The 57,671-nt window shown below is 67.0% G+C and carries 41 protein-coding genes and 3 pseudogenes (1 of these 44 running past the window's edge); 17 read left to right on the top strand and 27 right to left on the bottom strand.

Translation table 11 applies throughout. The features are described from left to right. The 6 genes from ACIBNA_RS39705 to ACIBNA_RS39680 all read left to right on the top strand — a co-directional run. A protein-coding gene (locus ACIBNA_RS39705) for an ABC transporter ATP-binding protein (RefSeq protein ID WP_399170138.1) crosses the window boundary here: on the top strand, positions 1-308 show its 3' portion. 379 nt of this gene lie to the left of the window's left edge; the window shows 308 of its 687 coding nt (coding positions 380-687); the start codon falls outside the window, past its left edge; its stop codon occupies positions 306-308. Beyond that, positions 305-3,031, top strand: coding sequence for an FtsX-like permease family protein (locus tag ACIBNA_RS39700; RefSeq protein WP_399170137.1), 2,727 nt, complete (start codon positions 305-307; stop codon positions 3,029-3,031). The genes ACIBNA_RS39705 and ACIBNA_RS39700 overlap by 4 nt, the downstream gene beginning before the upstream one ends. A 38-nt stretch (positions 3,032-3,069) precedes the next feature. Further along, on the top strand, positions 3,070-3,840 hold the full coding sequence (locus tag ACIBNA_RS39695) for a response regulator transcription factor (RefSeq protein ID WP_399170136.1): 771 nt from the start codon (positions 3,070-3,072) through the stop codon (positions 3,838-3,840). A 199-nt stretch (positions 3,841-4,039) separates the two neighbouring features. Next, complete coding sequence (locus ACIBNA_RS39690; protein ID WP_399170135.1) at positions 4,040-4,222, top strand: hypothetical protein; 183 nt, start codon at positions 4,040-4,042, stop codon at positions 4,220-4,222. Continuing rightward, on the top strand, positions 4,198-4,599 hold the full coding sequence (locus tag ACIBNA_RS39685; protein WP_399170134.1) for a hypothetical protein: 402 nt from the start codon (positions 4,198-4,200) through the stop codon (positions 4,597-4,599). The genes ACIBNA_RS39690 and ACIBNA_RS39685 overlap by 25 nt, the downstream gene beginning before the upstream one ends. Before the next feature lie 102 nt (positions 4,600-4,701). After that, a complete protein-coding gene (locus ACIBNA_RS39680) occupies positions 4,702-5,043 on the top strand; it encodes a hypothetical protein (RefSeq protein WP_399170133.1) in 342 nt (113 codons plus the stop codon). 89 nt (positions 5,044-5,132) lie between these two features. Here ACIBNA_RS39680 and ACIBNA_RS39675 read toward each other — a convergent pair whose 3' ends face one another. Next, a complete protein-coding gene (locus ACIBNA_RS39675; RefSeq protein WP_399170132.1) occupies positions 5,133-5,519 on the bottom strand; it encodes a peptidase inhibitor family I36 protein in 387 nt (128 codons plus the stop codon). Between the two features lie 309 nt (positions 5,520-5,828). Here ACIBNA_RS39675 and ACIBNA_RS39670 point away from each other — a divergent pair. Continuing rightward, a pseudogene (locus ACIBNA_RS39670) lies at positions 5,829-6,948 on the top strand (IS630 family transposase). A 60-nt stretch (positions 6,949-7,008) separates the two neighbouring features. Here the strand turns inward: ACIBNA_RS39670 and ACIBNA_RS39665 are convergent. Then, positions 7,009-7,302 (bottom strand): annotated as a pseudogene (locus tag ACIBNA_RS39665) (DUF6368 family protein); the annotation flags it as partial. A 590-nt stretch (positions 7,303-7,892) separates the two neighbouring features. Here ACIBNA_RS39665 and ACIBNA_RS39660 point away from each other — a divergent pair. Then, positions 7,893-8,057 (top strand): annotated as a pseudogene (locus tag ACIBNA_RS39660) (pirin family protein); the annotation flags it as partial. Positions 8,058-8,555: 498 nt separating this feature from the next. Here the strand turns inward: ACIBNA_RS39660 and ACIBNA_RS39655 are convergent. After that, positions 8,556-9,491: a hypothetical protein gene (locus ACIBNA_RS39655; protein ID WP_399170131.1), complete on the bottom strand. Its 936-nt coding sequence runs from the start codon at positions 9,489-9,491 to the stop codon at positions 8,556-8,558. Positions 9,492-9,539: 48 nt separating this feature from the next. After that, on the bottom strand, positions 9,540-10,487 hold the full coding sequence (locus tag ACIBNA_RS39650; RefSeq protein WP_399170130.1) for a phosphotransferase family protein: 948 nt from the start codon (positions 10,485-10,487) through the stop codon (positions 9,540-9,542). 44 nt (positions 10,488-10,531) lie between these two features. Here ACIBNA_RS39650 and ACIBNA_RS39645 point away from each other — a divergent pair, with 44 nt between their 5' ends. Beyond that, positions 10,532-11,548: a GDP-mannose 4,6-dehydratase gene (locus ACIBNA_RS39645; RefSeq protein WP_399170129.1), complete on the top strand. Its 1,017-nt coding sequence runs from the start codon at positions 10,532-10,534 to the stop codon at positions 11,546-11,548. Positions 11,549-11,577: 29 nt separating this feature from the next. Here the strand turns inward: ACIBNA_RS39645 and ACIBNA_RS39640 are convergent, their stop codons facing one another. The 5 genes from ACIBNA_RS39640 to ACIBNA_RS39620 form a co-directional block, all read right to left on the bottom strand. Then, positions 11,578-12,906, bottom strand: coding sequence for a PLP-dependent aminotransferase family protein (locus ACIBNA_RS39640; protein WP_399170128.1), 1,329 nt, complete (start codon positions 12,904-12,906; stop codon positions 11,578-11,580). Then, entirely contained in the window at positions 12,879-14,210 is a 1,332-nt protein-coding gene (locus tag ACIBNA_RS39635) for an enoyl-CoA hydratase/isomerase family protein (protein ID WP_399170127.1), read from the bottom strand. Before ACIBNA_RS39635 ends, ACIBNA_RS39640 begins: the two co-directional genes overlap by 28 nt. Continuing rightward, positions 14,207-14,923, bottom strand: a complete 717-nt coding sequence (dpgB, locus tag ACIBNA_RS39630) for an enoyl-CoA-hydratase DpgB (RefSeq protein WP_399170146.1) — start codon at positions 14,921-14,923, stop codon at positions 14,207-14,209. The genes ACIBNA_RS39635 and dpgB overlap by 4 nt, the downstream gene beginning before the upstream one ends. A 52-nt stretch (positions 14,924-14,975) precedes the next feature. Then, entirely contained in the window at positions 14,976-16,037 is a 1,062-nt protein-coding gene (dpgA, locus tag ACIBNA_RS39625) for a 3,5-dihydroxyphenylacetyl-CoA synthase DpgA (RefSeq protein WP_399170125.1), read from the bottom strand. A gap of 94 nt (positions 16,038-16,131) precedes the next feature. After that, positions 16,132-16,752, bottom strand: a complete 621-nt coding sequence (locus tag ACIBNA_RS39620) for a class I SAM-dependent methyltransferase (RefSeq protein WP_399170124.1) — start codon at positions 16,750-16,752, stop codon at positions 16,132-16,134. A 134-nt stretch (positions 16,753-16,886) separates the two neighbouring features. Between ACIBNA_RS39620 and ACIBNA_RS39615 the strand changes: the two genes are divergently transcribed. Next, on the top strand, positions 16,887-17,282 hold the full coding sequence (locus ACIBNA_RS39615) for a DUF5655 domain-containing protein (protein ID WP_399170123.1): 396 nt from the start codon (positions 16,887-16,889) through the stop codon (positions 17,280-17,282). Here ACIBNA_RS39615 and ACIBNA_RS39610 read toward each other — a convergent pair. The 10 genes from ACIBNA_RS39610 to ACIBNA_RS39565 all read right to left on the bottom strand — a co-directional run bounded on the left by ACIBNA_RS39610 (position 17,272) and on the right by ACIBNA_RS39565 (position 31,939). Further along, positions 17,272-18,048 carry a thioesterase II family protein gene (locus tag ACIBNA_RS39610; RefSeq protein WP_399170122.1) on the bottom strand — a complete coding sequence of 259 codons (777 nt, stop codon included), beginning with the start codon at positions 18,046-18,048 and terminating at the stop codon, positions 17,272-17,274. The genes ACIBNA_RS39615 and ACIBNA_RS39610 overlap by 11 nt on opposite strands. 26 nt (positions 18,049-18,074) lie before the next feature. Continuing rightward, positions 18,075-19,355, bottom strand: a complete 1,281-nt coding sequence (locus tag ACIBNA_RS39605; RefSeq protein ID WP_399170121.1) for a cytochrome P450 — start codon at positions 19,353-19,355, stop codon at positions 18,075-18,077. After that, positions 19,330-20,592, bottom strand: a complete 1,263-nt coding sequence (locus ACIBNA_RS39600) for a cytochrome P450 (protein ID WP_399170120.1) — start codon at positions 20,590-20,592, stop codon at positions 19,330-19,332. Before ACIBNA_RS39600 ends, ACIBNA_RS39605 begins: the two co-directional genes overlap by 26 nt. Then, on the bottom strand, positions 20,589-22,373 hold the full coding sequence (locus ACIBNA_RS39595; protein ID WP_399170145.1) for an amino acid adenylation domain-containing protein: 1,785 nt from the start codon (positions 22,371-22,373) through the stop codon (positions 20,589-20,591). Before ACIBNA_RS39595 ends, ACIBNA_RS39600 begins: the two co-directional genes overlap by 4 nt. A gap of 63 nt (positions 22,374-22,436) precedes the next feature. Further along, positions 22,437-26,366 (bottom strand): amino acid adenylation domain-containing protein, encoded by a 3,930-nt coding sequence (locus ACIBNA_RS39590; protein WP_399170119.1) that lies wholly within the window; start codon positions 26,364-26,366, stop codon positions 22,437-22,439. After that, positions 26,363-27,121: a dienelactone hydrolase family protein gene (locus ACIBNA_RS39585; protein WP_399170118.1), complete on the bottom strand. Its 759-nt coding sequence runs from the start codon at positions 27,119-27,121 to the stop codon at positions 26,363-26,365. Before ACIBNA_RS39585 ends, ACIBNA_RS39590 begins: the two co-directional genes overlap by 4 nt. Positions 27,122-27,157: 36 nt before the next feature. Beyond that, positions 27,158-28,021 carry an orotidine-5'-phosphate decarboxylase gene (gene pyrF, locus ACIBNA_RS39580; RefSeq protein ID WP_399170117.1) on the bottom strand — a complete coding sequence of 288 codons (864 nt, stop codon included), beginning with the start codon at positions 28,019-28,021 and terminating at the stop codon, positions 27,158-27,160. A 14-nt stretch (positions 28,022-28,035) separates the two neighbouring features. Beyond that, positions 28,036-29,133 carry a hypothetical protein gene (locus ACIBNA_RS39575; protein ID WP_399170115.1) on the bottom strand — a complete coding sequence of 366 codons (1,098 nt, stop codon included), beginning with the start codon at positions 29,131-29,133 and terminating at the stop codon, positions 28,036-28,038. Beyond that, complete coding sequence (locus ACIBNA_RS39570; RefSeq protein ID WP_399170113.1) at positions 29,130-30,626, bottom strand: cation:proton antiporter; 1,497 nt, start codon at positions 30,624-30,626, stop codon at positions 29,130-29,132. The genes ACIBNA_RS39575 and ACIBNA_RS39570 overlap by 4 nt, the downstream gene beginning before the upstream one ends. A gap of 50 nt (positions 30,627-30,676) precedes the next feature. Continuing rightward, positions 30,677-31,939 carry a DegT/DnrJ/EryC1/StrS family aminotransferase gene (locus ACIBNA_RS39565; RefSeq protein WP_399170112.1) on the bottom strand — a complete coding sequence of 421 codons (1,263 nt, stop codon included), beginning with the start codon at positions 31,937-31,939 and terminating at the stop codon, positions 30,677-30,679. Positions 31,940-32,289: 350 nt separating this feature from the next. Here ACIBNA_RS39565 and ACIBNA_RS39560 point away from each other — a divergent pair, with 350 nt between their 5' ends. Next, on the top strand, positions 32,290-33,042 hold the full coding sequence (locus ACIBNA_RS39560) for an ArpA protein (protein ID WP_399170111.1): 753 nt from the start codon (positions 32,290-32,292) through the stop codon (positions 33,040-33,042). 27 nt (positions 33,043-33,069) lie between these two features. On the opposite strand, the gene ACIBNA_RS39555 is transcribed toward ACIBNA_RS39560, so the two are convergent. Next, entirely contained in the window at positions 33,070-34,863 is a 1,794-nt protein-coding gene (locus ACIBNA_RS39555) for a non-ribosomal peptide synthetase (protein ID WP_399170110.1), read from the bottom strand. 192 nt (positions 34,864-35,055) lie between these two features. Here ACIBNA_RS39555 and ACIBNA_RS39550 point away from each other — a divergent pair, with 192 nt between their 5' ends. Continuing rightward, on the top strand, positions 35,056-36,729 hold the full coding sequence (locus tag ACIBNA_RS39550) for a PhpK family radical SAM P-methyltransferase (RefSeq protein ID WP_399170109.1): 1,674 nt from the start codon (positions 35,056-35,058) through the stop codon (positions 36,727-36,729). 14 nt (positions 36,730-36,743) lie between these two features. On the opposite strand, the gene ACIBNA_RS39545 is transcribed toward ACIBNA_RS39550, so the two are convergent. The 3 genes from ACIBNA_RS39545 to ACIBNA_RS39535 form a co-directional block, all read right to left on the bottom strand. After that, the gene (locus tag ACIBNA_RS39545; protein ID WP_399170107.1) at positions 36,744-40,202 is read right to left on the bottom strand and encodes a condensation domain-containing protein; all 3,459 of its coding nucleotides are present in this window, start codon (positions 40,200-40,202) and stop codon (positions 36,744-36,746) included. After that, the gene (locus ACIBNA_RS39540) at positions 40,195-43,164 is read right to left on the bottom strand and encodes an amino acid adenylation domain-containing protein (protein WP_399170106.1); all 2,970 of its coding nucleotides are present in this window, start codon (positions 43,162-43,164) and stop codon (positions 40,195-40,197) included. The genes ACIBNA_RS39545 and ACIBNA_RS39540 overlap by 8 nt, the downstream gene beginning before the upstream one ends. Before the next feature lie 64 nt (positions 43,165-43,228). Then, positions 43,229-43,444 (bottom strand): MbtH family protein, encoded by a 216-nt coding sequence (locus ACIBNA_RS39535; RefSeq protein ID WP_399170105.1) that lies wholly within the window; start codon positions 43,442-43,444, stop codon positions 43,229-43,231. Positions 43,445-43,698: 254 nt separating this feature from the next. Between ACIBNA_RS39535 and ACIBNA_RS39530 the strand changes: the two genes are divergently transcribed. The 3 genes from ACIBNA_RS39530 to ACIBNA_RS39520 are packed head-to-tail and all read left to right on the top strand — an operon-like array spanning position 43,699 to position 46,447. Then, complete coding sequence (locus ACIBNA_RS39530) at positions 43,699-44,922, top strand: cytochrome P450 (RefSeq protein WP_399170143.1); 1,224 nt, start codon at positions 43,699-43,701, stop codon at positions 44,920-44,922. Then, positions 44,919-46,214 carry an MFS transporter gene (locus tag ACIBNA_RS39525; protein ID WP_399170104.1) on the top strand — a complete coding sequence of 432 codons (1,296 nt, stop codon included), beginning with the start codon at positions 44,919-44,921 and terminating at the stop codon, positions 46,212-46,214. Before ACIBNA_RS39530 ends, ACIBNA_RS39525 begins: the two co-directional genes overlap by 4 nt. Next, positions 46,214-46,447, top strand: coding sequence for a ferredoxin (locus ACIBNA_RS39520; RefSeq protein WP_399170103.1), 234 nt, complete (start codon positions 46,214-46,216; stop codon positions 46,445-46,447). Before ACIBNA_RS39525 ends, ACIBNA_RS39520 begins: the two co-directional genes overlap by 1 nt. A 1,039-nt stretch (positions 46,448-47,486) precedes the next feature. Here the strand turns inward: ACIBNA_RS39520 and ACIBNA_RS39515 are convergent. Beyond that, positions 47,487-48,437 (bottom strand): ParB N-terminal domain-containing protein, encoded by a 951-nt coding sequence (locus tag ACIBNA_RS39515; protein ID WP_399170101.1) that lies wholly within the window; start codon positions 48,435-48,437, stop codon positions 47,487-47,489. Between the two features lie 1,277 nt (positions 48,438-49,714). On the opposite strand from ACIBNA_RS39515, the gene ACIBNA_RS39510 reads away from it, so the two are divergent. Together ACIBNA_RS39510 and ACIBNA_RS39505 are read left to right on the top strand one after the other, a co-directional pair. Then, the gene (locus ACIBNA_RS39510) at positions 49,715-52,549 is read left to right on the top strand and encodes a glycoside hydrolase family 38 C-terminal domain-containing protein (RefSeq protein ID WP_399170099.1); all 2,835 of its coding nucleotides are present in this window, start codon (positions 49,715-49,717) and stop codon (positions 52,547-52,549) included. Positions 52,550-52,624: 75 nt separating this feature from the next. Next, positions 52,625-53,641 carry a nucleoside hydrolase gene (locus ACIBNA_RS39505; protein ID WP_399170098.1) on the top strand — a complete coding sequence of 339 codons (1,017 nt, stop codon included), beginning with the start codon at positions 52,625-52,627 and terminating at the stop codon, positions 53,639-53,641. 14 nt (positions 53,642-53,655) lie between these two features. Here the strand turns inward: ACIBNA_RS39505 and ACIBNA_RS39500 are convergent, their stop codons facing one another. The 3 genes from ACIBNA_RS39500 to ACIBNA_RS39490 form a co-directional block, all read right to left on the bottom strand. Continuing rightward, positions 53,656-55,215 carry an AMP-binding protein gene (locus ACIBNA_RS39500; RefSeq protein WP_399170097.1) on the bottom strand — a complete coding sequence of 520 codons (1,560 nt, stop codon included), beginning with the start codon at positions 55,213-55,215 and terminating at the stop codon, positions 53,656-53,658. A gap of 58 nt (positions 55,216-55,273) precedes the next feature. Next, positions 55,274-55,528, bottom strand: coding sequence for a phosphopantetheine-binding protein (locus tag ACIBNA_RS39495; RefSeq protein ID WP_399170096.1), 255 nt, complete (start codon positions 55,526-55,528; stop codon positions 55,274-55,276). Between the two features lie 559 nt (positions 55,529-56,087). After that, entirely contained in the window at positions 56,088-57,380 is a 1,293-nt protein-coding gene (locus tag ACIBNA_RS39490; protein ID WP_399170095.1) for a type III PLP-dependent enzyme, read from the bottom strand. Positions 57,381-57,671: the final 291 nt, after the last annotated feature.

The raw sequence follows: 57,671 nt of genomic DNA, 5'->3' as shown, positions 1-57,671 counted from the left end.
TGGCCGTGGTCGGCGCGGCGGACCTGGCCGACCGGCTGCCGGAGGAACTCTCCGGCGGGCAGAGCCAGCGCGTGGCCGTCGCCCGGGTCGTGGCGCTCGCCCCCCGGCTGATCTTGGCCGACGAACCCACCGGGCAGCTCGACCGGGCCACGGGACAGCGTGTCCTGGACGTCCTGGTGACGGCGGCCGACGAGACCGGTGCGGCCCTCGTCGTCACCACCCACGATCCGTCCGTCGCCGAACGCCTGCCTGTCCGCCGGGCCATGCACGACGGACGCCTGCTCGACCCGGCCGAGGAGAAGTCATGACCGCCCACCAGTCCCGCCCCGTCACCGCACGGTTCGCCACGGCCACCGCGTGGTCCGGCACGCTCGCCTTCTGGACCCGTGGACTCGTCCGCCGCCGTACGGGCCGGCTGCTCGCCACCGTTGCCGGCATCGCGCTGGCCGTCTCCCTGGTGGCCGCACTCGGCTCCTTCCTCACCGCCTCGAAGTCGACGATGACGCAGCGGGCCGTGCGCTCGGTGGCCGTGGATTGGCAGGTGGAGGTACAGCACGGCGCCGACACCGCGTCGGTCCTGCACACGGCGCGGACCACCCCCGGAGTCCGGGCCGCCGTCCCGGTCGGCTTCGCCCGCAGCAACGGGTTCAAGGCCAGCTCCGGCGGCAGCACGCAGACCACCGGCCCGGGCGTGGTGCTCGGACTGCCCACCGGCTACCAGGAGCTGTTCCCGCACACGATCCGTCACCTGACCGGCTCCTCCTCCGGAGTGCTGCTGGCCCAGCAGACCGCCGCCAACCTCCATGTGGCGCCCGGCGACACGGTCACCATCGCGCTGCCGGGAGCTCCGGCGGGCCGCAGCATCCGGGTGGCGGGGGTGATCGACCTGCCGCAGGCCGACTCCCTGTTCCAGAAGGTCGGCGCCCCGCCGCAGTCGCAGCCCACGGCCCCGCCGGACAACGTGATCCTGCTGCCCGCCGGACTCTTCACCACGCTGACCGCACCGGTCGCCGCGGCCGACCCGGCAGCCGTCACCGCACAGATCCACGTGGCCCGCGACGCCCGGCTGCCCGCCGACCCCGCCGCCGCGTTCACCGCCGTCACCGGCGCGGCGCACCACCTGGAGGCGGCCACCTCGGGCGGCGCGCTCGTCGGCGACAACCTCGGCGCCTCACTCGACGCGGCCCGCCAGGACGCCCTGTACGCACAGATCCTCTTCCTGTTCCTGGGAGTCCCCGGCGCGGTGCTCGCCGCCGCCCTGACCGCCGCCGTGGCCGGAGCGGGTGCCGAGCGGCGGCGGCGCGAACAGGCCGTGCTGCGCACCCGCGGACTGCGGGGCCGGCAGATCGCGGCCCTGGCCGCAGTCGAAACGGGCCTCACCGGGCTCACCGGCGGCCTGCTCGGCATCGGCATCGCCGCACTCGTGGGCCAACTGGCCTTCGGGACAGCCTCGTTCGGAGCGAGCGCGACCTCGGCCACCGTGTGGTCCGCCGCCGCCCTCGCGCTCGGCCTCACCGTCGCCGCCCTGGCGGTCCTCGCGCCCGCCCTGCGAGACCTGCGGGCCATCACCGTCGCCCGGGCACGCCAACACGTGGGCCGCCGCACCGGCTCGCCATGGTGGATGCGCTGCGGCCTGGACTTCCTGCTCCTGGCCGCGTCGCTGCTCGTCTTCCGCGCCTCCAGCGGCAACCAGTACGCGCTCGTCCTCGCCCCCGAAGGCGTGCCCAGCATCTCCGTGTCCTACTGGGCCTTCCTCGGCCCCGCCCTGCTGTGGGCCGGCAGCGCCCTGCTGCTGTGGCGCCTGGCCACCTTGGCCCTCGCGCACGGCCGATCCGGCCTGGCCCGCCTGTCCCGGCCGCTCACCGGCCCCCTGTCCGGCATGACCGCGGCCACCATGACCCGCCGCCGACGCCCCCTGGCCCGATCCGTCGTACTGCTCGCACTCGCCCTGTCCTTCGCGTTGTCCACGGCCACCTTCAACGCCACCTACAAACAGCAGGCCGAAGTCGACGCCCGCCTCACCAACGGCGCCGACGTGACGGTCACCGAACCGCCCGGCACACGGACCGGCCCCCACGCCGCCAACTCCCTTACCGTGCCCGGGGTACGGAACGTCGAGCCGCTCCAGCACCGGTTCGCCTACGTCGGTTCCGACCTGCAGGACCTGTACGGCGTCCGGCCCGCGACCATCGCCGCCGCCACCTCCCTCCAGGACGCCTACTTCGCCGGCGGCACCGCGAAACAGCTCATGGCCACTCTCGCCCACCGGCCCGACGCCCTGCTGGTCAGCGCCGAGACCGTCAACGACTTCCAGCTCTCCCCGGGCGACACCGTACGGCTGCGAGTGCAGGACAGCCACACCAAGGCGCTGCGCACCGTGCCCTTCCACTACGCGGGCATCGTCAAGGAATTCCCCACCGCCCCCAAGGACAGCTTCTTCGTCGCCAACGCCTCCTACCTCGCCAAAACCACCGGCAGCGACGCCGTCGGCGCCTTCCTGGTGGACACCGGCGGCACCCACCAGAAGGACGTGGCCGCCCGCCTTCGCCACCGCCTCGGCACCTCTGCGACGGTCACCGACCTCACTCAGTCCCGCTCCACGGTCGGCTCCAGCCTCACCTCCGTGGACCTGTCCGGCCTCACCCGCATCGAACTCGGCTACGCCATCGTGCTGGCCGCCGGAGCCGGCGGCATCGTCCTCGCGCTCGGGCTCGCCGAGCGGCGCCGCACCTTCGCCATCGCCACCGTCCTGGGCGCCACCCGCAGGCAACTGCGCGGTCTGGTGTTCAGCGAAGCGGCCGTGCTCACAGCGGCCGGCCTGGCCGGCGGCGCCCTCAGCGGCTGGGCACTGTCCGACATGCTGGTCAAGGTACTCACCGGCGTCTTCGACCCGCCACCCGCGACGATCACCGTGCCCTGGGCGTATGTGACGGCCACCGTGCTGGTGGCGCTGACAGCGGTGGCGGCCGCCGCCCTCAACGGCGTACGCCGCTCTCACCGTCCCGCCGTGGAGGAGCTGCGCGAGCTGTGACGCCGCTTGGCGCCGTCGGAGGGCCTACGCTTCCGCCCATGCGTACTCCCGCTCCGCCGCCACACCGCGCGGACCGCCCCCACGCTCCCGAGCGTGACCGCGACCGCGACCGAGTCCGCGTGCTCGTCATTGAGGACGACGACACCATCGGGCGCCACCTGGAGACCGGACTGACCAGCGGCGGCTACGCACCGACCTGGTCCAGAACGGGGACCAGTGCGCTGGCTGAGGCCGAGCGGACGACGTACGACGTCGTCCTGCTCGACCTCGGCCTGCCCGACGTCGACGGCCTCGACCTCGCCCGACGGCTGCGCGCCCGCTTCCCCGAGCTGCTGATCGTCATCCTCACCGCGCGCGCCGACGAGATCGACGTGATCGCCGGTCTCGACGCGGGAGCCGACGACTACCTCGTCAAACCCTTCAGCCTCACCGTCCTGCTGGCCCGCCTGCGCGCCCATCTGCGCCGCCGCCCGCCCGCCTCGCCCCAGGAAGAGCCCCTACGCCTCGGCGACCTGACCGTCGACACCGCCGCCCGCCGCTGCCTCCTGCGCGACCGTGAACTGACCCTGCGTCCCAAGGAGTTCGACCTCCTCGCGGTGCTCGCCCGGCACGCGGACAGCGCGGTGGGCCGTGAGACCCTGATAGCCCAGGTATGGGACGAGAACTGGTTCGGGCCCACCAAGACCCTCGACGTCACCATGGCCTCCCTGCGCCGCCGCCTCGCGGAGGCCGAAACCGCCGCGACAGCGCCCGTACACGTCCCTCAGATCATCACCCTGCGCGGACACGGATACCGACTGGAGACGTGAGCGGCACCACCTCCTGGGCACCGCTACGACAGTCAGGATGTGTTCAGGTTACAGGTGTCACGGTCAGGTGCATGACATTCGAGACGTCCGAGACATCCGAACTCCCGCCGGTCCACGGCCCCGCCGCTGCACACCCGGCCACCGCCGTCGCTCGCGACCTGGTTGGAACAGGGTTCCCGAAATCACCGTGTACTTCTGGGTGATCAAGGTGCTGTGCACCACGGTGGGTGAGACTGCGGCCGACCTACTCAACGAGAAGGCCGGCCTGGGCCTGACTGGTGTGTCGCTGCTGATGAAGGTGTTGTTGGCGGGGGTGCTGGTCGTGCAGTTCCGCACCAGCGTCTTTACCGCGCGGGCGTGTGCTGGCTCGCCGTCGCCCTGATCAGCGTCGTCGGCACCCTCATCAGCGACAACCTCACCGACAACATGGGCGTACTGCTGGAGACCAGCACCACGGTGTTCGCGATCGTCCTGGCGGTCGTGTCCGTCGCCCGGTACCGCAGCGAGCACACCCTGTCCATCCACAGCGTCGACACGACACGCCGGGAGTCCTTCTACTGGCTCGCGGTCCTGTTCGCCTTCGCCCTCGCCACCTCGGCCGGCGACCTGGTCGAGCGTGGGAAGGCGCCGGGATGCAGGAGCGGCAGTGGATCGTTGCCCGCCGTAGCGAACTGGGCGCCCTCGCTGAGCAGTTGGCCAAGCGGCTTCAGGAGGCCCGGGTCGAGCGGCACGAACTGTGGGTCGCGGAGCGGGTGTTGAACCTCTTGGCCGAGCAGGCCCAGGCCGACGCCGAGGCTGTCGGTCCGGCATCGGCGAAGGTGGCCGGGCGGGGCGGTCCTGCTCATCCCGCACCGCAGTGACGTGGCCGACGAGTGCGCGCTGCCCGGCGATTACCGCAAGTTCCTGGCGATCGTGCGGGGGGGCTACGCCTTCATGGGCGCCGCCCACTCCCAGGGCTGGCGCACCGCGGGCCGTGCCGACGGCCCGGAGCAGGTCAGGGTGGTCGGCGAGCGGCTGGGCCTCGACACCTCGGTGCGCGGCAAGCTGGAGCCGCTGCACGCGAAGATGACCAAGCTCCCCGACCGCGGCTGGCTGCACGTCCGTAACTGCGCGTGCGGGGCCGTAACCGGCGGGCCCCAGCGGGAGTTGAGTTGTGTGAAGAAAAACAACGACACCGTCGAGGGCCCTGACAGCCTTGTCTGACACCACCCGCCTGCCGCTGTCGAGTGCCACAACGGCACCCCCGCCGCCCGGCACACCTGTCGAGGGAGCTCTGCGGCCCGAGGGGCGTGCTATCGGCAGTTGATCCATTTATTGGAGAGGATCTTGACCTCGCGTCCGATCCCGGGGTTCTTGTCTCCGCGGGTCGTCCTCCCGAGGGGGTTCTTGTAGTTCTTGTCTCCGTAGAGCATCACGTCACAGCTCGTGCCGTTGTTGAAGTTGGACCGGTGGTGGACGAAGACCGTGAACTGCGACAGATCCGCGTTGTTGCCCTCGACCTTCTGCATCTGACCCTTGTAATCCTCGCCGGCCCAAACGCAGAACCAGCCCGAAGGACAGTCCGATGCCGCTTTGGTCGAGACATCCTCGGCATGTGCCGAGCCTGTGAGAGCGGTGCCCGCGAGGGCGAGAGCCGCGAAACCAGTACCGATGCGCCTGGCGGTTGTCTTATTCGTCATATGCTCTGGCACTCCCCGTGATGGTGGCCTCTGGGTGAGATGTCTCCGCCTGCTCCAGTCTGGCGGTGCAGATCGGCGGGTAGAACCTCAACTTTTCCGAGTAAGCCTCTCAGAGCCGGACCGAACAAGCGGGGAACGACTGTCGAAGCGTCCTACCGCTGACCCACGGTGTCCGAGAAGAGGTTGGTCGCCGCGGCTGAGGCGTCGGCAGAACAGTTCCGGCCAGTGCTGTGACCGCATAGGTTCGCCGGGTCGGCTGTTGTGGCGGTTGGATGTGCGGTGACGTCCGATCCGACCGCTGGAGGCGCGGTGGCCGAGCCTGTCCGTGTGCGCAGACTGACCGACCAGGAGGGTCAGAAGCTGCAGCAGATCGTGCGCCGGGGCAGCACCAGCTCGGTGCGCTACCGGCGCGCGATGATGCTGCTGGCCTCGGCCGCCGGGAACCGGGTGCCGGTGATCGCCCAGCTGGTGCAGGCCGACGAGGACACCGTCCGGGATGTGATCCACCGGTTCAACGAGATCGGCCTGGCCTGCCTGGACCCTCAGTGGGCGGGAGGCCGTCCCCGCCTGCTCAGTCGTGATGACGAGGACTTCGTCGTCCAGACGGCCACCACCCGCCCCACCAAGCTCGGCCAGCCCTTCACCCGCTGGTCGCTGCGCAAGCTGGTCGCCTACCTGCGGAAAGTCCACGGCCGGATGATCCGCATCGGCCGTGAGGCGTTACGCGGCCTGCTCGCCCGCCGCGGCGTCACCTTCCAGCGCACCAAGACCTGGAAGGAGTCCCCGGACCCTGAACGGGAGGCGAAGCTGGACCGGATCGAGCACGTCCTGGACCGCTTCCCGGACCGGGTTTTTCGCCTGCGAAGAGTTCGGTCCGCTTGGGATCCGGCCCACCGCGGGCTCGGGCTGGGCCGAACAACGGCGTCCCGACCGGCTGCCGGCCACCTACCACCGCACCCACGGAGTCCGGTACTTCCACGGCTGCTACTCGGTCGGCGACGACCGGCTGTGGGGCGTGAACCGGCGCAAGAAGGGAGCCGTGAACACACTGGCCGCGCTGAGATCGATCCGCGCCGCCCGGCCCGACGGCGCACCGATCTACGTGATCCTGGACAACCTGTCCGCCCACAAGGGCGCCGACATCCGTCGCTGGGCGATGAAACACAAGGTCGAGCTGTGCTTCACCCCGACCTACGCCTCGTGGGCGAACCCGATCGAAGCGCACTTCGGACCGCTGTGGCAGTTCACCATCGCCAACTCCCACCACCCCAACCACACCGTGCAGACCCGGACCCTGCACGCCTACCTCCGCTGGCGCAATGCCAACGCCCGCCACCATGACGTCCTGGCCGCCGAACGCAAGGAACGCGCCCGCATCCGAAGCGAGAAAGGCATCCGCTGGGGCGGCCGACCCGCTCTCGCCGCATGATCAGGCAACATGGCGAACGTTCCAGGTCACAGCACCACCTCCGCAGCGAATCTGTCTGGGCTACTTGACCAGCCGGAAGACGGGGTGCCCAACCCAGGCCCGCAGGAACTCCGCGGTTCCCAGCGCCATCCAGTCGTCGCCCGCGATCCCCAACACCCCCGGAAGGCCAGCGACGACCGGCGCCTGTCCATCCAGCAGCTCGACATTGGCCACGCCCCCGATGACGTCCATGACAGCGGAGGTCAGCAGGGCCGTGGCCACGTGGTCGATCTCGCGATTGCAGCCGGCGCTGACATTGACGGCATGGGTCGGCCTGAAGCCGAGGATGGCCTCCACCTCGGGCTCGTCCGCGTGCTCAGCCTCGGCCTTTCTCGGACTTGCCGCCGCCCTGTGCTGCTACAAGCGACTCGTCCGCCTCACCACGTAGGACACGGTCTAAAAGCCCATGTCATCACCCGTTCTCACCTCTCCCGTGCTGACTTGGTGCTGACTACGCTGCGTTGAACTCGGTCATCTGGGGCCGATCGGGCAGCAGCCGTTGCTTGGTCCTGCATGAAGCTGAGGCATGGGAGCGTTGGGGATCAGGTCTGAGGTGAACGGAATGGTGGGCCTGTGCATGGTGCGGCGCCCGCGAGCGAACATCGTCTGCGCGGTTGCGTGGTGCGACACCCCGGCCGCGCATGCCGGAGCCGACGATACCTCTGGTGCCGTGAGCGTCAGATGCTTGCCGTGGGTGTGCTTGTGGATGGGGGACGGATTCGGTGAACTGGCCGAGAGCCTGGGAAGCCGATTGCTCCCCAAGCAGTGCCGCACCCTGGTGCACCGAGGACTACCGGCTCGACAGCGCTGTCTTCGACCCGCCAGCCCTCACCCGCCCACGCGCCGTACTGGACTCAGAGATGGCCCTGTTCGATGACCCGCTCGGCGATGTAGGCCTGTTCCACTTGTTCTGGAACTGGATCGGACGGTCGCAGGAGGAGATCGTACAGGCCCGCCGGGACTGGATGGAAGGGGCGAGGTTCGGGGTGGTGCAGGGGTACGACGGGGATCCGCTGTCTGCCCCCGAACTGCCGTCGACGCCTTTGAAACCGCGGGGGAGGGTGCGTTGACCCCCGGAGATGGCCGATTACAGGCGATGGGTGGGTGACGTCCATGGCGGCGGTTGTGCGCCAGGGCGTGATCTTGCCGTCGTTGACCATTTCTTCAGGGAGGCCTTTGTCCCGCCACGGGCCCAGCTGCGGCCACGTGCAGTGACATGTCCGGTTCAGTAAGCCTTGTAGGGGGACGCGTCGTACGACGGGTACCTCGCTGGCCTCCACATGCGTGCCTCGCTGATCTGGATAAAGGAGCTCCCCCGGACTACTCGCTGATTACGGATCGACACGCGCTGCAGAGCCACGAAGAGCCGTGCGGGCGCCAGGGCATCAGCTTGGCGCTTGTCCGCGAAGAACTCAGTTCGAGTGCGGTCGACCGTCTCGGGCCCAACGGTGAAGGGGAGAGCTCTGAGCTCTTCCAGGACTGTGCTGCAGTCCTTCCAGGTGGTGTCGCTGCCAATTTTATTGATCGGCAAGTCCGGACACCCTCGGCTCCCGGTCCGGAGCCCAACATCACGTCGGCCGACGATGGGGCTTCAGGTAGCTCACGCCGGCGATCCGCAGCCGTGACGTGGCGGGTTCGACGGCGCGGCATGTCACCCGGAGGCGGGAACTGTCCACTGGCAGCACGAGTCCGTGCGTCGAGCGCTTCGGCGGCCACTGAGCGGCGTCAGTGATCCCCCAACGCGTCAACGCCCCGAGCAAGAACGGATCGGCGGGATACCAGCCGCTGTCCGTGTGGAGTTCGACCCAACCATGCCACACAGGAAACGGTACTGAGACGAACAGTCCGCCTCTCGGCCTGCTGTTGATGCCCAGCTCCCGACTGCGCTGTACGAGGTAGGCGGTGGCGAGCTTGCAATCCGCTAGTCCCGTGGTGCGGAGAAACTCCAAGTCACTCGTCAGCTCCTGCGGAAGGAGATGGAAACGCAACTTCGTGGCAGCGTTGATCAGTTCATTGAACTGGGCGGGAAAATAGAAGGGGTCCCGGGCGGGAGCCAGCGTCCATGCATAAGAGCCGGGCTCGACCCGGCACAGTTCGTCCGGAGCCAGGTCGGCCGTCAGGGCCGGGTCGAGGGCGAAGTCGCACGGCCCGTGATGCCCGGGTGCGGGGCAGGCAGCGGTGAGGTTGACGCGATATCCGGACCTCGTGCCCAGGTGGTCGTGCCGAACCAGGGACTCGGACCACCCGCGCATGATCCTCCAACGCGGCCCGATCGAGAGTCCGAGGCCGATGTTCTCCGCGTCCAGCGGGTCGAATCGACGGTCGTTGCCTGAGCCGTCGTGAGGAAGCCCCCCGTCGAGCAACTGGTCCAGCAGGGGCGGTCCTATACGGTACAGGCGCAGGAGATCCGGGGCACTCACGGTGAATTCACGGTACTGGTCAGGGACCATCCTGATGTGTTCAAGGACGTCGTGCACCCGCGTGGAGCCGTCGGTTGCATGCACGTGAGTTGTTGTCCTTCCGGAAGTGACGCGCAGGTACACCGCTGCGGTTCATTGGAGGATGTTTGCGACGGACTCGGCTGCCCACCGGTCGAACAAGGACACGTCGGTCGTCGGAAAGAGGGTGTGCTGTGCCTCAACTGCCCAGTGGAGTCGCAGGAACCAGAAGATTTCGACGACCGCGTCACTTACATGGCGACGGGGATCGAGTCCGGCGGCCACCAGGAGTGACACGAGGTCAACCTCGGGCGGGGCCACCACAGGGCGCTGCCAGTCGATGACACGGTAGCCATCGGTGGTGACGAAGATCTGGTCCGACTTGAGATCGCCGTGGATCACCCTAGGGCCATCCGTTACGGCCGAAAGGACCGGCGCGGAGGCCGCCCACGCCCGCACTGGCAGGATCCCTGCACGGCCAGTGTGGCTGAACCGGTCGCCCAGGACGAGCGTGTCCCATTGGTCGAGCACATCCTCGACCACCGTGAACCATGCGTCGACCGATCCGATGCTGAGATGGACCGGCAGGTCGCCGCGGATATGACCGATCCGCGACACGACCTCTCGGCCGTGCTCGACGAACTCCTCGCGATCCGGGGAGACGGCGGCACCAAGCGACGGTGCGTCGATCCAGTCGATCACCATCGGACGGGTCTCGGCCATGTCGTCGAGAAGCCGGTGCCGCGGCAGCAGGGGCGAGGAAGCAGCGGTGTAGAACTCCGGTTCGACGGTGGGGGGCAACTGCGCCTTGTAGGCCAGTCTGGTGCCGTCTTTCAGCCGTACTGACTGTACGCATGACAATGGCCAGGCGTGGATCGTTTCGCGTTCTTCTACGTTGACTCCCAGTAACTGTGACAACTCGCCATCCGAGTGCAGTGTCAGCTGGGGGAAGACGGGATGCTTCAGCATATCGGCATCCTCGCCGATCGGAAAACGACGCACAACTGCCGCGTCCTGTGCCGCACAAGGGAGTGCAGGAGTGGAGGAGTAGGAGGTATACATGTCCGTACGGTGGGATGCCTTCCTGATCGGATCGGGGTGGAAACTTGGGAAAACGTGCGCTCGTTACGGGAGTCACTGGCCAGGACGGAATGTATTTGTCACGGGAGCTGCTTGCAGCCGGATACGAGGTCTTCGGCCTTGTGCGAGGGCAGCAGAACCCCAAGATCGGGAAGCTGAAGAGGCTACTCCCGGACCTGCGGGTTGCCCACGGGGACTTGCTGGACCAGGCGAGTCTCATTTGCGCGGTGGAGAATTTCCAGCCGGACGAGATATACAACCTGGGTGCGGTTTCCTATGTTCCGGTTTCCTGGCAGCAACCCGCACTGACCACGGATGTCACGGGAATAGGTCCGCTGCGGATCCTGGAAGCCATCAGGATCGTCAGCGGTATCGGGAGCGGGTCTCGGGCGCAGGCTGCCGGCGTGAAGTTCTACCAGGCCTCCACGTCCGAGATGTTCGGAATGGTCGCCGAAAGCCCGCAGAGTGAGAGGACGCCGTTGCATCCGCGTAGCCCGTACGGAGTCGCCAAGGCGTACGGACACCATATTACGCAAAACTACCGGGAATCCTACGGTATCTTCGCGGTTTCGGGAATACTGTTCAACCATGAATCGCCATTTCGCGGCTCGGAGTTCGTGACACGCAAGGTGTCGATCGGCGCGGCACGTATCGCGCTGGGTCTGGAGCAGGAGCTACCGCTCGGCAATCTGGATGCTCGTCGTGACTGGGGCTTCGCCGGCGACTATGTGAAGGCGATGAAGATGATGCTCGATACCAAGGAGGCCGAGGACTACGTCATCGGCACTGGCGTGACGCACTCCGTGCGTGACCTGGCCCGAGTCGCCTTCGAATGTGTCGGCCTGGACTGGGAGAAGTATGTGGTGGTCGACCGGGACCTCTTGCGGCCGGCCGATGTGGAACTGCTCTGCGCGGATGCGTCAAAGGCACGGGAGCGACTCGGCTGGGTTCCGGAGACTTCCTTCGAGGAGGTGATCACGTCGATGGTGGAGGCCGACCTCGCTCGGCTGTCCGGCGACAAGAAGGAGCCACTTCTTGCCTGAACGCTGCGGGTATTGCTGCGGGGGTGCGGTCACTCGCCAGAGAGGGAGCGGAGGAAACGAGTAAGTCTGGCGACCCCCTCTCGTATCTGGGGTTCTGTCAGATAGCTGCAGGACAGGCGTATCTGATGATCTCCATCGCCGGTGAGGTGGAAGTAGCGCATCGGTGTCCATAGCACCCCGAACTCCTGCGCGGACAGTTCCAGCAGAGCTTCGTCCGCCGGCACCGGCGTCGTCAGCCGGACGAAGAACCCGCCCTCGGGCACGCTCCACGACCATGCCGAACCCGGGCCTGCGAGGTGGTGCTCCAGTTCGTCCAGAAGCAGGCCCAGGCTTCGGCGGTACCAGGCCCCCTTCGCGCGGGCCATCTGGTGCAGTGAGCCGTTGTGCTCGAGGAGCATGCCGCCGATCACCGCCTGGCTCAGCGGTGAGGTGTTGACGGTCACGAAGCTCTTTGCCGTGGCGATGGCATCCGCGAGCCGCTGTGTGGTCCCGGACCTGGTGCGAATCGTCTGATCAGCTACGACGTACCCGACTCGGGCGCCGGGAAGGCAAACTTTTGCAAAGGTGCCGACCTGAACGACGCGCCCGCGGCGGTCCAGCGACTTCAGGCTGGGCAGCGCATCGGCTGCCGTGAAGCGGTAGGCGGTGTCCTCGATGACGAGGAAATCCCGGCGCTCGGCCTCCGTGAGAAGGCGCCGGCGTGTGGGCAGGTCCAGCCGGACGCCGGACGGATTGGCGAAGTCAGGTGCCACATAGACAGCCCGCACCCGTTCGCCGGACCGCGCACCCCTGTCGCATTCATCGCGCAACTGCTCGATATCGATGCCGTCCGGACCCTCACCGATGGACACCACAGGTACATCGAGCAGACTCGCCGCACCGGCGAGGCCGACATAGGCCGGAGCGACGACAGCGATCCGGTCGGTATGCGACGAACAGAGGACGCGCAGGGTGAGAAACAGCGCTTCCTGGCACCCCACTGTCATGACGATCGCTTCGGGAGCCACGTTGATGGCCTCGTCCGCGCTCAGCGCCTGCGCCAGAAGGCTGTTGATCTGGCCGCGGCTCGGCCCGTACTGGTAGAGGACGTGCCGCACGCGCTCCGGGTCGAGCCCCAGGTCCACGCGCAGGTGTTCGGCATAACGCTCCACGTACCGCCCGACATCGAGCTGTTCGAAGAAGCCTTCGTAGGGGGCACCCGGAGCGAACGAGATGGCGTTGGGGTGTCTGTCGACGATCTCATTGAGGAAGTTCATCGACTGGACGAACGGCTCAGTGAGACATGAGTGAAGGCTGTCCTCGGACAACTCCACCGGGCCACGCCCCAGGCTCAGTTCCGGCGTCGGCGGCGCATCCATGTCCGCTCCAAGGTGTCCAGTACGTCAGGGCTGTACATACGGTGTGACTGTTCCCAGGAGAAGGCCGCCATATAGGCGCGGAAGGCGTCGGCGGGTTCCTCGGCGAGGTGCAGCATGCGCCGGTTGCTCGTCACGGCGCTTGACCCCAGGTCGGCAGCCGCTCGTTCGATCGCCCGGTCCACCGCCTCGGTGGGCACGACCTCGTCACAGAGAAGGCGAGCCTCCTCTGCATCGGTGTGGATCGTCTCACCGAACAGGACGATCCGGCGTGCCATCCGGCCGCCGGTCAGCCGCCCGAGCCGCAGACTGGCGGCGCCTGGCACGATCCCCTCCTGAGCCGCGGGCAATCTGAAGTAGGCTCCCTCCTCGGCGATGACACGGTCAAGTGTCAGCAGCAGCTGCATGCCGCCTCCGATGGCGAACGAATCGACGGCGGCGACCCACGGCTTCGCCAAGCCCGACTCCGGGCCCGGACGTTCGTCGAGGCGCAGGCCGTGCATCATCTTGCTGATGAGCCCCAATTCCCTGCCGAGCAGGAAATCGACGAACGAGATTCGGCCGTGGTAGAGGTCGGTCAGATTGATACCGGAACTGAACACGCGTCTGCCCTCATACCGAGGGTGCTTCATGCGCCCGCCACGCAGGACGCACACCCGGATCCGCTCCTCCAGCAGGACGAGGTCGACTGCGGTCTCGAGGTCACCCACCAGGGCGTCGTCTTCCGCGTTGAGGCAGCGCGTATTGCACAGCGTCACATGACCGACTGTGTCGTCGCGGGTCACCCGTACGGTGCCGAGATCTGCCGTGCCTGCGGCCCGGAACTCCGGCAGCACTGCCAAGGAGCGGGGAGTTGGTGTGAGCGCCGAGCCGAGAAGGTGGCGCCCTGCCCGCGAAGCACGAAGCAGCCCCCAGAAAAGCACTCCCTGGTCGATCTCCCGCCCCTCCCTGTGCCGGGGTGTGCGGCGCCGCTCCTGTTCCATGTGCCGGGAGTCGGGCACCAGACCGGGCAGCTCCTCCGCCGCGGCGGCGGCCAACTGAGCGGGCCGCAGCGTCCGTCGATGGCCGTCGGTGAGTCTGTCGTAGAGCTCGTCGGCGTACGTCGCGACGAAACGGGCGCGCAGCTCCCGGCAGGTGCGATGGATCTCCTGCGCAGTCTGCTGCTGGTCGGCGCTGCGCAGAGGCTTGTCGGGCAGCCTTGCCAGGATCTTCTCGCCACACAGGACATGGCGGGTGAACACGGGCGCGTCTGCTGTGAACCCTCTGAACGTGAGCGCCGGCAAGGGCTGGTGGTCGAGGGAGGTCACGTCTGCTCCCCGACGAGCAGGGCCGTTTCCGGATTCGCCGATCTGCGCAAGGACCGGTCGCAGGCGGCGAGATGGACACCCAGCGCATCGTCGAAGTCCGTCGAGACCGCGTCCAGCAGCAGGCGGCGGAGCACCGACAGGTCCTGTCCCCGCATTCGAGTGAGGGCACGGGTGGCACCCTCCACGGTGTTCGGAAGCGCTGCCTCTCCGACGGTCTCATCGACAACGCCCCAGGAGACGGCGTCCTCCGCTGTGAGAACCGTTCCCATCAGAGCCAGACGTCTGGCCCGCGTGGGACCGAGTTGGTGGACCAGCCTGTGCAGGGACATGCCCGGCCAGACCGAGCCCGATCCGCGGTGCAACCGGAACCGGGCCAGCGACAGCGCAATCCGGTAGTCAGTGGCCAGCAGGACCTCCATGGCCGGTCCCGCACAGTCACCGTGCACGGTCGCAAGCACGGGCGCGGGAAGCCGCTCGAGGCGGCGCACGGCCCGTTCCCACCGGCTGACCAGACGTACCGATACGGCGCCGGAGTGGCGATCGTCCTCGGTCGCCCCCGGTCCGGTCGCGAGCTGTATGAGGACGACAGATTCGGCCGACGCGTCCTCGACCCGGTCACAGACGTCGTTCACGGACTGAACGAGACCTGGGGACAGCGGATCCGTGGCTGCGATCGACAGCCGGACTGTCCGTGCATGACGGTGATGCTCCATCGTGAGGTCGAGTGATGTCACTTGCTCCTCCGTAGCGGAAAACACTGGGCTGTCACCAGGTGATCAGCGCTGCCTCGATGGTGGAACCCGGCCCCATGGTCATCATGACGCCGTGATCGCCGGCAGTGGCCACGCCCTCGGCGAGCAGCCGCTTGTAGGAAGCGAGGAACGAGCCGCTCGACAGGTTGCCGCAGTCGCGCAGGACCCCCCAGGTATGGCGAAGGTCGTGGTCGGAGAGCCCGAGGTTGAGCTTGACCGCGTCGATCACCTTCTTGCCGCCGGAGTGGACGATCCAGTGCGTCACCTCGCTGCGGCGAACACCGCCGCCGGCGAGCAGCCGCTCGACGACGCCCTCCGCATGCGCCCCGATCACGTAGGGCACATCGGGATCGATGAAGAAGCTGAACTTCCCGTGAGTGTCGTCCCAGTCGTAGCGCATCGCGCGCAAAGCCTCGGGAATCAGTCGACTCTCGAAGCGGCGCACGGTAGGCCGGTCGTCCCGGGGTGGCCCGCTCACCACCGCCAAGGCGGCGGCTCCATCGCCAAAGAGGCTGTTGACGACGGCGGTGCGCATGGATCCGTCGAACACGTAGGCCGCCGAGCAGACTTCGACGCACAGCAGGACGGCCAGCTCTCCCGGACGGAGCGATGCCCAGGAGGCCACCGCGTTGAGCCCGTTCAGGCCTGCGTTGCAGCCCATGCCGACGATGTCCAGGCGCCCGCAGTCCAGGGCAAGACCCAGACGCTCCGCTATGAGGGCACTGAATCCGGGAGTGAGCCAGCCTGTCGACGTGACGCAGCATAGATAACGCACGTCCCGCACATCGTAGCCGCCCTTGTCCAGGCATTCCGCCAGTGCGGTGCAGGCGAGGGTCAGGCCCTCGACCCGGTGTTTCTGCAGCAGCTCGCGCTGTGTTTCGGAGGCGAGAGTGCCGTCCGCGTCAACCGGAGGCAGCACCAGATGACGTCCCTCGATCGATCCGTTGAGAAAGATTGAACGTATTCTCTCTTCCCGTACAGGAATCAGATCCAAAAGCTCGGTCTGTGAATAGTAATTCGGCGGATTCGCGGTGCCGACACTCACGAACTGCGGCTGCTCCAAAAATGCCCCCACGGGAATTCTCCCTCCGGCGAGGGGCCGGAATTACGGCTGATTGATGTTCTTGACGCTACTGTGACCACCGCGAGGCAGCAAGCGCCGTGCGAGGTCATCGAGTTGCAAGAGGGCGTCGTGCGACCAGCTTCGTCACCGAGTGACCATGGGGCTTCGGCGCTCCCGGGTGGGAGGACACGATGGTCTCGTCACGGACGGTCTCGATGATCCACCCCTCGTACAGCGAGAGGCACCACGCGTGAGTGGGGATGAAGCGCGGAGGTACCTGGTGTCCCTCCAGTTCCTGGCGACGGTCGTTGAACACACACATCGCGTGGCGCCCGCCGGGCCGTGTCGTCGCCCGCAGTCTTCGCATCACCTGGTCGGCGTCGGTGGCGTCGGCGAGCCAGTGGAACACGCTGTCGATCACCACCAGGTCGTAGTGGTCCGGGAGTAGTTCCGCCTGACGCAGGTCGGCCCGCTCCCAGACGATCCCGGGCACGTCCCCCCAGAGTTCTCCCGCATGCTGAAGCGCGAGAGCGGAGACGTCCAGGGCCCGGACCGTTGCGCCCTGGCGTGCGAGGTGGGCGGCGTTCCGCCCCTCGCCGCAGCCGGCGTCCAGCACCTGCCATCCTTCGACGGCGGTCTCAGAGGCCAACTCGGTGAGCAGGGGCTCGGGGTCGGTCCCCCATACGCAGGCAGCGGCGGCGTAGGCGTGGTCGGATCCACCGTCCATACAGGACTCCTTTTTCCTGGCGCTGTGTGATGCCGGAGAACCGGCGCGGATCGTGCTCGTCGACGGCTGTCGTCCCGCAGGCAACTCGCGTGCGACGCGGGCCACTTGTCCGTCGGACTGGCTAACATCACGGCATGGACAACGAAGTTTGGACCGTCGAACGGCATTTACTCGGCAAGCCCGACGAGATCATCGCGCTCTATCATCGGTTCATCGGGCTGGCCGAGGCGTGCGGGCCCTTCACGTACTCCGTGGCGAAGACAGCGATCACCCTGAAGGGAAGCCGCCGCGGTTTCGCCGGGGCGGGCCTGGCTCCCGGCTACCTGGGCGGGTACCTCGATCTGCAGCGCCGGATCGAAGACCCACGCATCCGGCGGTCTGCGCCGTACACGAAGCGGCTGTTCGTTCATCACTTCAGGATCACTTCGATGGACGAGTTGGACGACGAGTTCGCCGGCTGGCTGCGAGAGGCATACGAGGTCGGGCAGGGCGCCCACTTGTCCCGCCCCGTCCCGCCGGTCAACGAGTAGCCTCTTCTCCAGGCACAGGACCGTTCGACAGGTCCAGGGCGATCAGGTCACGAAGCACGGGCGGGCAGCGCAGATAGTCGCGGTGTGTGCCGGTCAGGGTGCGATGCCGGACGGCAGCGCACTCCTCCCAGCCGGAATGCACCTGATGGCTGGGCACCACGTCGTCGTCGCTCCAGCTGATGACCGTCACGGGACACGGCAGGGGCCGGGTCGCTCCGTACCGGTAGCCGCGCTGGATTCTGAGATCCTCGTGCAGCACGTCGGCGACGAGCTCGGCCAGGTCGTCCGGCAGCGGTCGGCCGAACTGTGCCGCTATCGCCCTGACCTCGCCCACCGCGTCCAGCGAGTCCAGATCGACGCGATTGAGTCGACCGTACAGACCGCGGTGGGGCGCGCCCCACGACGACGCGATGAGCCGCGCCGGGGGCTTGAGGACTGCCGCCGACATCGCCCAGACGGCTTCCAGCGCGTACGGCACCGCACCGCAGTGCGCGGCGAAAGCACAGTCCCTTCCGAGGACATGGGGACGCATGGCCGATACGAGATCTGCCGCGAACTCCGCGTGCGTGGCATGGGCCGTCTCCCTGAACCGGCTCTCCCGTCCGGGCGGTTGCAGTGGCACGACCACGAAGTTGCCGAGCTTCGCGGGCCAATCGCGGTACGACGACGCGCCCATCCCGGTGTAGGGGAAGCAGAAGAGAAGCGGATCGTCGCCCTCCGGAAGTGGCCGGATGAACCACCTGTCCCCCTGACCTGACGTGGTCACTCTCATGTGTCCGTGGCTGTCCGAGGTCATCTCATCGCTCCCGTGCTGTCGTCACTGGTGATGCTCCCGGCGGCCGCGCTCGCGTGAACCAGAATCGGCAGGCGGGTGATGCCGTTGATGAAGTTGGACGACAGATGGCGGACGTCACCGGCCACTTCGAACCGCTCCACGACCAGCAGCAGCTCCTCCAGCAGGATTCGGAGGACCAGTCGGGCGGCGGGCCCGCCGTTGCAGAAGTGGATTCCGTTGCCGAGCGCGAGGTGCTGGTTGGGTGAGCGCCGCGGGTCAAATTCATAGGGATGGGGAAAGCGGTGTTCGTCCCGGTTGGCGGAGGCCACCCAGGCGCACACGAGTTCTCCGGCCGCGATATCGGTGCCGGAGATCTCTACCGGCCGGTTTGTGCGGCGTACCAGATGGTTGGTGGGTGTCGCCCAGCGAAGCCCTTCCTCCACTGCGGCGTCCACGTGCTCCGGTGCGGCACGCAGCGACTGCCACAGCTCCGGCCGTTCGGCGAACGCCAGCAGCAGATGACTGGCCACATGGGGCGTCGTGGTATTTGCCCCCATGATGAAGCTGTAGCAGTTCAGCACGACTTCTTCTGTGCTGAACCGCCGACCCCCCAGGTGCACGTCCAGCAGGCGGGAGATGATGTCCGACTCGGGTCGTGACCGACGCGTGCGGACCAGCTCATGGAAGAGCGCGAAGAGTTCATGATGAGCTGTCTGCAACGTCTCCTTGACCGAGCCGTCGGAGAACACCGGATCGTCGGGCGCCACCCCGGCCATGGTCCACCGAGGGATGTCGGGCCAGTGTTCCTCAGGAATTCCCAGGACGTCACCGACGGCCAGGAGCGGAAGCGGCAGCATCATCGACGCGAGATCGAATACGCCACCGGAGCGCAGCGGTCTCAGCAGCTCGCGTACCCGTTCCCTGATGATCACCTGCCGACGCAGCATCGCGCCGGTGGAGAGAAGCTGCATGGTGGGCACACGGACCGCCGTGTGCCGTGGCGGGTCCATGAGATTGATGGTGCGGCCTCCGGCCAAGTCCCCGCCCAGCACGGCGAGGATCGTGCCGTGTTCGGAACTGAACGTGCGATGGTCCTTGATCACCCGTAGGACGTCGTCGTACCGGGTGACGGACCAGAAGGTGGCGCCGCCGGGTCCTTTCTGAGCCCACACCGGTGCTTGCTCGCGCAGTGTCTGCCAGGCGGGATGCTGGGTGCCGTGGGCGTACCGGGCCGGATCGAACAGATCGATGGCGCTCAGCGTCACCGTTTTGTCATGTGCCGTCAGTGTGTTTCGCATGATCCAGCTCTCGGATGAGGACGGGCAGGTGGGTCAGGCCATTGATCCAGTTGGAACGCAGGTGCGCGGGCTCGCCTGCGAGTTCCATCACGGTGCCCTTGCGCAGCAGGCAGTCGAACAGCATGGTCAGAGCGGCTCGGGACAAGTGGGTACCGATGCAGAAGTGCGGTCCTGCGCCGAAGCCCAGGTGCGGATTGGGCCGTCGGTCCAGCCGAAAGCGATAAGGGGTGTCGAACACGGTCTCGTCCCGGTTCGCGGAGGCGACCCAGGCGCACACCCAGTCGCCGGCGGCGATCTTCACCCCGGCCAGGGTGGTGTCCTTCGTGGCCCTGCGGATCAGGTGATGGGTCGGTGACGTCCACCGCGTGCCCTCCTCCACCAGCACGGGCAGGAGATCCTGGTCAGAGGCGACCGAGGCCCATAGCTCGGGCTGCTCCATCATCGCAAGCAAGGTGTGCCCGGCGACGTGCGGAGTGGTCGAGTGCGCACCCAGAACGTAGCTGTAGCAGTTGAGCAGCACGCGCTGGTCGCTCATCCGCTTCCCGCCCGGCTTCATCGTGGACAGCACGGTCAGTAGATCGTCGCCGGGGTGTCGGCGCCGGAACCGCAAGGCCTCGGCGAAGGCGACGAACAGCTCGTGATGTGCGTTGCGCATGATCTCGTCGATGGTCTCGCCGGAGCGGCCCTGTTCCTCCTCGGGCGCGATGCTCACCGCCGCCGACCGCGCGATGTCCTCCCACAGCTCCTCGGGCACGCCCATCAGGTCGCCGAACATGGCCATGGGCAGGCGGTGGGACAACGCGGTGAAGTCTCCTCCGCCATCAGCGAAGAAGGGGCGTACCAGTGCATCGACGCGGTCGCTCACCTGCTGGATCCGGCGCTGGACGCCCGACCGGCCCAGCAGGCGCATGGCAGGCAGCCGCACCTCTGTGTGCTCCGGTGGGTCCATCAGCGTGATGGTCTGGCCGCCGGCGCTGTCGCCCACGCCGACCGACGCGAGAATCGTGCCGTCGGTCGAGCTGAACGTCCCGGTGTCGCGCAGTACCTGGCCGCAATCCGTGTGGCGCGTGACGGACCAGAACTCGCTCCCGTTGGCGGCGCGCTGACGCCAGACCGGACGCCGCTGCCTCAGCGTCCGCCAGACGCCGTGCTGACAGTCGGTCCGATATCGGTCGGGGTCGAACAGGTCGATGGTGTCGAGGTCTGGGGTGAGTTCCGGGAGAGCGGTGATCCTCACGGCCGCAACGCCTCCTCCGGCGCGGGAGAGGTGAGCCGAGCGTCCTTCTTGTTCTCCAGGAGTTCCGCGAGCCTCGCCACCGTGGGATGGGCGAAGAACTCGCGCGCTGTCACATGCTGGATGTCGCGCAGGCGATCAAGGACCAGGACGCTTTGCAGGGACGTACCGCCGAGGGCGAAGAAGTCGTCCTCGCGCCCTACGCGGTCCAGTCCGAGGGACTCGGCCAGAATCGTGCAGACCGCTTCCTCGGCCGTTGTCCGGGGCGGCTCGTAAGGTGGCAGCTCCATCAGATCGCGGGAGCACCAGGGGCTCGGCAGCTTGCGCCGGTCGACCTTGCCGTTGGGATCCAGCGGTAACCGTTCCACGAGTACGAAGTACGAGGGCCAGGCGTGGGCGGGGAGTTCGTCGACCACCATGGCCCGCAGGTCGGCGACGCCGATGGAGGAGTCCGCGGACGGCACGATGTAGGCCACGAGACGTTTCTCGGCGTCGGTTGTGTCCACGGCGGTGACGACGGCACTGTCGACGCCCTCGCAGGTGTCCAGGAAGGTCTCGACTTCCCCCGGCTCGACCCGGAACCCACGGATCTTCACCTGCCGGTCGATGCGCCCATGGAACTCGAAGACGCCGTCCGGGCGTCGGAGCCCGAGGTCACCCGTGCGGTACATGCGCGCACCGGGCACAGGGGAGAACGGATTCGGCATGAAGCGCTCCGCGGAAGCGCGCGGTTGACGAAGATACCCTCGTGTCAGCCCGGCACCAGCCACGAAGATCTCCCCGACGGTCCCGTCGGGGACGGGACGCAACTCGGAGTCCAGGATCATCATGGACCGGCCGGCCAGAGCCGTGCCGAGTGGAACCCGCACGCAGTCGTCGTCGGGCCGCGTGCGATGCAGCGACGCGAACACGGTCGTTTCGGTGGGCCCGTAGGCGGCGAGCACCTCGCGAGACGGGCCCGCGGCGGCATCGCCGATGTGCTTGGGAGACAGGACATCGCCTCCCGTGATGATCCGGTCTACCTTTCCGAGGGAATGCCGCCCCTGCCGCATCAAGGCGTGGAAAAGACCAGTGGTCAGGAACAGCCAACCCGGGGCGCAGGCATCGAGGTCGCGTTCGATCGCCGCTATGGACATCTCGTCACAAGCGATGAGCGCGACGCGGGCGCCGTTGCCCAGCGCACACCAGATCTCGAAGACGGAGGCATCGAAGGCGGTGGGCGCGAGCTGCGCAACGACGTCCGACTGCCCGATGCGTAGCCGTGGGTCGGCATCGATCAGGTTCATCACGTTCGCATGCGTCACGGCCACGCCCTTGGGCGCCCCCGTGGACCCTGAGGTGTAGACGGTGTAGGCCAGGTTCTGCGGCGAGACCGCGGTATCGGACCACGAGGGCGGAAGCTGCGGGCCGGCGGTGAACGAGGACGTCCCGTCAGGCAATTCGACGACCCTCAGCCCGCCGGCCTCCCACCGTCCGGCGGAGGCTGGTGGCGCGACCATCAAGCTCACCTGGGCATCGGCCTGGATCAGGGCTTGGCGGCGTTCGGGATAGCTCGGATCGACGGGCACGTAGTAGCCGCCGGCCTTCAGTATCCCGAGCGCACCCACGATGAAGTCCGGTGAGCGGGAAACCGCCAGGCCGACCGCGGTTTCGGGTCCCGCGCCCAGGCGCCTCAGCTCGGCCGCCACCGAGCACGCCAGAGCGTCGAGCCGTCCGTAGGTGAGGGCGGAGCGGCCCGCGATGACGGCTGTCGCCGTGGGCTGCCGCTCGGCCCACCACCGCACCCGTTCGTGGATGCTCGCGTGAGATTCTGGATCCGGGGTATGCAGGGATGTCACCTCATCACCTCAACTCTGGACGCTGCTTGCTGGGGCAGCGGGGCTTGCCGGGGTCGCTGACCGCAACAGTTCTTCTCCGAGTTCGGCCAGTCGTGCCGCACTCGTGCGCAGCACCGTGTAGTGGTTGCCTGAAAGCGTGACGACCTGGAGAGCGCCACACAGCGCCTGCCAGTCCGCCGCCTGAGGATGTGAGTCCTCGGCCTGAACGAAGCAGCCCGGCCCGGCGTACCGCCGGGGTGTGTGTTCCCCCACCAGGCGCGTGGTTTCCACGAAGGCCTGATACCGAGTCAGCAGCTGGTTCGCGTCCAGGAGATGGCCGGCCCCTCTCGCGCGCGCGAAGGCGAGGGCTTCGCTGAGGACTTCTCCGGGTGTGCGGCGGTCGAGGTCGTGCGGCAGCGGCCCGGTATCGATACCTGTGCTCAGCGACAAGTCGTGGAGGAAGGTGGCGAGCAAATCGGGCACCGACGCCTGCTCGCGCGAAGCGTACGCGGTCGAGTCGATCATCAGAACGGGAGGCAGACCGCCCACCCGCTCATGCCAGATGCGGGCCATTTCGTGTGCCAGCACGCCACCAGCCGACCATCCCGCGAACGCGACCGGGGCAGCGGACAGACTGCGCCGCAACTGCTCCACATGGTCGGCCGCCAAAGAAGTCAGGGAACGGTCGCTGATGCCGTCCACGTCCACCAGCCTGCGCTGGTACCGATTCTGTAGCGCAGAGATCCACGGCCCGTAGCTGAAGCCGGCGCCTTCGATGCCGACCAGTACGAGGGTGGGTGCCGCACTGCCGATGTCTCCGGAGGGCCAGCCGCCGCCGTGGCTCAGGGCAGTGGCCAGTTCGCCCACGGTCCGGTGTGCGGTGATGTCGCCGATGGGAACGTCGAAGCCGTGTTCTTCCAGCCGGGTGAGGAGCTGCACGAGGAACAGCGAGGTGCCGCCGAGGTCGCGGAACTCGTCGTTCCGGCCGATGGTCTCCAGTCCGAGCAGGTCGGTCACGATGTCCGCGATGAGCCGTTCTCCCGGCGTGAGTGTGTCGGCCTCGACTCGGTGTGCGGGGCGCGGGGCGGGCGGTGGCAGGGCGCCCTGGTCGACCTTCCCGCTCGGAGTCAGGGGGAGCCGCGGCAGGACCACAACCGACGACGGCACCATATGTTCCGGCAGCCGCTCCCGCAGCGTACGCAGCAGCGCGGGCAGAGACGGTTCCCGTCCGGGCTCCGGCGACACATATCCGACCAGGCCGAGCCGGTCGTCGGAGACGGGCAGCGCCACCACGACGGCCTCGGCGATGTCCGGCAGGCTCAGGAGTACCGCTTCGACCTCGCCCGGTTCGATGCGGAATCCCCGGATCTTCACCTGGCGGTCGAGGCGACCGAGGATCTCGAACCTTCCGTCCGGCAACTCGCGTGCGAGATCGCCGGTCCGGTAGATGCGTTGGCCGGCTCGGCCAGGAATCGGGTGGGGGCAGAAGCGTTCCGCCGTCAGGGCCGGCCGGTCCGCGTAGCCGCGGGCGAGCCGGTCTCCGGCTACGCACAGCTCCCCCGGCACACCGAGAGGGAGCGGACGCAGCCGATCGTCCATGACGTAGACCTCGGTCGCCGACACGGGTGCGCCGACCGGAATCCGCACGCACGCGTCCGGGAGTCGGCTGACCGGCTCGTAGGTGGCCAGCATGGTGGTCTCGGTCGGGCCGTAGGTGTGCACTGCCGTGCCCGGGAAACCTTGTTCCAGCAGCCTTCGCACCGCATGCGGGTTTCCTGCCTCACCGCCGAAGTAGAGGGCCTTGAGCGGCGCGCTGGCGAGCGGGGCGAGATACGCCTCATGATTGACGAGGGCGCTGGCCAGCGACAGGATTGTGATCCTTTCAGCTGCGAGTTCGGCACCGAGTCTCCGCGGTGACATGACCACTTCGCAGTCGAGGATGTGCACGGACGCCCCGTTGAGCAGCGGTGCCCAGACCTCGAACGTGGTGTTGTCCGAACACAGACCGGCCGTCTGGGCCACTCGGTCGCCCGGCCCGACCTCCACATGGTTGGCGTCGACCACCAGGCCGAGCACGCCGCGGTGGTTGATCTCCACCCCTTTGGGACTGCCGGTCGACCCGGAGGTGAACATCACGTAGGCCAGAGAATCTCGGTGACCGATGTCGGTCAACGGGACCTCATGACGGGGAGCCGAGAGCTCTTCGACGCCCAGTGTCTTGACGCCGTCGGACCAGGGACCGTCCGCTGCCGAGGGGGCCGTGATGGCGATACGCGCACCGCACAGCTGAAGCATCTCCGCGAGACGGTGGTCAGGGTACCCGGGATCCAGCGGTACGTAGGCGCCGCCGGCCTTGAGGATGGCGAGGTACGCGACGACCAAGTCCGCCGACCGCGGCAGACACACGCCCACCCTGTCGCCGTGGCGCACTCCGTGGCTGCGCAGGGACTGCGCGACCACGTCGGTGCAGCGGTCGAGCTGGCCGTATGTGAGCCGCTGAGAGCCATGCACCACGGCGGGGGAGTCGGGTGCACGGCGGGCCTGGGCGGCGAACCGTGCGTGCACCGTCCCCAGCGGGGAAGTCTCCGGTGCAATGGTGTGGTTCCGGTAGACCATGCCCAGCTCGTCGACAGGCCGGTCGGGGTCGTGTGCGGCTTCGGCAAGGAGGGTGCTGTACTGCTCGGCCATCGCCGCGACGGTCGATTCCTCGAGCAGCTCGGAGTCGTAGATCCAGAAGAGCCCGACCGGGTCGGAGCTGGCGTCGACGGTGAGCGTCAAATCCCCCAGCGGGAACCAGTGCTGGGCCGGAATGGCAGAGACCTCCAGGCCGGTGAGCGTGAATCTGCGCTTGTGCGGATAGCGGATGTTGAGGCTCACCTGCTGGTAGGGGACGGTGCCGAGACAACGCTCGGGCTGCAGGGCCTCCATGAGCAACTCGTACGGCGCGTCCTGGTTGGTCATGGCACCGAACACAGCCTGCTTGGTGCGGTCGAGTAATTGCCGGAACGTGGGTACACCGCCGACGTCCACGGGAACCGGGAACGAACCGACGAACATGCCGACGAGGTTCTCCACTTCCGGACGGAAGCGGTCGCCGGCCACCGGGAGCCCGATGGTTGTCCGGGCCTGCCGGGTGTAGCGGGAGAGCAGGACGCCAAGGGCGGCAAGGCTGGTGGCGAGGAGTGTGGTACCCGCGGAGCGGCCGAGAACCATCAGGCCATCAGCGGTCTCGGGCGGAAGATCGACGTGCAGTACGCTCCCAGCGCGTCGGCGCACGGGGGAGCGCCGCCGGTCGACGGGAAGATCGAGCAAGGGCGGAATGTCCGCCAGCGCGCGGCGCCAGTAGGCGACTTGTTTCTGTACCTCGGGCAGTTTCGTTCGCCCGCGCTGCCACTCGGCGTAGTCGGCGGGGCGGATCGGGAGAGGCGTCAGTTCTGCCGAGGTGCCGTCGATCTCCGCTCGGTACAGCTCACCCAGATCGGTCAGCAGGATCGGCCAGGACAGCAGGTCGATGACGATGTGGTGGGCCACCAGAAGCAGGACCCACGCGTCGGTCGCGGTGCGCAGCAGGACACAGCGGAACAACGGGTCAGCCGACAGATCGAACCGGCTCTGTGCGGCACCGTCGACGTACGCCAGCGCGGCCGCACGCGGATCCGCAGCGTTGCGCAAGTCGGTCTGTTCCAGGGGCAGCTCAGCCCCGGCACGTACGGTCTGACGGGGCACACCGTTGACTACGGTCACCGTCGTCAGCAGAGCCTCGTGCCGGCCACCGAGCTGGACGACGGCGCGCGCCAGCGCCCGGGTGTCGAGGGAGCCCAGCAGCCTGAAGGCTCGGACCCCGGTGTACCGGGCGAACTCGGGGAATGCCTGCTCGGTCAGCCATATTCCCTCCTGGGCGTACGACAGCGGGCCGTCACCCGTGCTGTCGGCACGCCGGGGAATGCTGTGCCCGGTCATCGTGTGGCACCAGCCCGAACCGTGCCCGGTTGGGGCAAGGGCTTGTCATCCGCGGTGGTCAGAAATGCCATGGCGGTGCTCCATGCTCGGGCGGCCGCGGTGGGGTGGTGGACATCGGGGGCGAAGGGATTGGCGAACGCGTGCCCGGCGCCGGTGTACGTACACGCCTCCAGATAACCGCCAACCTCGTCGAACGCGGATACGGCGGCGCTGAGTTGGGCCGCGCTGGGGTTGCTGTCCGCAGTTCCCCTGTGCAGTTGGACCAGAGGAACTCGTGCATGCGTCCGATGCAGGGGACTGATCGGCGTGTGCCACCCTTTGTCGAGGTTGCCTCCGTAGAAGCCACAGGCGCGGTGCACACCGATGTCGGCCACGGCGGCGAGCAGGGCCAGCCGTCCTCCCATGCAGAAACCGAGGGCAGCTGCGGAGAGACCGGCTGAAGCGAGTGAGGCGATGGTTCCGGCCATGAGCGCGATCAGGTCGTCATCGTGGAGGAGCGCCTTGCGTTCCTCGGGCGCCAGGCCGGAGGGCTGCCCCGCGAACAGTTCGGGGATGGCGACGACAAACCCCTGTTCCAGCAGACGGGTGGTCGTGTGAGCCGTGAATGCGTCGAACCCGGTGCGGTGGTGCAGGAACATCACGGCATGGTCCGCCGGCGCCTCGGGTGCAAACGTCCACACCGGAGTACGTCCGATCAGGCATCGGTCAGAAGGGTCTGGAAAGCCTGCGGAGAACGGAGCAGGCAACTCGTGCATGGAATCCTCCAACACTTGGACAGGACAATGCGGGCTTCAGACGGGCAGCGACTGCAGCGCGTGCTGCCAATGCCGGATCCGCTCGGCCAGGCCCCTCGGTCCGGCGCCCAGGACCCCTGAGGTGATCGGTAGAACGACTCGGGAACCCTCGCGTCCGATCGTTGCCCGGAACTCGTCCGTCGTGCGGCCCGGTCGGCCCAGTCCGGGCAGTGAGACGAGGGTGTGCGGCATCCGGCGCAGCAGGGCCGCCATGGCGTGACTCGGCGCACCGACGACCGCGGCGGCCGGCCCGAGACCACCGTTCTGCGCGGACTTGAGGTTGTGTGCAGCTATCCCGTCGGCGATCAGTTCGCTGACGGTGCGCCCCTGCCCGTCACGAGCGAGCTGGTTCCTCGCCTCATGGTTGCTCGTCCGTACGAGAACGAAGACCGCGCAGCGACGACGGCGCGCCAGGTCGAACAGCGGCAAGGTGGCGTCGAGGCCCAGGAAGGGAGCCACCGTGACCGCGTCCGCGCCCAGCACGCTCTCCTCGCCCAGGTACAGGCTTGCGTACGACTCCATCGTGTCCTCGGTGTCGCAGCGCTTGGCGTCCGCGATGGTGAGCGTTCCTCGCTGTGCGCAGCCGGCGAAGAAGGTTGCCATGAGCGCCAGACCGTCGGGACCGAACCGCTCGAAGTGCGGGGTCTGCACCTTCACTGCGGCGACCTGCCCGACGACGTCGAGCAGTCGCTCGCAGAACTCCGCGGCGCCGCGCAGGTCATTGGGCAGCCCCCACTCCGACAGCCACCTCTCTGAGGGCGCGACGCCGACCGCCAGAGGCGTGCGCCGGGCCACTCGGGCCGGCCAGTCGGAGAAGCCCTGCCGGGGCTCGGTCCCTGATGTAGCTCGCTGGTCGAACATGGCACTCTCCCGCTTCATCGCTTCGGGACGACCGGTGCGACGGACCGGCGGGCCCGGCTGTCACCCGCCACGAACGGTGCCAGGACGGCTTGCACGTGTTCGTCGGCGGCATGGCCCAGTTTGGCGAGCAGTTCTCCGTAGGTGGGGGCGGCGACGGTCAGCCGCGAGGTACCGAAGACCGCCCGGTCGGCATCGGCAACGCCGGGCCCCGTGTAGGGCACCTCGGCGGCGTGGCGCACGGGCGGCACCTGGCCGCGGACCGCGGGCGCTCGGTGCAGGCTGAACGGCAGCACCTGCGCGGCCAGTGCGGCGATCCGCAGCGTGCCCGAGACCCTGGGGTTGATTTCCAGCACGTGCACGGTGCCCTCGCCAGTCACCAGCAGCTCGACCTCGGTCCATCCGGTGGACTGCGCGGCCACGGCTGTTCGCAGCCCCCAATCGCGCAGTTTCCTGTCGAGTTGTTGGCCGCCGAAGGGGTCGGGGCACAGCCGCAGCCGCCGCCATGGGGGCACGAGACGGCGGCTGGTCGGCCCCTTCCAGACCGGCGGCAGAACCGCCTCTTTGGAATCGTCCCGGTAGACCAGTACCGAGTACTCGGTCCCGTCGGCGTACAGCTCACAGAATTCGTCGGCGGAGGGGTTGGCACTGCGCAGCAGCGCCAGGCGGGTGCCCCTGCTCTGGGTGCCACCGCGTGCCTTGACCACAACGACCGCATCGGCGCTCGCGGCCCTGGCCTCGTGGTGTCTCCACCAGGGCAGGGCGCTGAGGCCGTGTCGCTCGAAGAGCTCACGCATGAGGCACTTGTCGACGCCGAGCCGGGCGGCGACGGGTGACTGAGCGAGTACGGCGTGACCTCGACGGCTCAGCTCGGCGGCCAGCGCGCTGTCGCGCAGGAGTGTTTCGTGGCTGGAGTGGAACACGACCAGTGCCGACCCCACGGCGTCCAGACGTCGAAGCAAGTGGTCCAGCGGCAAGGGGGAGTCCGCGTCCGCGTACAGGATCTGGTCGAGGCCGTCCGGGTCGTGGACGAAATGCCGGAACCAGGTACGCAGGGAATCGGGCGCCACGATGTGCAGTGCACGGGCGTGGGTGTGGTCGGCCATCGCCATCATTCGCCCTCCTGGGGAGTGCGCGGTTGCCGCGGCCGCAGGGGTGTCGCCTCCTGCGAAGAGGCCGGTACGGCCTCGGCGTTCCATGGGGAGGGGTGATCCGAGGACCATGCGGTTGTGGAGTCGCGCTGCCCGGTCAGCACACGCTCTATGCGATCGAGCAGGGCCAGAAGAGGGGTGGTCATCACCGTGGCGACGAGTGCGACCAGGACCAGGATGGTGAACAGGAGCGGCGAAAGGATGCCGAGTTCCAATCCGATGCTGAGAATGACGAGTTCGGTGAGGCCCTTGCAGTTCGTGAGGAGGCCGAGCCGTACGGCGGACATCCGGTCGATGCCCGTGCCGAGGGCACCGACCGTGGTGCCCGCCCACTTGCCAGCGATGGCGACCGCGAGCAGGAGGAGGAACCACCACCAGTGGGAGGCGTTCCGGCCCAGGAGGCCCATCTCTGTCTGCAGGCCCACCAGGGCGAAGAACGGTGGCAGGAGCAGCGCCAGCGTCACAGATTGGATCTTGCCGCTCGCTTCCCGCAGGCGGGGCGCGTTTCGCGGGCACACCGTGCCGAACAGAAATGCGCCGAAGACGAGATGGATCCCGATCCAGTCCGCGGCCACCGCCGAGGCGAGCACGCCGAGGCTCATCAGCGCAAGTGCACCGTCCGCCACCGGCCCTGACCGCTGGGGGCGAAGCATTCTGCGCAGCGCCGGGCGGACGACGTACAGCATGATCAGCACCAGCACCAAGGTCAGCAGTGCCGTGCGTATGACCGCGAACCAGGAGTCCCCCCTGATCTGGGCGATGACACAGGCGAGCAGCAGCCAAGCCACCAGGTCCGCGATCGCCGCGCAGACCATCGCGAGAGTGCCGACGGGTGTCTGGAAGATGCCGCGTTCCATCAGGATCCGTGCGAGTACAGGGAACGCGGTGACACTCATCGCCGCGCCGATGAACAAGGCGAACGTCTCCCGGTCACCGGTCGATGAACCCAGCTCCCCGTAGATCGCCGTGCCCACCGCGACTCCGAGCGCCAAGGGGATCGCGACGGACACCTGTCCTATGACACTTGCGGTGGAGCCTCGTCCGCGCAGAAGATGCCCGTCGAATTCCAGGCCGACGAGGAACATGAAGAACGCCAGACCGAGTTGGGCGACCATGTCGACGTGGGGGAGCACGCCCGGTGCGAACAGCCACGCCGAAAAGTCCGGTGCCAGCAGACCCAGGACGGAGGGCCCGAGCAGGATGCCTGAGAGCATTTCGCCGACCACCCGGGGCTGCGCCAGGGCACTGACAACTGTTCCGGCCAGGCGAGCAGCAGCAATGATCACGGCGAGCGCGAGCAGGACACGCCAGACCTCCACGGTCGGGCCCTCCACCGCTGCCGGTGCGGAGCCGTGGGTTCGTTCGTGCGCCGACGGAATGAGCAGGAACAGTGTCACGACGATGGGCAGACTGACGAGCAGCAGATGGGTTGTACCGAGTCGGGCTGCGCTGGGCAAGGACGCTCTCCTTACGCGGTGGTCGGCCAGTGAGCGCCCTTGGCTGGGACTCACCCGTTCCCGAAGACCTCGGCGAAGGCTTCGGCATAATGCTCGGGCAGGGAACTGCGCTCCTCGTAAAGGAAGTTCACCGGCAGCCGGATCCAGTGATCGAACAGGTAGTCCGCCTGCGGGAAACGACGGTCGTTGATCCGGGCCGAGGTGAGCGCGGCCCGGGCCATACGCGGTGACCACTCAGGGGCGCTTCCGCGGAACAGTTCGTAGTGATGCAGGGGGCGAGTGGCCGGCGTCCTGACTTTCAACCCGCGCTGTTGCAGCTGCCGGACCAGGGTGTCGCGATCGATCGGAGAGTCAGCGCTGATCTCCACCGGTCCGTCGTACCAGGCTCCCGTGGTGCAACCGGGCTCGAGGGGCACTGCCCGGATTCCGGGCAACTGGGTCAGCGCACCGATGAGTTGACCCACGTTTTCCTGTCGCCTGGCCACCAGGGTGTCGAGGTTGTTCAGATGCTCCAGGGCAAGCACTGCGGCCGTCGGGCTGATGCGCAGGTTTCCGCCGAGGCCCGTCTGCAGGAAGGGCGCGTACGCTCCGCTATCGATGGTGAGATCGGTCCGGTGCCGGAAATTCGCGAACAGGCAGGCGCGGGCGTACAGATCGGGGTCGTCGGTGAGCAACATACCGCCGAGTCCACCGGAGACGGCCTTGTGCCCGCCGATACTGAAGACGGAGATGTCGGCCAGCGAACCGACCGGCCGGTCACGATACAGGGCGCCATGGGCGTGAGAACAGTCCTCGATCAGCGCTATACGCCTGGCCTGCGCCTCGGAGAGGATGTCGTCCATCGGGCATGGATTTCCCCACAGGTGGGTCACCACCCATGCAGCGGTGCGCTCGGTGGTGACCGATACGAGTTCCTTGGCGGAGACATTTCCCGTGCGTGCGGCAGCGTCGGCGAGTACCGGAACGCCACCGAGCATCAGCAAGGGGGTGGCCGAGCTGAAAAAGGTGAAGACCGGGCAGACCACTTCGTCGGGCTCGGCCACACCTACGGCGAAGAATGCCGCAAGTAACGCCGATGTCCCAGAGTTGAGTGCCAGTGCGTATGCACGTCCATGGTATTCCCGAAAGGTCTCCTCAAGGGCTGCGAGCTCATCTCCGTAGCCATAGTCGAATGACCGTCCCCGACGCAGCATACGGGTCACGCATTGGATTGTCTCCTCCTCGTAGACAGGCCATTCCGGGGGATGCGGCACAAGGACGTCGGTCGAGGCATCAGGACTCGACCGTGCGATACGCGCACCAGGTAATGTCATGCACACCCTTTCTGCATACAGCCGACGTCCTCTCGCCATAAGGGGTTCGGGCGCACCGCTGAGCGGACCCGCAGACAACGTGGTGCGACACCATGAAGTCGCGGCCAAGCGGACTATAGGAGTCGGCAGTTCGCTGAGTCAATGTTTCGACTTTTCGCCCGGAGCGAGTTGCGATAACTCATGGAGTCCCGTAACGAGTGTGGAGTGGCTTCGCTTCACAGCAGTCGTGTACCTGAATCGTCCATGGATTACTGGGAGCGTTGCCACTGGCTGGCTGGTGGACTATGTTCGGCGTCCGTCCCGGAAGCTCTGTGAGAGTACGTGTCACCCGACTCGTGGGGAGATCTGCCATGAATGAATTCATGTCGTCGACGGGAACCATCGACGAACGGATTCAGGAGCATCTCGACAAGGAATTCAGCGACGACCGGGAGGTTCTCAGCCTCTCCCAGCACTTCCGTCGCGAGGGGTACGTGAAGGTGCCCAACATCGTGCCCGCCGATATCAAGGACGCCGTCAGCGCCGATGTCCGCCGTCTCCTGGATCAGGTCAAGCGCGTCGACATGACACTGAATGAGACGTCGAACAGCCCGCGCCGGATGAGCACACTCGGTTTCCGGTCCATCGCCGACAACAGCACGCTGGTGCCCGAGATCTACGAGTCGTCGGCGTTACTCGCCTTCCTCTCGCGGCTGGCCAGGGACAAGGTCGTGCCCTGCCCGTACGAGCCGGAGCGCTACGTCATGACCAAGCAGGAGAAGGTCGGCGACACACACGGCTGGCACTGGGGCGACTTCGCCTTCGCGCTCATCTGGATCATCGAAGCGCCCGAGAACGAGGCGGGCGGCATGCTGCAGTGCGTACCGCACACCGACTGGAACAAGTCGGATCCACGAGTCCACGACTATCTCGTCAGGTACCCGGTCAAGACCTATGAGCACCGCACCGGCGACATCTACTTCCTGCGCACCGACACGACGCTGCACCGTACGGTGCCGCTGAACCGTGACGCCACGCGCATCATTCTCAATACGGCCTGGGCGAGTGCCCTGGATCTGGAACGCTCGGGAACACATGAGACGATGGAAGCCCTGTTCGATTGAACCGGAGGAATACGGCTCCCGCTCCGCTCAGTGTGGGGAGCGGCGGGACGCCACCTCGTCGATGAGCTCGCCCAGAGTCGGCCGTCGCATGAAGTCCCGCAGGCGGACGGCGACGCCGAGATGGGATCGCACCATCGACACGAGTCGGCCGGCCGTGACTGAAGTACCGCCGCATTCAAGAAAGTTGTCCGCCGGTTCGGCGTGCTCGACGTCCAGGACCAACTGCCAGATCCGCTGTACCTGCTCGGCCGTCGCGCTCTGCGCGGTCTCGCCGTGCGCCGCGCGAGGAGGCGGGACGCGGTCCGATCGGGGGCGCCGGTCGGGCAGCGGCAGTGCTGCTCGGTCCAGCTTGCCGTTCGCGTTCCGCGGCAATCGCCGCACCATGACGATGGCCTCGGGCACCAGGTGGTCGGGCAGCCTGCCGAGGAGAGACAAGCGCAACGCGGCAGGCGACACGTGCGCCCCCGGGCCAGTTGCCGCTGGGACCACATAGGCCGCCAACCAGGTGCCTTCGTCGTCGGTTCCACTGATGACAGCTGCCGCTTCGACGCCGGCGTGGTCGAGGAGAGTCGCCTCGATGTCGCCCGGATCGACTCGGTGGCCGCGCACCTTGATCAGGGAGTCGGTCCGCCCGTGATGGCGGAGCACGCCGTCGTTGTCCACCGCGGCCAGATCGCTCGTGCGGTACATCCGTTCGCCCGGCACCGTTCCACACGGATTGGGCAGCAGCCGCTCGGCTGTCAACGCGGGCCGGCCCAGATAGCCCCGGGTGAGCTCCGGGCTGGCCACGAACAGTTCGCCTGTACGGCCTGCCGACAGAGGGTTGAGCTGTTCGTCCAGGATCAGCAGCCGCACATCGGGCCACGCCCTGCCGACAGGCGGTGGCACGGTTCGCTCGCTTCCGGTGACCGAACGTGAGGTGATCCGCCCTGACCAGGGTACGAGGCAGCTTGTGACGCCGTTGGCCTCCGCCGAACCGTAGGAGACCGCCACTTCGAACGGCAGGGTAGCCGGTGGCCAGCGCAGCACACGGTCGCCGCCCACGGTGACCAGGGAGAGCGGCGCGTCGGCCGGCCAGGGCAAGGTGCTGAGCTCCTGCGCGGTCGGGGCGCTGAGGAACGCCTTGGTGATGCCTCGCTCCAGGAGCCAGTCGCGCAACTCCGCGGGGGAGGCGACCACCTCCGGTTCACCCGCGTGCACGCTGGCCCCGGAGGCCAGATAGGGCCAGAGTTCGCCGACTCCGGCCGAGGAACCCGGAGGAGCCAGCCAGCTCGCGCGGTCCGTGGGGACGATGCGGTGCCCTGCCCTGTGGGTGGCGACGCAGTGGCTGACGGACCGATGGGTCACTCCCACTGGCTTGGGCGCACCGGTCGAACCGGAGGTGTGCACGACATACGCCAGATTGTCGGGGTGCACGGCCACCGGCTCGGTCGGCCCGCTCCCTTCCCGGCGGCCGCCGGGTGGCTGCCGCACGTAGAGGATGCGATCCTCCGGTGTCCCCTGTGGGGGAGGGGTGCCTGGACGCATCATCAGCAATTGGGGCGGGAGCGCGGCGAGTACGGCTGCCGTGCGTTGTGCGGGCCACCTCGGATCGAGCAGATGGGCCGTGGCCCCGGTCTTGAGCACCGCCAGAAAGGCGACAGCCAGGTTGAGGGAACGCTCCATCCACAGTCCCACGGGAGTCTCTCTGCGTACTCCTCGCGCCCGGAGTTCGCCGGCCAGGGTGTCGGACCAACCGTCGAGCCGGCGGTAGGTCAAATCGCCGTACGCGTCGGTCACCGCCAGGGCTTCGGGGGCGCGAGCCGCCTGCGCCGTGATCAACCGGGCAACGGGGATTGCCGAAGGCCCGGCGCTGGACGCTTCATTCGTGGCAACAGTTGTGGTCAAGGTTCACCTGCTCATGGCGTCGGGATTCTTCGGGGCGTTTTTCTGTGCGTGATTCAGTGTCTTCCAGAGCATCCACTCTTATCGATACGTTCTTCTGAGGTCGAAGCCGCGTTTGAGAGGTTGACGATGAACTCAGTGCTGGACTGCATTGTTATCGGATACAACGACCCCCCTCTCTCATTTCATGAGCACCGTCTGATGGCCCAGGAAGAGGCCTCTCCGGAGCGACGGGTCTTCATGCGCGAACATCTGCTGCTGGATGGCGAGCGACTGGCGCCGATGGACGTCATCAATCATGGCATGAAGGCTTCCACGAAGCCGGGGGAGCATCCCTACTATCACGTGGGCGAGGTGCCCAACCTCGCGGCTGTTTACCTCACGAGCTTCCTGCGGAACAAGGGATTCCAAGCCGAGTACGTAAGCCTCTTCAGGCCGGAACGGCTCAGGCTGGAGGAACTGCTGGAGCAGCGGAATCCGCGCGTGGTGGCCATCACGACGACGTTCTACTTGATGCCGTGGCCGGTCCATGAGATATGCCGGTTCATACGCGAGCGCAGCCCGGGGACGCATATCGTCGTGGGCGGCCCGCTGGTCGACAACCTGGCGGTCGATCTGTCGGACGAGGCTCTCGCCGGAGTCTTCGAGTGGGTGGGCGCCGATTCCTACGTCCGGGAGTCACAGGGAGAGGCCACCTTGGGACTCGTGGTCCGCTCGCTGCGCGACGGGACAGACCTGACCCGCGTCCCCAACCTCTACTTGCGCGACGACGGCTCGTTCCGCTTCACCGGGGTGAAACCCGAGGCGAACAGCCTGGACGAGTGCGCCATAGACTGGGGCATTTGCGGTGGTGACCGCCTCGGTGCCACCGTCCAGACGCGCACAGCCCGAAGTTGCGCGTTCAAGTGCAGCTTCTGCGACTTTCCCGTTCGGGCCGGAGCGCTCAGCCTTGCGTCAGTCGAGGTGGTCGAGCAGGAACTCCGGCAACTGGCCGGCCGGGGAGTGAAGAACCTCGTGTTCGTCGACGATACGTTCAACGTCCCCGTCGGCCGCTTCAAAGAGCTGTGCCGCATGATGATAAGGAACAACTTCTCATTCGAGTGGTACTCGTTCTTCCGGTGTTCAGCGGCCCGGGACACCGAGATATACGACCTGATGCAGCGCAGCGGCTGCCGTGCGGTATTCCTCGGGATCGAGACGGGTGATGACTCCGTGCTGCGCAACATGGTCAAGTCGAGCAATATCGACCAGTACCGGTTCGGCATCGAGCAACTCCACGCACGCGGCATCGCCACCTTCGCATCCTTCATTTGCGGATTCCCTGGCGAGACCGAGAACACCGTGAAGAACACGATTCGCTTCATCAACGAGACGGAGCCGACTTTCTACCGGGCCGAACTCTGGTTCTACAACCACCGTTCTCCCATCCATCGCGAGGCGCAACGGCTCGGCATCACCGGCGAGGGCTACGACTGGGCGCACGCCACCATGGACTCGCACCAGGCGGCCGACGCGGCCGACACGCTCTTCCGGCAGGTCACCGGATCCGTATGGATGCCCGGTTACAACTACGACTTCTGGGCCGTGCCCTACCTGCTCGGAAAGGGGCTGACCATGCGTCAGTTGATCGACTTCCACACGAACGTCAGCGCACTGCTTCCCTATAACGCCGCGGACCCCGCCAATGCCACCGAAGCGGCGTTCAGGACAACTCGGCTCAGCCAACTGACGGACTGGTTCAAGTCAGTGCGCCTCGCACCGCCGATGTACCGCATGGGCCCCGACCACGCAGCACTGTCGTGAATGTCCTCGCGGTGTCACTCCGGCAGATCACGGAGCCGGACCCCCGGCGCCTCGGTGCCTGCGTCGAGAACTGCGACGAGCTGCGCGATGCGGGAGCCGATCGTCGCTGCGTCCCAGAGATCCACCGCGTACTCGAGATCCAGGGTGAGCCCGTGGGGATGTCCTGTCACGAAGAGCGTCAACTCGTAACGGCTCACGCCGGCTGTGACGGACACCGGCCTCACCGCACAACCGGGGAGGGACAGTGCCAACTGGTTCGGGCTGACCCACTGCACGGTCGTCTGGAACAACGGCATGCGGGTGAAACTGCGCGGCGCGCGGACGGCCTGGACAATCTCACTGAACGGCAGCTGCTGGTGCTCGTATGCGCCGAGCATCACCTCGCGCACCCGTGATACCAGTTCCCCGAAGGTGAGATCGGGTTCATACGTCATGCGCAGCGGTACGAAGTTGGCGAAGCACCCCATCACATCCTGCAACCCGCTGAACGGACGGTTGTCCACCAGCGTTCCGACCACGAGGTCCCGCTGGCCGCTCCACCGCTGGAGTACGACCGCCAGCCCCGCGGTCACCGTCATGAAGGGTGTGGCACGGCGGTCCCGGGCCAGACGGGCGAGTCGCTGACCAATCGCTTGGGGAACCACCGCCGTACAGGAGCGGACGGCAGGACTCGTTCGTCCCGCTCTGGCCTCGGTCGGCAGGGACAGCTCGCTCAGGCCGGCGAGGTTCTCCACCCAGTACGCCTTGGCCTCGGGGCCTTGGCCGGCCAGCCAGTCACGCTCCCGCGACACGTAATCGGCGTAGTGCACACCCGGTTTCGGCAGGTTCGGCGCCCGGCCTTGGATTGCCGCGGCGTACCCCTCGTTCACAGCACGGTGGAAGACGCCCATCGACACCCCGTCGGTGACGAGGTGGTGCATGGTATAGGCCAGGATGTGGTCTTCTTCGGCCAGCCGAACGAGCAATGTTCTCAGCAGAGGCGACCTGCCGATGTCGAACCGTTCCCTGGAAGCTTCGCGGACAATGCGCAGTGCTTCGGCGAGGCGGTCCTCCACGGGGAGCTGGTCGAGCAGGACAAGAGGCAGGTCCACGCGCGCGCCATCCGCGAAGCACTGCTCGGGTGTCCCGTCCTTCACTTGGAACCACGTCCGCAGACTCGGCTGGCTCTCGACAGTCAGCTGGAAAGCGTCTCGCAGCGCCGCCACATCGAGCGGTCCGCGGATCCGGTGCGCGAAAGCGCTGTTGAAATCGTCTGCTGCGCCGAGCGTCAGCTGCTCATTGATCCAGATCTGGAGTTGGGCCATGGAGACCGGAGACCGCTCGACCGGCGTGCCGACGCCCGGTGCGGCGGCGGAACCGGGCACGGGGCCGGTGGCCAGATGCGGATGCCGGCGGACGAGTTCAGTGGCCAGTTCATGGATCGTCGGACAGGTGAAAACATCACGAACGCCCACCGCGACACCGAGCTGTCGGCCGACCTCCTGCGCGAGTTGCGATGCCAGCATGGAATGCCCGCCCAGGGCGAAGAAGTCGTCGTCCGGGGCGATCCGTTCAGCGGGCAGGTGAAGCGACCACGCGTCGTGAAGCACGCTCTCCAGTGCGGTGCGAGCGGTTGTCTGAACGGTTCCAGCGGTGCCCGGTGAGAGTGCTGCGCCGGAGGGGGAATGGGGCGAGGCGGGAGACGCGTCTGCCGACATGACGACGGCAGGTATCCAGGAACGCGGCAGCCGGGCTGCGAGGTACTCCCGCAGTCGGCGTGCACCATCGACCTGGGCCGCCCTCTCCGGCAGTACGTATGCCACCGGACCCTTCTCAACGCCTTCCTTCAGGACGATCGTGGCATCGCGGACCGCCGGGTGGCCGCGCAGGACGGTCTCCAGGTATTCGAGCTGGACATCGAGATGACCCAGCTTGGCACGCCGCGCCAGAAGGCCCAGCGTCTCGACGTCTCCGTCCGTTGTCCGCCGCGCCGAAGCACCGGTCCCTGAAGGCACGGCGACTCCGTCGGTTCCTCGTGTGAGCTCGTGGAGTTCTCCGACACACCCCACGGGAAGTACGTTGCCATCCAGGTCGAACACCGACCGCGGGGCTGCCTTTGCCGCACCTTCCTCGGAGGGATCCAGCATGGGCAGCGAGAGGATGGGCGCGTCGAGGTTGTGCGCGGCCGCTTCGATGATCCGCGTGTAATGCCGTACGACCTGCTCCACAATCGGGGGCTCGAACAGTGCGGTGTCGTACTCCACGCACATCGTCCAGGCGTCCTCGTCGAAGACATGCTCGACCAACAGATCGAAGCGCGCGCGGCTACGGGGGATTTCGACCAGGGACGCGTGGAGGTCCGCGAACGTCGTCCGGGAGTAGTCGCGATCCCAGATCGTACAGATCAGCTGCACCAACTGAGGGTGGCTCGGATCCCGCGCGGGCTTGAGGGCTTCCACGACTTTCTCGAACGGAATCTCCGCATGGTCGAGGGCGTCGAACACCGCGTCACACGCATGGTCGACGAGCTCGCGGACGACGGTGCGGCCGGTCGGGTTCAGCCGCAGCGGCACGATGTTGGCGAAGGCCCCCACGGTGTCGGCGAATCGGGCCGGCCGTGGGTCGGTGCCGGTGCCGATGACGAGGTCGGTGCGGCCGGTGTAGCGGTAGACCAACGCGGCGAAAGCGGCGGTGAGCGCGGCGAGGCGACTGTTGCCGGCTGCGGACGACAGCCGGGTGAGTGCTTCCTGGGTACCGCGGCCGACCTCGAAAGCGTCCCGACGGCCCTGGTGGAGTTTGACCGCCGGCCGTGGTCGATCCGTCACAAGCTCGAGGGCGGTGGGCGCGCCGGCGAGCGTGTCCACCACCTCGCCGAGTTCAGCGTCCCAGGCCCCTTGACCCGCCGCGTCATGCTGGGTGCGTGCGAAGTCCAGATAGCCCGCCGGCGCTGGCCGGTCCGACACGGTGGCGGTTTCGCGCAACTCCGCGTAAAGACCGATGAGTTCGTGGATCAGCAGCCGCAGGGACGAGCCGTCGCAGGCGATGTGGTGCACACCGAGAAGCAGCAGATGATCGTCCACGCCCAGCCGGAACACCGAACAGCGCAGCAACGGGCCGTGCTCCAGGTCGTACGGAGCTTCGACGTGCCGCTGCGTGAGCGACAGCAACTCGTCCATCCGCACCTCACCGGGCGGTTGCGAAAGATCCACGACGGTCTCGCTCAGCTTTATGGCCCGCGGTGCCCAGATCACCTGTACGGGTTCACCGCCCTCCAGCGGAAACGTGGTCCGAAGGGCCTCATGCCGCTGGACCAGAATCCCAACCACGTGTTCGAGGAGGTTCAGTCGCAGCGGTCCACGCAATCGGAGCGCGCACGATTCGTTGTAGAGCCCGGATGCCCGTGCGCTCTGATCCGCCAGCCAGATCTGGCGCTGCTGGAAGGAGAGCGGGCCGGCCGCGACCCGCTGGGCCGCGGCGGCCGTTCGGTCACGCATCGGCGAACTCGGCATCAATCGCCGCCGCGATGCCTCTGGTCGTCGGGTCCTCGAAGAACTCCTGCGGCGTCAGCAGGACGCCGAACTCCGTGTGTACCCGCGACAGCACACGCAACACCTGGAGACTGTTGCCGCCGAGCGCGAAGAGGTCGTCGTCCACACTGACGGACTCCGCACCGAGAATCTCCCGAACGATCTCGCCCACCGCCAGCTGGAACCGCGTCAGTTCACGGGGCGGCGCGGACAACTGCACCGGGGGGCGCTCCGCCATCGCGGACAGGGCCAGGACGTCGACCTTCCCACTGGTGGTGGTGGGGATGGCATCGACGAGGAAGATCTCGCCCGGCACCATGTACGGCGGCACCCAAGCTGCCGCGGCCGCCTTGACGTCGTCGGCCGTGGCTCCGTTGGCCGCCACCACGTAACCCACCAGGCCGGTGTCTCCACTGTCGTTCCTGGACGCGACCGCGGTGGCCTTCACGACGTCGGGATGCCGCGACAGCGCCTGCTCGACCTCGCCGAGCTCGACCCGCATGCCGCGGATCTTCACTTGACGGTCGACACGCCCCGCGTACAGGAGGTCGCCGTTCGGGAGCCGGCGTACGAGGTCCCCCGTGCGATAGAGGCGCCCGCCTGGTGTATTCCCCTCGGGATCCGGGAGGAACATGCTCGCTGTCAGGCCCGGCCGGGCCAGATAGCCGCGCGCCACTCCCGGGCCCCCCACGTACAGCTCGCCCACGACTCCGATCGGAACGGGACGCATTCGCTCGTCGAGCACATGCGCATGATGATTGGCGAGCGGCCTGCCGATCGGTGGCGCGGAGCGCGACGTCCCGGTGCACACCTTGGCGACGACCTCCACGGTTGCCTCCGCAGGGCCGTAGCCGTTGACGAAGAGCCGTCCGGGCGCCCAGCGGTTGGTGAGTTCTGCCGTGAACGGCTCGCCGCCGATCGACATCACTCGAAGGTCGGGCAGGTCTTCGGGCCGCAGGGCCTCCAGGAGGCTGGGTGTGGTCATCAGCGCGGTGACGCGATGGTCGCGCAGCATCGTGTGCAGCGCGAGTGGGGTCAACTTGGTCGCGTCGCCGGCGACGTGCACGCTGGCGCCGGTGAGCAGTGCCCCAAAGATCTCGAAGACGGATACGTCGAACCAGAGTGCGGCGCACTGAGCGATCCGGTCCTGCTCCGACAGCGCGAAGAACTCCTGGATCATGTCCACGAAGTGGGTCACGGACCCGTGATCGACCAACACACCCTTGGGCCTGCCGGTACTGCCCGATGTGTAGATGACGTAGGCGAGGTGGCCCGGCACGAGAGGCACCGCCGGAGCGGGGGAGCCGGGTGTCTCGGCGGGCAGCTCGTCGAGCAGGAGGACTCGGGGCGCCGGGTCGGGAAGCCGAGGAGCGAGCCCGGTGCTGGTCAGCACGACGTCGACAGTCGCGTCGTCGAACAGCGCGCTCATCCTGTCGACGGGCGTGGCGGGATCGACCGGTACGTACGCGCCTCCTGCCTTGACCGTGGCCAGAAGCGCGACGACCGCCTCGACACCGCGGTCCAGCAGGACCGCACACCGCCTTTCAGGACGTACGCCCCGTTCCACGAGGAGCGCCGCGAGGGCGTCGGTACGTCGGTCGAGTTCCGCGTAGGTCAGCGCACCGCCCTGGTCGTCGGAAACCGCCGGGCGGCCGGGGTGGCGCTCCACCTGTGCCCTGAACCGCTCGGGAATCGTCGACGGCGTGAAGGGGCGGACGGGGCCACGACTGGTGCGGGCGATGAGCTCCGACTCCGGTGGAGTGACAAGACTCAGATCCCCGATCCGTGTCCGGGGAGCGGTGAGCGACTGCCGCAGCAGTTGCTCGAACCGGTCGAGCAGACGTGCGGCGCCGGGGCGGTCCAGAAGTCCGGCCCGATGGACCAGCGCCAGGCAGCCGGTGCTCTCGTGAGAAGGAGCCGAATCGTCGGCGAGCTCTACGGTGAGGGCGAGATCGGTGCCGAAGTCGTGATGAGGCGGTATCAGCGACTGCAGGTACACGCCTGGAGCCAGTTCGTGGGCGTGCGGGGCCCTGGCGACCGTGACGATGGCGCGGAGCGGTGCCCCCACGGAATCACCGGCATCGTCACCCGGTGACGGCAACGGACGATCGACGGGCAGCGCGTGGGCCGACTCTGCTTCGACAGCGCTGCGGCACCGCTCGGCGAGGGCCGTGACCGTCATACGGGGGTCCACAGTGAGACGGACCGGCACAACGCCGCCGCGCTCCCCGTCCCGCCCGGTAGTTGGAGTCTCCTGCAGTACGCCGAACGCCAGGTCACGCTGGCCGCTGTGTCGATGCAGCCAGGAAGCGAACGCCGCCTGCACGAGGTGCGATGCCGCGACACCCGCCAGAGCCGCGCGCCTGGCCAGCAGAGGGGCAAGATCCGGGGCGAGGCTGCGTGCCACCACCCCATTGCCGACGCATTCCGGGGGTCCGCCGGGCCGGTCGACCGGAAGATCCAGTCGTTCGGCGCCGCGCAGCCCATCGAGCCAACGGGTCGTCCGGTCGTCGAGGCTCGAAGCAACAGCGGGCGGAAGCACAGGACGTTCCGCCGCCGTGTATGAGCCCTGTTTGCGGTAGCGCTGTGAGAGCTCGCCCACCAAAGCGTCGGGCGACGACGTGCTGTGCGCGTCGGCCCCGGCCGTCGCGATGAGCACGATGTGGTGCTCGGGAGCCAGCCGGTGGACGGCAGTGCGTGCTCGGCCGAGCGCGTCGGCGGCGAACTCGGCCGTGATGCGCTGACAGGCGTCGCTGATCGCGTTCTCCTGCTCGGCGGGGTTCAGCCGTGACAGGTCTTGGACGCGCGGTGGTTCAAAAGGCCCGACTACGCGAGACCGGACCGTTTCGTGTACCACGGTGCACAGGGCCTCCAGGTCCAAAGGACCGGTCAGGCTGATTGCCCACGAGAAGACGGGCGTCAGCAGCATTCCAGGTCCACCGGTCGTCTGAGTGCTTCGCATCATCGTCCCGTCCGCCAGGTCAAGTCGTCGATCAGTGGTCAGGGTTTTCTTCCATCCAGCGCCGGAGACTGAGCGGTCGCATGTCGGTCCATACGGCATCGATATAGGCCAGACACTCTTCGCGGGTGCCGGTCTTTCCCGCTGCTCGCCAACCTGCGGGCAGCGGGCGGTCGTTCCACCAGATCGAGTACTGCTCTTCGTGGTTGCACACCACGAGATAGCTCTCGGTGGAGGTTGTATCGAACATGAACCTACTCCCGAAAAGGTGGGTGAGGAGATTGCTGAGGACATCGTTGCCGCGTCACATCATTCGGTCAACGCGAACTATGTGGAACGTGGTTGATGCTTCCGGCCTGCTGTGCAGACAATCCTGGGCGCACCCTCGTACCACCGTGGAGAATTCAGGTGGATGCGGTGCGGAACACCGGACCTGAAAGGGATGACAGAGACAGAGATAAGCAGCAGGATCCCTCATCGCCATGACTGATTGGAGTGTCTGCGATGGAAGTCAAAGATATCGATCTTATGGATACCACCCTCTTCACCAGCCCTCGGGCGCTCGAGGGCTTCGCGCTACTGCGGCGTGAGGCGCCCGTGCATTGGTATGCGGCACCGGACGGCGGCATCGGATTCTGGGTGGTCTCCCGCTACGACGATGTCGTGTGGATGCTGCGGCATCCGGAGATCTTCAGTTCCGAGTACGGGAACATCCTGCCCACGCGTGCACGTCGCGACCCGACTGCGGGCCTGATGACGTTCACCACGGACCCGCCCGTCCACACGAAGCTCCGCTCGCCGTTCAGTGCCTGCCTGACACCGAGGATGGTCGAGAACGTCCGTCCCATGGTGAGCACCATCGTCAGGGGCATCATCGACGAAGTGGCCACCGGGGACCCCTTCGACTTCATGGCGGAGGTGGCGGAACGCCTTCCCCTCGCTGTCTCGTGCGGTCTGATGGGCGTGCCGGAGCAGGACTGGGGCCACGTGCTCGATCTGGCCCACGCCTCGCACGGTATGAAGGAACTGAATCTGGTGGCTCCGACGGCGAGCAGGAAGGGTTCCTCGACGGCCAACCTCACACTCCTCGCCTATCTCACCGAACTGGTCGCCCGGCGCCGTAAGCAACCGGAGGACGACCTCGTGAGCAAGGTGGCGCAGAGCGAGGTCGGCGACCGGCGGTTGACCGACGAGGAGATCGCGGTCAACTGTTTCGCCCTGACTCTCGGCGGTTTCCAGGCCGACCGCAACGCCATGGGTGGCGGTGTGCTCGCGTTGATGGACCATCCCGGCGAGTTCGAGCATCTCGTGCGCGAACCGCAGATCATGCCGACGGCGGTGGACGAGATCCTTCGATGGACCACGCCCACGCTGAACCTCGCTCGGGTCGCGCTGATCGATACGGAGATCGCCGGAGTTCCGATCACCCAGGGCGATCGAGTCAGCGCTTGGCTGTATTCGGCCAACCGCGACGAGACGGTCTTCGAAGAGCCGCATCGGCTCATCCTGACTCGGCACCCCAACCGGCACCTCAGTTTCGGCAACGGTGCCCACTACTGCGCGGGGACCCATGTCGCGCGACTCGAGATGAGCGTGTTGCTGGACACGATCCTCGACCGGGGGCTGCGCTTCGAGAAGGCGGGGGAACCGACGCACATGGCGTCCCATTTCCAGCAGGGTCTGAAGAACCTGCCCGTGCGGCTGGTGAAGCGACAGACACCCCGATGACGACGGATCAGACACAGAACAGCCCTCCGCCGCCGGCACCTGAGACGCTCCGTACCCAGCACGACTTTCTGCGGCTATGGCTGGGACAGTCCATCTCCACCTTGGGCAGCAGCGTTTCGAGTGTGGCGTTGCCCTTGGTAGCGGTGGTCACTCTCAATGCCACCGCGATGCAGGTCGGCCTGCTGAACTTCGCGCAGAGCCTGCCGGTGCTGCCGCTGTCGCTGTTCATCGGAGTACTCGTCGACCGGGTGAGCCGACGTCGCTTGCTCGTCCTCTCCGACATCGGGCGCGGTGTTGTGGTCGGACTCATCCCCCTGCTCGCGCTCGTCGACGCCCTCAGCATGGAGGCCATGTACGCCTGCGTGTTCACGCTGGGAGTCCTCACGATGGTGTTCGACGTCGCGTACATGTCCTATCTGCCGCACCTGGTACCGGGGTCACTGCTTGTCACCGCCAACAGCCGAATGGAACTCACCCGCAATGTGATCGGCCTGGCCGGCAAGGGTGTCGCCGGCGTGGCCGTGACGGTGATGAGGATCCCGTTCGTGGTCGCGGCGGACGCCATCTCCTACCTGTGCTCCGCGGTGAGCGTGGCGCTCATCCGCCGCCCCGAAGCACCGCGCGCGCCCTCGCCGAAGCCGGGCCCGCGGCAGATCCGCCTGGAGATGCGCGAGGGCCTGTCCGCGCTGTTCGCCAATCGCTACCTGCGCGCCCAGACGGTGAACGCAGCGGTCTCCAACTTCCTCACGCAGATCGTCCTGACGCTCTTCGTCCTGTACGCCACGCGGGATCTGCACCTGAGCGGTGGCTGGATCGGAGTGATCTTCGGCGCGGGGAGCGTCGGCGGCGTGGTCGGCAGCCTGCTCGTACCGCGTCTGGTCGACCGGTTCGGATTCGGAGCCGCGTTCTTCGGCTTCATGGTGGCCCTGCGGGCGGCCTTGCTGTGCGTGGCATTCGTCCGCGGTCCGGAACTGTTCGTGGTGGCCGGTCTCACCGTGCTCTGGTTCATCGCGTTGCTCGGCCTCGTCGGGGCCAACATCTGCTTCGGCACCCTGCGACAGGTGGCTGTGCCCGACACATTGCGTGGGCGGACGAACGCGGCGCTGAACATGTTGATCATCGGAGTCACCCCGTTGGCCGCGCTCCTTGCCGGCTTCCTGGGAAGCCGCATCGGCGTTCACGCCACCCTCCTGACCGCGACGTTGTTGATGCCGGTACCGCTCATCCTGGTGGCCTTCTCACCGGTCCGCCGTATGCGCGACGTTTCGGAAGCCGCGCCCAGGAGCTCCTGATGTGCTCAGCCGGTCCCGGCCGGGCAGAGAGGTGGATCATGCGAGTCCAGGTATTTCGCGATCGCTGTTGCGGCTCGGGGAACTGCGCCGCGACCGCACCAGAGGTCTTCGGACAAGACTCGAACGAAGGGCGTGTGGTCCTGCGCAGTGAGGAGGTGTCCCGCCTGCAGGCCGAGTCCGTGCGGCGGGCTGTGGACGAGTGCCCGACAGCCGCCATTGAACTCGCGCAGTAGCTCAATGCCGCACGCGCGGACGACCGTGAGCCGTCCGCACCCCTCGTTGACCTGACGGGAGGGCCCAGGTGATGGATTCCGTGGAGGAGAGATGCGGGCTGATCGCCCTGAAGGGCCGGCTGGTTGCCTCGCGACTGTCGCCTGCCATGGGCTGATCGCCCTCCAGCATCGGGGCCAGGAGTCCGCCGGCATCGTCGTCGGCGGCTCCGGGGCCCTGGCTCGCCGCTGTGGACCGGGCCTCGTGCCTCAGGTGCTCGACGGCCTTCGGCTGGTGCTTCCTCCAGGCAACGTGGCGCTGGGACATGTCCGGTACTCCACGGCCGGCGATGCGACCGCGGACACCATTCAGCCCCTGGCCGGACGGACCGGAGGCGGCGCGGAGTTCGCCCTGGCCCACAACGGCCACCTGCTGCGTATCGCCGATGGTGCCCGCAGGAGCAGCGGGCCCCGAGAGGGCCCCGGCGACACCGCCATGCTGGTTGCCGCGCTGGCCGGCCATCCGGGCGGGGCCGGGAGAGGCACTGCGCTCGGTGCTGCCTCGCGTGGAAGGGGCGTACGTTCCTGAGTCCCCGCACCGCCGACCGCCGCACCGCGGTGCGGCTGAAGTTCGGGGTTCTCCCCGCACTGGTCTCCGGGAAGCGGGGTGGCACTCGTCGACGACTCGTTGGTCCGCGCCAACTCCGCCCACGAGGTGGTGGACCTGATCCGCGGTGCGGGAGCCGCCGAAGTCCACCTGCGGATCGCATCCCACCCGTACGCTGGCCCTGCTTCTTCGGCGCGGACATGCCGCCGACCACGCGCCTGGTGGCCCATCGGCGACCTGTGCGGGAAGTCGCCGATCTGGTGGGTGCGGACAGCCTTGGCTACCTGTCGATCGATGCGATGCTCGAAGCATGCGGCGGAGGCGGCCACTGCGTCGGCTGCTTCACCGGGACCTACCCTCTGCGTGTCCCTCCGCCCGAGGGCACTCCCGCGTCGCTGACGCGCTGATCGGGTGTGCAACTGAGGAGAATCCTCAGTTGCACACCCGATCAGCGCGTCAGCCGGAAGCCCGTTCACCAACCGCCACATCGGGTGCGGTGGGGCGCGGTGCCTCAACGGCTTCCGCGAGGCTGACCCACTCCTGTGCACAGATGCGAGCCAATACCGAGATGGCCGGCAACCAGTGCTCCGGGATGGCCTCAATGGTCCCCGGCCCCAGTGCAAGAGCCGGCCTCTGATGCAACAGCCGCAGCAAGCGACGTCCCTCGGCCCGGTATCTGAGAGAGGGATCCTGCCGGAGGTTCTCCAGGATCGCGTTCGCATTGACCTCGGAGAGGAGCGGAGCCGAGCGTCGGCCGGCTGGTGACGGCACCCTGCGCACCATCGTTGTGCGGGGATGTATGTCGGCGTCCGCCGGACCGGCGCCGGCAGACTCCCTCTCGACCATGGCATCGCGCACCCTTCGCACGGTGCCGGGCGAAACGCACGCTTCCTGGGCGATCTTGCGCAACGAAGAGTCGGGCCTGGCGGCGAGGAGTTCCTGGGCGATACGGCGTCCGGCGGCGTTGTCCACGGGGCGCGAGCGCCCATCCCTGCCGATCCTCCGTGCGGCCGGTTCGGCATCGCCCTTCTCCCGGTCGCGCAGCGAGCCGACCGTCTTGCCCGAGATCCCGCAGGCACGTCCGATGGCGCGATCGGACCATTCCGGACGCATCCGCATGATCCGCAGGGCCGCGGCCTTGCGGTCGGACAGAGACAACGGAAGACCGTGAGTGACATTCGCGGCGACGCCCTGCAGATAGGCGTGCTCGTCATCCACGTCCAGAAACTGCACCTGAATTTCGCAGTTTCCCCGCATCTCGGCCGCCCGAAGCCTGTGCATGCCGTCGATGACCCGCATGGTGCCCTTTTGTACGAGGATCGGTGGCCATTCCACGTCACAATCGGCCAGGCCTCGCACGTGATCTTTGTCCACTCCCGTGGCCCGGATGTCTTCATTGATGATCAAGCTCTTGATGTGAACCGAAGTGGGGGGTAATGGGTTTGTATCCCTGGAGGGCCGTGGGGGGCCGTTCATTAACGCTGCACCTCCGTGCTGGGTAGAGCGGTCACGTCCCGACGAAAATCCTGACCCGGGCATGTCCTGCACCCGATGCCGGGCCCATGGCAATCGCACATCGGGCGGTGTCTCAATGGCAACAGCTCGCAAGTGCCCGAAACTTTCGGAAACCACCACATCCTTTCAAGAGGGGGATCCTGGGCTACTGATCGACTGGAGTGCGCCGCTGTTGACCCTCGGCCATGGAACAGAGCGTGATCGCATGCGTTGCCTGGGTCCACAATGACTCAGCCGGGGATCCGTGAATGAGAAGGCCCGTCTGCTCCTTGGGGCCTCAAACGGCACAGGGAGGAGAATCATCGATGGGCTGCGGTGGGGTTAGCAGGCCTGCCCGAGAAGGAATGCCGAGAGCGCTGCACCGCTCCGCCGGTCGTTGCATGACGGACCGTGGAGCAGGTGAGCCGTGCGGCTTCTGCCATCACCCGCTGATGGGCTGAATCCAAGACGAGCCTGTCCGATTGCAATCATTCCGGATGTACGAGACCGTACGTCTCGGCCCGCCTGCTGAGACATCCGAGTGGTGCGATCTGACGCCGAACCAAGTCCACCCGGGGCTGCGCCGGCTCGGGCCGCAGTCGGCATCCCTCCGCGAACGACCCCTTTCCTCGCATGTCCCGGAAACCCGTGACGTCCGTTCAGCGATCGCAGCAGCAGGTATGGGGCCTTGCCGATGCTACTGAACAGGTCGTGCGGCACAGCGCCCGACTGGCGATCGGGATCGGTCGGCTCGTCACGACGCCACGACACCTGCGCCGGACCGGCACACGTCCGGTCCCCGTTCCTGCCGCACTGAATGCCTTCTTGCCAAACAGAAACGTGACATGCGAAGGGGCCACATGCCGACGGACGGCTACCCGGGAAGCGCACCGCTCAACGAGCGGCTCCACCAATTGCGCGACATGCTCAACCGGACCAAATACGGCTTCCCGCCGCAGCGCTGGAGAGTCACGCTCGGACCCGGACAGGGCAGAACGGTGGTGCAGACAACGGCCGGTCACTTCATCGGTCCAGACCTGCCTCCGGGCGAGACGGTCCGGATGGAGTCACGGCTCCTCGTCCCGGAGAAGGTCGGCCGGATCTCCTTGGCCGGTGAGCCGATGCAGTGTCACGTCTTCAGCCGCTTTCCGTTCCGGCTGACATGCGATGGGCGAGAGACGGTAAGGTGCGTGGACGCGCCGATCATCCGCGGGAAGGTCTTCGCCACCGTCGTGCCGGAGTTGACGCCCGGCTCGGAGCACGACCTGACGCTCACCATCGATGTGCCGGACGACCTGGTGGCCTACGGCTTCCGGCTTTCCTTCTCCACCCCTGGGCTGCGGGAGCGATGGCACGAGGGCGATGGGGAATGGGCCCGTCTCCTGCTCGCATCGGAGTGCCGTCCCCAGTCCCGCGATGCGCTCCTCAGCATGCTCGACCAGCGTATTGAGGACGCCTTCCGGGCCACAGCGGACACACTGCCGGACCTCATCACGGCTCTGCTGCCGCCGGACGAGCGCACGGAGGGGGCAGCGAGGCTGCCGACCGTGCACCTCATCGGACACGCCCACCTGGACGTCGAATGGTTGTGGAACTGGGAGCAGGCCAAGCGTGCCGCCAAAGCGGTGTGCGCCCGCGCCGCGGAACTCCTGGCTGCCAACCCCGAGCTGCGGTTCAGCTTGAGCCAGTCAGCCGTCTACGACATGCTCCGCCAGGAGGAACCGGCACTTCTGGCGTTGATCCGGGACCTGGTCGACGCAGGTAGGTGGGAACCGGTCACCACGACGTGGGTCGAGCTCGACATGAATGTGCCGAACACGGAGTCCATCGTCCGTCAGCTCACTGCGGGACAGCGGTTCAGTGAGCGGGTGCTCGGAACCCGGCCCCGCGTATGTGTGTCCGCCGACACCTTCGGACATCCGGTCGGCCTGCCCGCGTTGCTGACCGGAGCCGGATGCACGGCGTACTTCCACACCCGGTGTCATCCGCTGCCGGAGCACGGAGGACCCGCGTACCGCTGGACCGGGCCGGACGGATCCGAAGTCATCGGCGTGGTGACGGACGCCTACGATGGCGAACTGCTCGCCAGCCGGATCGCCGAAGCGGCAGTGCAGGCTCGGCGTTCCGGGCTGGAAACGGGTCTGCTCTTCTTCGACATCGACGGACACTCCGGAGAGGAAGTGCAGGAAGCGCTGAGGCGGCTAGCCGGATGGACGGTTGACCAAGGGCTTCCACCGGTCCGCTACTCCACCTTGCAAGAATTCGTCGGCACCCTCGCTCACCAGGAATTGCCCTCGTTCTCAGGACGGCCGCCCACCATCTTCGAGGCGACCTACACCACTCAGGTCGTCGCCAAGCAGGTCATCCACCAGGCGGAAACGGCACTGCAGGAAGTGGAGGCGCTGACGTGCATGGCAGGTGTTGACCGACGCGACGCCCTGGCCGAAGCGTGGCGGTGCCTGCAGTTCTGGCAGAACCACGACACCGCCGCGGGGACCGCGGTGCGTAGCGTCTATGAACGGCTGGCCGCGGATTTTGAGGCCTGGCAACGAGCCGTAGGGGAGATCAGGGACGGTGTTACCCGGCAGCTGACCGGGAGCACGGACGCAGACGTGACGGTGGTCAACCCGGCCCCTTGGGCCCGGCACGAGTGGGTGGTCATCGACGATGCGCAGACGGGCGGGGGCAGGGGGGCTGACGTGGTGGCCTCCCCGGCGGGTCGGCGCCACCCCGTACAGCGGAGCGAGGACGGGATCGGCTTCCTGGCACAGCTCGCCCCATGGAGCGTCACGGAATACCGTCTTGAAGACGGTGGGATGACCGAGGTCGAAGCCCAGCCGATGCCCCTGGAGTGGAGCGAGCAAGGATCGACAGAGGTATTCGTAGGAGAGGAGAACCGCAAGGAGTATTTCGCCGTACGCAATCAGTACTTCTCGCTGCTGATGCGCGGAGACAGCGGATCGCTGGTGTCCTTGGTCATGCGGGACGGCAACCGGGAGCTGGTGTCCTACGGGACGAAGCGCAGGACCACATTCTCGAACACGGCGCGCCCCGAACTCGGACTCAACGTGCTCCAGATCATTCGGGAGCGGCCCCACGCCATGTCTGCCTGGCACCTTCACGAGGTCTTCTCGGAGGAGAGCCTGATCCACACCGGCCGGACGTCCTGGCTGGAACAAGGGCCGTTGCGAGTCGTCCTGCGCACTGAACACACCGTGGGCGCCACGACGATCGTGCAGGACATGACGGTCTACCGTGATCTTCCGCGCATTGACGTCAGGCTGGCCGTCGACTGGCAGGAGCCCTCCGGCAATGACCACGGTGTCGCTTCCCTGAAGGTCGCCTGTGCCCCCGACCTGCCGAGAGCGACGGTACACGCGGCCGCCGCTGCCGGTGTCGTCGACCATCCCGCGAACGGCCAGGAGTTCCCGATGCAGCGCTGGGTGGATGTTTCCGACGGATCCCACGGCATCGCGATCATCGCCGGTGACCGACACGGTTACGACGCGCTCGGGCCCCGCGTCCGGGTGTCGCTGGTACGCGGTTCCTACGACCCGGTCCGCGACGCCGACGTGGGCAGACACGTCTTTGGCTACTCGCTCCTCCCGCACGCCGGCACCTGGCGTGAGGCCGAACTCCCCCTGCTGGCCGAGCAACTGGCACGTCGCCCCGTGGTCCGGAGGCCGAGCGTGGCAGCGGAACATGACACCGTGCCGGGAACACACCGCCGGCTTCCCACACTCGACACGACCGGCCCAGGGCTGCTCACCGCGGTCAAGTGGGCCGACTCGGGCGACGGCCTGATCTGCCGCATTGTGGACTGGTCGGGTTCCGGGGGCCCGACCAGCCTCGCCGGGGTTCCCGAGGGCGCTGAGTGCTGGCGCGTCATGCTGACCGAGGAGCCGGTGGAGCGACTGCAGGTCGACGGAGGAAGGCTGCAACTGGAGCTCGGCCCGTGGGCCGTGGAGACGGTTCTGCTGCGCTCACCGACGTTCGCGCCGGACTCCCGGCCCGGGAGAGCCTGACGGCGAGACCCTTGAAATCAACTGCTGGATCTTCTCATCCGGATGATGCGGATCTTGGCTCGAAAAGGGGTTCTGATGAGACGGACGCCGATCTTGCTGGACAGCGACCCTGGTCTCGACGATGCAGTTGCACTGCATTATCTGCTCACGCGCCAGGAATGTGAACTCAAGGCCTACACTGCTGTCGGTGGAAATCTTCCGGTGGAATGCACCTTTCGCAATGCACGCGCGCTGGCGTCGGCCTTCGGGATTGATGACGACGTACCGGTATTCCAAGGTGCCGGACGGCCGATCAGTCGCGTGAAAGTTCGGTCCTCCTTCCATGGTCCGACTGGGCTGGGTCAGATGGTTCTTTCGGACTCGAAGGCGCCGACGCCGTCAGAAGACGCGGTGTCGGCAATGCTCCGACTCAGTCGCCAGTTCGAAGGTGAATTGACCGTTGCGGCTACAGGGCCGCTGACAAACATAGCTGCGGCGCTTGTTCTCGATCCAGCTTTCGCCGGCCGAATTCGTCACCTCGTATTCATGGGTGGAGCCGCAATGGTTCCAGGAAACATGACGAGTGTGGCGGAATTCAATATATGGGCAGACCCGGATGCTGCCGATATCGTTTTGTCCAGCGGGATAACTTATACGATGGTGGGGCTGGACGCGACGCATCAGGCCATTTTCACCTCGGCGGATCTCGCCCACTTGGAGAAGGGTCCGGGCGCGATGACCGGGCTTTCGGCGCAGTTGATGCGTGATTACTTGAGAGCGTACTCCCGGTTCACTGGGTCTGATCACTGTTTTCTGCATGATCCCCTCACGGTGGGCGTCGCTGTCGATGAGCGTTTTGTATCGACCGAGCCGGGTGTGGTGGCTGTATCCTGTGACCTGGGGCTGACCCGCGGTCAGACCGTCTTCCTGTCAGAGGTGGCAGCGCAGGGGGACGACCTCCCGGAGGTGCTGCGAGCGCGCCTCGACTGCTCCGGCTCGGTGGCGATGAGCCAGGGACAGCTGGACTTCACAACCGACTTCGTCCAGCGGCTCCGCGCACCCCTTCCGTCGCCCTTGCGCGCACTCGCGGAGGACTGTGCCGACTTCGGGTAGGTCAGCGGCACGTGCTAGCGGTAGTCGTCCTCATCACGGACAAGTACGGTCAGGCGATTCCGGTCGATCTTTCCATTTGCGGTGAGCGGGAAATCTCGGAAGACACGGCACACCGGCGGGACCTTGGCGGGACCAACCAGTGACCGGAGTCCGCGTTGCACCGTCTCTTGCCGTGCCTCGCCCAAGACGCACAGCACCGCTTCGCCCGTCGATCCGGGCGGCAGGACCACTGCCGAGATCACGCCTGGAAGGGTCTGCGCTGCCGCTTCGATTTCGACGGTTGAGGTACGGACGCCACGCTGTTTGAAGATGTGATCCCGCCGACCCTCGAAGTACAAGTGGCCGGAGGCGTCCATGTGCCCGAAATCGCCGGTGTACAGCATAGGCTGACCGGTTTCCGGATCATTCCCGAAAACCTGCGCCGTCAGCTGGGGAGCCTCCCAATAGCCTGACATGAGGTGAGGGCCGCTCACGGTGATCTCCCCACTCTGACCGGGTGGCAGCGGACTGCCGTCCGGGCCGGAAATGCGCACCGTCGTGCCGTCCAGTGGCTTGCCCACACTGCCTGGATGTTCCACATCCGCATCGCGTTCGGCAATCGTGACGCGCTTGCACTCTGTTGTCCCGTACATCATGTGCAGCCCGGCGCCTGGGAAAGACGCTCGCAGTTCATCGGCCAACTGCTGGGAGAGATGTTCACCTGTGTTGGTGAACAGGCGGACAGGGGGCCGGGGCCCGGGCCGACGAGCGAGGCGGACCAGCATGGTGGCAAGCGAGGGCACCACCGGTACCACCGTGGCGCCGGCTGTGTGCAATGCGCTGAGCAAGCGCGCGTCGGCAGCCGGGGACGCCTCGGCCAGCACCAGTTCAGCGCATGCCTGAGCGGCGAGAAATACCTGGTAGAGCCCGTAGTCGAAGGACAGCGGCAGTCGGCAGTACACGACGTCGTCAGGCCGGTAGCGCAACCGGCGGGCGATGGCGTCGGTTGCGAAGAGGATCGGCCGGTGTGGGCAGATGACGGCTTTCGGAACGGCGGTACTGCCAGACGTCAGCAGAAGAAGTGCTGTGTCCGTGGGCCGTGGAAACCCTTGCACGGGCGGGGTGACTTCGACGGCGGAGCCCTCGGGGCCGGGAGGCGTGGTTGCTGCGGGGCGTGCGCTCGTCGCCGCCATTCGTTCGGCGAAGGCGACGGCGGCGACGATTTCTTGTGCGTCGCACAAGGTGAGGCTCGGACGGATATCGGCCAGGACGGCGTTGAGTTGGTATTCCGGCATGTAGGGGCTTACCGGAGCGAATGCCGCCCCCAGCCTCGAGCAGCCGTAGAGCAGAGCCACGACATGCCGCTGCGGAAACGCTCCTACTACGACCCGGTGTCCTGGCCTCACCCCTTGCGCTCTCAGCCAGTTTGCAGCCGCCTGCGATGCCGCGGCGAGTTCCGCGTAGGTCCAGACGCCGGCCGTGTCACGCAGTGCCGCGGCCTCTCCATGGCTTTCCGCCGCCTGGTCCAGCAGATGATGCAGCAGTCGGACCGTCGTGCCTCGCACGTCGGTGATGGGGACATCTTGAGTAGCCACAGGGTGGAAACCTCATCTCGCTTGGCCGAGCGAAGGAATGCGGGCCGCTCCGTGAGGGTCAGGCACGCAGGTCATTGACCAGCGACCACAACTCCCTCACGCTGCCGGATGTCAACAGGGTTGCCAGGTGCTCGTCTGGGATGGTGACGTCGAAGGTCTCTTCCAGATCCATCAGGAGTGCGACCGTACCCATGGAATCCAAGCCCAGTTGGTTGAGCACGCTGTCGGGCCGGATTTCCGTGCCGGGCTCCAACTCCGTGAGGTTGTTGCGGAGGATCTTTTCGAACTGCTCCGGCCAACCGGTGTGCGACATGCGTTTCCGCCTTTCTGACGGTCCTCGGCATGGCTGTCGTGCTTGTCTGCCGTCGGGGGACGACGTGTTGGGCGGTTGCCTCGACTTCCGTGTGTCTAAGACGATTCGCACCACACCGTTCAGCAGGGACAATGCCCAGCGGCGTCATGGGAGCCAGCAGTTCCCTTGCCAGATGAAGTCCGATGCCCTCGGTGCGGTGCATGCCCAACCTGTCCAACGGGGGCAGATCACTATGTTGATCTACTTCCGGCCCGTAGACCAGGTCGTTCCCGATGTCTCCAGTTCCTCGGGGGCCTGCATGGTGAAGAGGGAAACCGCACGTACTGGCCCGACATTGCTGTAAGAAGTTGGCATTCCCGCCGGGTTCAGCCGGGACCGAGGCAGTGCAGAGAGTCGCCTCGGCTGACAGAGCATCGCCCATGCCTGGGGGCCGGATAAGCGGCCATAAGCGGCAGCCCCGCCTCCACGGCAGCAGTCGCCTCCGCGGCCGGGCCAAGGGCAGTTGAGGAGTCGACGTGTGTGTCGGATGGGCGAGGGAGGAAGTAGAGAGGCCAGGGTGTCACCCCTCGGCCCCGGCGCCAAGAGGCCCGTCGGGGCGGTGCACGGTGAGGGGCTTGCGTCGTAGTTCGAGCCGGGAGGCGTTCACGACGCGGCCGCTGTCCAGGGCAACCTCTGCAGCCGTCGGGCGGCCGAGAAAAGCGATCAGACTGGCGGTCAGCCCGTATGCACCGACGTTGGGCACGGTAACCACGTCGCCCGCGGCAAGAGACGTCACGTCAGTATCGCGTGCCCAGAGATCGGCTGGGGTGCACAACGGTCCTGCCAGTGCCCCTCGGCCCTGGCTCCCCTCCGGGCGGGAGGCGCGGTCGTCGCCGGAACACAGAGGCAACGGCACGGCTGTTATCGGCATGAGCCGGCCGAGGCCGGCCAGCCCGCCCAGGTGGTGGATACCGGAGTCCAGGATCACGAAGGTGCGCTCACCGCTGCTCTTCACGTCGGCGACCGTGCACACCAGTTGACCGCTGGTACCCACGAGATAGCGGCCCGACTCGAAAGCGACTTCGGGCCGGCCCGCCCGCCAGCCGGGCATCCACTCATCGAGAACAGGCTCGAGCGCCGTTCGCACCGCCTGGTACTCCGGCAGTTCCCCTGGTTTGGCGTACGGTGCGGCGAATCCGCCCCCCAGATCGACGACCTCCAACGGGATACCGGCCTCGTCTCGCAACCGTGCGGCCAGCCTGACGCCGGCCAGCAGTTCAGCAATCAGGTCGTCGCTGCTGCGCGCGTTGCTCAGCGGAAAGAAGTGGACGCCTGCGATCCGGGCTCCCGGCAGCGGCGCCCACCGCTCCGGTGCCTCCAGGACTGCCGCGGACTCGACCCCGAACTGAGAGGCGCGGCCGGTCATGCGCAGGCTGCTCGCGCCATGGGTATGGCCACTGTTCAGCCGGACCAGGCAGTCGGCCAGGACACCGCACCTCCGAGCGGTGCGGGCCACTCGGAGGTAGTCCTCTCGCGATTCCACGGAGAATCTCCGGACTCCCGCCGTCAGTGCCCTGGCCACCTCGTCCACGGTCTTGCCGGGGCCTGTGTAGAGGCAGTCCACTCCCCGGAACCCGGCTTCCAAGGCGGCGGTGAGCTCGCCCGTCGAGCTGATCTCTGCCCGGCAGCCGGCCCTGTGGAGCCGAGCGGCGAGCACCGGATGGGGATTGGCCTTCAGTGAGTAGTACAACGTGCTCGGCGCGGGTAGGGAGGATCGCAGCGCGGCCTGGGCAGCGTCGATATCGGTCAGTTCGTAGACGTAGACGGGACTGCCGTAATCCGCGACGACGCCGCGCAGAGTGGTGACATCCATGTGATGTTCCGTCCTCGAAATCCGCAGCAGATCGGGACAAGGTCACGCCTGCCAGCCGACGGCTGCACCGTCACCGGTCGGTGCAGCAGGGCTTGGGCGCCGTCATGGGGCGCGAGTGGAAGACCGTGCCTGCCGACGCATCATCGCTGATCTCGCCTGCTCTTGGCCAACCCCACGCGCGCGCATCCCGAACTGGCAGTGAGCGTTTTCAGAGTGGCCACCGGTCGGGTGACGGGGTGGCCTCCCGCAACGCACGAGGCTCCGGTGCCGTTGAGAGAGGTGTTCGACGTC

The organism is Streptomyces sp. NPDC050164 (assembly GCF_044459945.1).
Lineage (GTDB): Bacteria > Actinomycetota > Actinomycetes > Streptomycetales > Streptomycetaceae > Streptomyces > Streptomyces coeruleorubidus_A.
The sequence above is the reverse complement of the archived record's forward strand: the minus strand, read 5'-3'. Positions and strand labels throughout refer to the sequence as shown.

What these genes read in the sequence shown, in the direction of transcription:
- ACIBNA_RS39700 (WP_399170137.1), top strand. Translation starts at nt 305, where the DNA reads ATGACCGCCCACCAGTCCCGCCCCGTCACCGCACGGTTCGCCACGGCC.
- ACIBNA_RS39695 (WP_399170136.1), top strand. Translation starts at nt 3,070, where the DNA reads ATGCGTACTCCCGCTCCGCCGCCACACCGCGCGGACCGCCCCCACGCT.
- ACIBNA_RS39675 (WP_399170132.1), bottom strand. Translation starts at nt 5,519, where the DNA reads ATGACGAATAAGACAACCGCCAGGCGCATCGGTACTGGTTTCGCGGCT.
- ACIBNA_RS39650 (WP_399170130.1), bottom strand. Translation starts at nt 10,487, where the DNA reads ATGTATACCTCCTACTCCTCCACTCCTGCACTCCCTTGTGCGGCACAG.
- ACIBNA_RS39640 (WP_399170128.1), bottom strand. Translation starts at nt 12,906, where the DNA reads ATGGATGCGCCGCCGACGCCGGAACTGAGCCTGGGGCGTGGCCCGGTG.
- dpgB (WP_399170146.1), bottom strand. Translation starts at nt 14,923, where the DNA reads ATGGAGCATCACCGTCATGCACGGACAGTCCGGCTGTCGATCGCAGCC.
- ACIBNA_RS39620 (WP_399170124.1), bottom strand. Translation starts at nt 16,752, where the DNA reads ATGGACGGTGGATCCGACCACGCCTACGCCGCCGCTGCCTGCGTATGG.
- ACIBNA_RS39615 (WP_399170123.1), top strand. Translation starts at nt 16,887, where the DNA reads ATGGACAACGAAGTTTGGACCGTCGAACGGCATTTACTCGGCAAGCCC.
- ACIBNA_RS39605 (WP_399170121.1), bottom strand. Translation starts at nt 19,355, where the DNA reads ATGCGAAACACACTGACGGCACATGACAAAACGGTGACGCTGAGCGCC.
- ACIBNA_RS39590 (WP_399170119.1), bottom strand. Translation starts at nt 26,366, where the DNA reads ATGACCGGGCACAGCATTCCCCGGCGTGCCGACAGCACGGGTGACGGC.
- ACIBNA_RS39585 (WP_399170118.1), bottom strand. Translation starts at nt 27,121, where the DNA reads ATGCACGAGTTGCCTGCTCCGTTCTCCGCAGGCTTTCCAGACCCTTCT.
- pyrF (WP_399170117.1), bottom strand. Translation starts at nt 28,021, where the DNA reads ATGTTCGACCAGCGAGCTACATCAGGGACCGAGCCCCGGCAGGGCTTC.
- ACIBNA_RS39575 (WP_399170115.1), bottom strand. Translation starts at nt 29,133, where the DNA reads ATGATGGCGATGGCCGACCACACCCACGCCCGTGCACTGCACATCGTG.
- ACIBNA_RS39565 (WP_399170112.1), bottom strand. Translation starts at nt 31,939, where the DNA reads ATGACATTACCTGGTGCGCGTATCGCACGGTCGAGTCCTGATGCCTCG.
- ACIBNA_RS39560 (WP_399170111.1), top strand. Translation starts at nt 32,290, where the DNA reads ATGAATGAATTCATGTCGTCGACGGGAACCATCGACGAACGGATTCAG.
- ACIBNA_RS39550 (WP_399170109.1), top strand. Translation starts at nt 35,056, where the DNA reads ATGAACTCAGTGCTGGACTGCATTGTTATCGGATACAACGACCCCCCT.
- ACIBNA_RS39545 (WP_399170107.1), bottom strand. Translation starts at nt 40,202, where the DNA reads ATGCGTGACCGAACGGCCGCCGCGGCCCAGCGGGTCGCGGCCGGCCCG.
- ACIBNA_RS39540 (WP_399170106.1), bottom strand. Translation starts at nt 43,164, where the DNA reads ATGCTGCTGACGCCCGTCTTCTCGTGGGCAATCAGCCTGACCGGTCCT.
- ACIBNA_RS39535 (WP_399170105.1), bottom strand. Translation starts at nt 43,444, where the DNA reads ATGTTCGATACAACCTCCACCGAGAGCTATCTCGTGGTGTGCAACCAC.
- ACIBNA_RS39530 (WP_399170143.1), top strand. Translation starts at nt 43,699, where the DNA reads ATGGAAGTCAAAGATATCGATCTTATGGATACCACCCTCTTCACCAGC.
- ACIBNA_RS39525 (WP_399170104.1), top strand. Translation starts at nt 44,919, where the DNA reads ATGACGACGGATCAGACACAGAACAGCCCTCCGCCGCCGGCACCTGAG.
- ACIBNA_RS39520 (WP_399170103.1), top strand. Translation starts at nt 46,214, where the DNA reads ATGTGCTCAGCCGGTCCCGGCCGGGCAGAGAGGTGGATCATGCGAGTC.
- ACIBNA_RS39505 (WP_399170098.1), top strand. Translation starts at nt 52,625, where the DNA reads ATGAGACGGACGCCGATCTTGCTGGACAGCGACCCTGGTCTCGACGAT.
- ACIBNA_RS39495 (WP_399170096.1), bottom strand. Translation starts at nt 55,528, where the DNA reads ATGTCGCACACCGGTTGGCCGGAGCAGTTCGAAAAGATCCTCCGCAAC.
- ACIBNA_RS39490 (WP_399170095.1), bottom strand. Translation starts at nt 57,380, where the DNA reads ATGGATGTCACCACTCTGCGCGGCGTCGTCGCGGATTACGGCAGTCCC.